Below are 54107 nucleotides of genomic sequence, written 5' to 3'. Positions count from 1 at the left end.
GCATCGGCCTCTTCTCCCGTGAATCACGCCGCTGACCTGCGACGATGTCGTGGGTGGCGGTTCTGAGTCGTGTGGAGGAAAAATTGTGGGCATGCAATCTGGCTTGAACCCCGTGTCGGCCTTGCGTCGGATCGCATTTCTGCTCGAACGGGCCCGCGAGGACACCTACAAGGTCAAGGCCTACCGCACCGCGGTGGCCGCGATCGAGGCGATGGAGCCCGGCGAGCTGGACCAGCGCATCGCCGCCGGCACCCTGCGCGAGGTCGCCGGGATCGGAGCCACGACCGCCGCGGTGATCACCCAGGCCGCCGCGGGAGAGGTCCCGGACCGCCTCGCCACCGCCGAGGCGGAGCACGGCGCCCCGCTCACCGCCGCCGGGATGACGGTCCGTGAGGCGCTCCGCGGGGACCTGCACAGCCACAGCGACTGGAGCGACGGCGGGTCGCCGATCGCCGAGATGGCTCGCACCGCCGCCGAGCTCGGGCACGAGTACCTGGTGCTGACCGACCACAGCCCCCGGCTGCGGGTCGCCAACGGGCTCTCGGCCAAGCGACTGACCGAGCAGCTGGCCGTGATCGACGAGATCAACCACCAGAACTCGCTACTCGACTCCTCAGAACCCGGGTTTCGGCTGCTGAAGGGGATCGAGGTGGACATCCTCGATACCGGTGGCCTGGACCAGAGCGAGGAGATGCTCGCCCAGCTCGACGTCCGGGTGGCGAGCGTGCACAGCAAGCTCGCGATGGACCCGGTCGCGATGACACGACGGATGATCACCGCGGTCGAGAACCCCTTCACCAACGTGCTGGGGCACTGCACCGGGAGGCTGATCGGAGGCAACCGGGGCAGGCGGGACCAGTCGCAGTTCGACGCCCGGGCGGTCTTCGAGGCCTGCGCGGCCCAGGGCGTCGCGGTCGAGATCAACGCTCGGCCCGAGCGCCGCGACCCGCCGACCGCGCTGCTGGAGCTCGCGATCGAGATGGGCTGCCTGTTCTCGATCGATTCCGACGCGCACGCGCCGGGACAGCTCGACCTGCAGATCCACGGCTGCGAGCGGGCCGAGCTGCTCGGCCTGGACCCCGAACGGATCGTCAACACCTGGCCGCGAGAGCGCCTGCTGGCCTGGGCCAACGGATAGGTTGGCGAACATGCCAGGTCAAGGGGCGGCGACGCCGACGGTGGAGGTGCGACGCAGCAAGCGTCGGCGCCGGACCGTCTCCGCCTACCGTGACGGCGACACGATCATCGTGCTGATCCCCGACCGGCTCACCAAGAAGGAAGAGGCCGACTGGGTCGAGCAGATGGTGGCGCGGCTGGCGAGGTCGGAGCGCAAGCGCAAGCCCACCGACGGGGAGCTGCTCAAGCGGGCGGTCGCGCTGAGCGACACCTACTTCGGCGGGATCGTCACCCCCGAGTCGGTCCGATGGGTGGAGAACCAGCAGACCCGGTGGGGCAGCTGCACGCCGGGGGACCGCTCGATCCGGCTCAGCGCCCGCCTGCAGCCGATGCCGTCGTGGGTGATCGACTACGTCCTGGTGCACGAGCTGGCCCACCTGATCGAGCCCAACCACAACGAACGCTTCTGGGGATGGGTGGACCGGTTCCCGCAGTCCGAACGGGCCAAGGGCTACTTGTCCGGCTGGTCGGCCGCCTCGAAGATCGACGCCCCTCCGGGCGCCGACCTCGACTGACGCCTCAGGCGAAGCGTTCGCGCGCGATCGCGATCAGGTCGAGCATCGACTGCTCGGTGGTCGGCACCTGGTCGACGTCGAACCAGCGGATGTCGATCGACTCGTCGCTGATCAGCGGTACGGCGCCCTCGGCCGCCCGCGCGACGAAGCGGACGTCGAGGTGGTTCACCTGGCCGTGCGGCTTGCAGAAGTCGACCGGGTGCACGTCGAGCTGGGCGATCACCGGGTCGATCTCCAGGTCGGCCAACGTCAGCCCGGACTCCTCGACGAGCTCCCGGGTGGCGGAGCCGACCAGGGAGCCGTCCTCGGGCTCGCAGTGCCCGCCGAAGGCGACCCAGATCCCCGCCTTGCCGTGCAGGTTCATCAGCACCCGCTCGGCGCGGTGGTCGACGACCAGGGCGCCGCAGGTGAGGTGGTCGGGAGCGCAGGTCCGCTCCGCCGCGTCCTCGCGGGCCGCGAGCAGCTCGAGGTAACGCAGGCGCAGGGCCTCCTGGGCGGGCGTGGGGGCCACCCAGGAGGAGAGCGTCTCCTGGGCCTCGTGGTGCAGCGTCATCGGGTCAGGCGTCGCCGTCGGGGCCGGCGTCCTGGTCGAGCAGCGCAGCCAGGCCGGCATCGAACTCGGCGTCGCTGAGCTCGAGCGACTCGGCGCCCTCGCGGAAGCCCAACGGGTCGTCGAGGTCGGACGACGTCGGCAGCAGTGCGGGGGACATCCAGACGCCGTCGCGCGCCTCGGCACCCTGGCGGGCACGCAGGGAGCCCCACAGCGCCGCCGCGTCACGGAGCCGCCGCGGACGCAGCTCCAGGCCGACCAGGGTGGCGAAGGTCTGCTCCGCCGGTCCGCCGACGGCACGACGGCGACGGAACGCCTCGGCCAACGGCAACGCGGCCGGCATCCGCTCCTTCGTCGCCTCGGTGACGATCTCGTCGACCCAGCCCTCGACCAGGGCGAGCACGATCTCGAGCCGCTCCTGGGCGTCCTTCTGGGCCGCCGAGGGCTCGATCGCGAACAGGCTGGGGTCACCCATCAGCTCCTGCAGGGAGGAGGGATCCATCGGGTTCATCCCCGAGAGCTTCTCCTCCACCTGGGACTGGATCGCGCCGAGGTTGACCTCGACGCCCTGGGCGTAGGCGGTGACCGCGGCGACCACGTGCTCGCGCAGCCACGGCACTCCGGCGAAGAGCCGCTGGTGGGCGGCCTCGCGCAGCGCGACGTAGAGCAGCACGTCGGCCTCGCTGGCGCCCTCGAGCCCGTCGGCGAACGTCTTCACGTTCTGGACGAGGATCCCGGCACGTCCGGGCTCGGAGATCGGGATCCCGATCTCCGAGCCGGCCAGCACCTCGCCGGCCAACGTGCCGAGGCCCTGCCCGGCCTGCTGGGCCAGCATCGCGCCGATCGCCTTGCCCAGGAAGCCGGCCATCGGGCCCGCCATCGCCTTGAGCTCCTCGGGCATCTGCTTGCCGACCGTGTCCACGCTGGAGGCGGCCACCGGGGTGATCATCGTGTGCCAGCCCTCGGAGGTGTTGACCAGCCACTCGGCCTTCGACCAGGCGGCGGTGGTGTGCACGCCCGACGGGAACGAGGTGGTTCCGTCGATCCACAGGTCGGCGAGCCGCAACGCGTCGGCCACGGCCGAGGTCTGACCGGCGCTCGGGGTGGGGTCCGGGGTCTGGGCTGCGACCTTGCGGGCCAGGTCGAGCGCGGCCGGCCAGTTGATCGGTCCCTCGTAGTTCTGCATCATCGACTGGACCTGCGCGAAGAGCGCGTTGAGGTCGAAGGGCAGGTCCCCGCCGAAGGGGTTCGGGTTCTCGGCCATGAGCGCAAGACTATTCTCTCGGTGGTGAACCCGCTCCGGCTCGTGGCGCTCTCCACCGACCCCCTCGACCCCGCAGTCGTCGAGGCCGCGTTGGAGGAGGCGACCTCCGGTGGCGTCACCCTCTTCATCGGGCGGGTGCGCAACCACGATCACGGGCGTGGCGTCACCGGGCTGCACTACGAGGCCCACCCGTCCGCCCTGGCCGAACTGCAGGCCGTGGCCGCCGAGGTGGCACGGGAGCACGAGGTGACGGCCGTGGCCGCCGTACACCGTCTCGGGGACCTGGAGATCGGGGACATCGCCGTCGTCGTCGGCACCGCCTCGGCGCACCGCGGCGACACGTTCGACGCGACCCGGGCGCTGATCGACACGCTCAAGGCGCGGGTCCCGATCTGGAAGCACCAGCGTTTCGTCGACGGCTCCGACGAGTGGGTCGGCCTACCGTAGAGGCGTGGAGATCCTGCTCTGGCTGTTGCCCGCCGTCCTCGTGACGACGGTGGTCGCGATCGTCGTGGGTCTGCGCCGCGAACCGCGGGAGCGTCCGGACGAGCAGTGGACCCGTGAGGAGGCGGCCCGCCAGATGGGGGAGGCGCTCACCCGCGGGGTTGAACGCTTCTGACAGTCTTGGGGCCATGTCGACCGGCCGCATGTCCCAGCGCACCCTGGCCGGGCTCATCGCGGCCGGCATCGCCGCGGTGCTGCTGGGGCTGTGCTTCCTGCTTCCGCTCCCGTACGTCGTCTACCGACCGGGTGTGACGGTCGACGTGCTCGGGGAGAGCGACGGCAAGGAGATCGTGCAGGTCGAGGGTGCGCCCAGCTACCCCGACGACGGCGAGATGCGGATGGTCACGGTCTCGGTCACCTCCCCGGAGACCAAGGTCCGGCTGCCCGGCCTGATGGCCGCCTGGCTCGACCGCAAGGACGCCGTCTACCCGTTCGACTCGATCTACTCCACCGACGAGACCAACGACGACTCCCGCGCCGAGGGTGCCGCCCAGATGGCCTCCTCGCAGGACGTCGCCACCGCGGTGGCACTGCGCGAGACCGGCGTGGACGTCCCGGAGGTGATGGTCATCTCCGACACCGTCGAGGGCCAGCCCGCCGACGGCGTTCTCGAGGCCGGCGACATCGTGGTCTCGATCGACGACACCGCGGTCACCTCGGCCGACCAAGGGGTGAAGATCATCAAGGCGACGCCGCCGGGGGAGAGCCTCACCTTCGTGGTCAAGCGCGACGGCAAGCAGGTCACCGAGAAGCTCACCCCGGTCGAGGTCGACGGCGTGCCGAAGATCGGCGCCTCGGTCTCGACCGGCTACGACCTGCCGATCGACGTCACGATCAACATCGACCCGGCGATCGGTGGCCCCAGCGCCGGCCTGATCTTCAGCCTGTCGATCTACGACACCCTCACCCCGGGCTCGCTCACCGACGGCCAGGCGATCGCCGGCACCGGCGAGATCCTCCCGGACGGCTCGGTCGGGGCGATCGGGGGCATCCAGCAGAAGATCGCCGGCGCCACCCGCGACGGCGCGAAGCTGTTCCTGGTGCCCTCCGACAACTGCGGTGAGGCCGTCGGTGCCATCGACGCGCGCCGCGGGAACATCCGGCTGGTCAAGGTCACGACCATGCACGAGGCCCGCGAATCCATCCAGACCTGGGTCAAGAACCACGACGCGACCCTCCCGACCTGCAAGGCTGCCTCCTGATGTTCGAGACCGATCCCGCCCTGGCCGCCGTCGTCCTGGAGCTGGAGGCCCACGCGGCCGACACCGGCTGGGACCAGCCCGCCACGCTCTACGCCCTGGTCGACACCGCCGCCTTCATCGCCAGCGAGCCCACCCTGGCCTCGCTGCTCGGCCTCGCCGGTGACGCCAGCGCGGACGGCACCCTGACGCCGATCGAGCAGGACCAGTTCTCCGCTCCGCTGGAGGAGGTCCTGCCCACGATCGGGTTCGGCGCCTCGGTCAGCGGGGTCGCCGTCGTCGTGGAGCGCCCCGAGGGCGAGAACGAGCAGGCCCGCGTCGTCGTCGGCGTCACCCGCAGCGGTGCGTCCTACTGCGCGATGCGCTCGCGCACCCACGACGCCCCCGAGGCGGTGGCCAGCAGCGAGGACCTGGTTCCGGAGCTGATCGACATGCTGCGCGCCGTCCTCGACGGTGACACGGAGGAGGACCAGTGAGCGAACTCTTCGAGGAGTCCGGCAACCCGCCCGGGGTCTCGCGTCGGGCCCGGATCGTGATCTGGGCGGTCGCCTCCGTCATCCTGCTCTTCTTCACCCTGACCACCTTCGCCGGCGTCTGGACCGACCACCTCTGGTTCGACTCGCTGGGCTACGGGAAGGTCTTCTCCACGATCTTCTGGGTCAAGATCGCGCTGTTCCTCGCCTTCGGCGGGTTCATGGCCGGCGCGCTCGCCCTGACCCTCTGGCTGGCCTACCGGTCCCGGCCGTTCCTGCACCCGGTCCAGATCGAGGCCGGTCTGGAGCGCTACCGCGACGCGGTCAACCCGATCCGCACCTGGCTCTGGATCGGCGTCTCGGCGCTGGCCGGCGTCTTCGCCGGTGTCTCGGCCGCCACCCGGTGGCGGACGGTGGAGATGTGGTGGCACGGCACCCCGTTCGGCACCAAGGACCCGTACTTCCACAAGGACGTCGGGTTCTACGTCTTCGACCTGCCCTGGCTGCACATGGTGGTCTCGTTCGTGATGGCCGTCTCGGTGGTCTGCCTGCTCGGCAGCGTCCTGACGCACTACCTGTACGGCGGCATCCGGCTGCAGTCGCCCGGGGACCGTCTCTCCAGCGCGGCGCAGGTGCAGTTCTCGGCGCTGCTGGCGATCTTCGTGCTGGCCAAGGGGGTCGACTACTGGCTCGACCGCTACGACCTGACGAACTCCCAGTCGCCGCTCTTCACCGGCATCGGCTACACCGACGACAACGCGGTGCTGCCGGCCAAGTCGGCTCTCGCCGGGATCGCGATCATCTGCGCGGTGCTGTTCCTGATCAACATCTGGCGCCGCACCTGGCTGCTGCCCGGGATGGGTGTGGCCCTGATGGCCGCATCGGCCATCCTGCTCGGCCTGATCTGGCCGGCGATCGTGCAGACCGTCACGGTCAACCCGTCGAAGGCCGACAAGGAGAACCCCTACCAGGCCACCAACATCGCCCAGACCAGAGCGGCGTACGCCATCGACGACGCGAACGTGAAGGTCGAGGACTATAACAAGCAGGCGACCGCCAAGGCCGCCGACGAGGAGGATCTCAACTCCGACGTCGGCTCCGCCCCGATCGTCGACCCGCTGCTGGCGCACGAGCTCTTCGAGTCGCAGCAGCAGTCCCGCTCCTACTACACGGTGCCGGAGGTGCTCGACGTCGACCGCTACGAGCTCGACGGCCAGGACCGGGCCCTCGTCCTCGGCGTGCGCGAGCTCTCCCCGGACACGGACGCCGCCGACGTCAACCAGAACTGGACCAACCTGCACACGGTCTACACCCACGGCTCCGGCGTGATCGCGGCCTACGCCAACCAGCGTTCGCTGAGCAACCTCGCCGAGTCCGAGCAGATCCAGTGGGCGCAGGGCAGCCAGGCGAGCCAGAACGACCTCGTCACCGCGGGGCCGGGCAAGTTCGAGCAGCGGGTCTACTTCGGGGAGCAGTCGACGGACTACTCGATCGTCGGGCGGCCCGAGGGCGCGGCGCCGGTCGAGCTCGACCTGACCACGGGCTCGAGCTCCGAGTCCAGCACGACCGAGGACACCACGACGACGTACGACGGCGTCGGAGGCGTCGCGATCGGCTCGACCTGGAAGCAGCTGCTCTACGCGATCAAGTTCAACTCCGCGAACTTCCTGCTCTCCGAACGCGTCAACGACAAGTCGAAGGTGCTCTACGACCGCACCCCCAAGCAGCGCGTGCAGAAGGTCGCCCCGTGGCTGACGCTCGATGACGACGCCTACCCGGTGGTCGCCAACGGGCGGATCACGTGGGTCCTCGACGGCTACACGACGACCGACCGGTACCCGGGTTCGCAGAGCGAGTCCTACCAGACGATGACCGACGACACCGTCGCGCAGCGGCAGACCCAGACCGGCGTGCGCACCGTCCCCACCGACGAGATCAACTACATGCGCAACGCGGTCAAGGCGACCGTCGACGCCTACGACGGCACCGTCACGCTCTACGCCTGGGACGAGTCCGACCCGATCCTCAAGACCTGGTCGAAGGTCTTCCCCGGCACGGTCCAGCCGAAGAGCACGATCCCGCCGTGGCTGCTGCCGCACCTGCGCTACCCCGAGGACCTGTTCAAGGTGCAGCGCTACCAGCTCGCCAAGTACCACGTCACCGACGCCGAGGTCTTCCTGCAGAAGTCCGACTGGTGGCAGGTGACGACCGACCCGAACCGCAACACCAGCACCACGCTGCAGGCGCCGTACCGGATGTTCATGGACTCGGCGGAGACCAAGACCAGCAAGCCCAACTCCGAGGTCTGGGCGTTGTCGGCGACCTTCGTGCCGAACGGTCGGGACACCCTGGCCGCGATCATGACGGTCAACTCCGACGCCGAGGACCCCGAGAACTACGGCCGGATCACGGTGCTCGAGCGACCCGGCGACCAGACCCAGGGTCCGGGGCAGGTCTCGGCGTCGATGCGGAACGACGCCGGGGTCGCGCAGGAGCTCCTGCCCTACAAGGACGCCAGCCTGGGCTACGGATCACTGCTCACGATCCCGACCAGTGAGAACGGGCTGCTCTACCTGATGCCCGTCTACGCCAAGCAGGCCGGCGCGTCCTACCCGCAGCTCGTCGAGGTGCTGGTCTCCTACAACGGCGTCGTGGGCTACGGCTCCACGCTGTCGGAGGCGCTGACCCTGGCCTTGTCGAAGACGCCGACCACGCCCGGGACGGGTGGCACGCCGACCAGTCCGCCGACGACGTCGCCGAGCTCGAGTCCGACGACGTCCCCGACGGCGAAACCCAGCTCCACGCCGGGCGTGACCTCGTCGGCGGAGAGCCTGCTGGCCGAGGCGCAGGACCTGTTCGTCCAGGCCGACCAGGCCGGCCGGGACGGGGACTACGCCGAGCGGGAGAACCTGCTCAAGCAGGCCGAGGCGAAGGTCAACGCGGCACTCGCCAAGCTCCAGTAGGGCCCTGCGGGGGCTCCGAACGTCGCGCAGACTTTCGGAGTTCTCTCAGGGAACCTGGCGGGATCTCCCCAGGAACGGGGCGCAGGATGACGGGTATGAACGACGACACCACCCCGATCCCCACGCCAGAACCCCCGGCGTGGACCCCTGCCCCGCAGGCGTACACCCCCGCGCCCGCCCCCCGCCGCAAGCCGGCCCGTGCTCGTCTCGCTGTCGTCGCCGTCACGGCCTTCCTGGTCGGTTGCGGGGTCGCCGGCGTCGGTGCCGCCGCGTTCGTCGCCGGTCAGAACTCGGTCGACTCGGCCTCCTCGGTCGCGCCGACCGGGGAGAGCTTCACCTTCCCCGACCAGTCCCAGGGCCAGTCGCCGGACCAGTCACAGGGTCAGTCGCAGGACCAGGGCGGCAGCCAGGACCCGTTCAGCGGACTCGAGGGCTTCGGCGGGTTCAACCCGTTCGGCCAGCTCGAGGGCGGCTCGGGCGTCGACGGCGCCACCCAGGACTCGACCAGCGACGCCACCTCGTCGCAGTCCGAGGGTCTGGTCGAGATCACCTCGACGCTGAGCAACGGCACCGCGGCCGGGACCGGGATGATCCTGACCTCGGGCGGCATCGTGGTCACCAACCACCACGTCGTCGCCGGCGCGACGGCGGTCAAGGTGACCGACGTCAGCACCGGCAAGAGCTACAAGGCGACGTACGTCGGCGGCGACTCCACCACCGACGTCGCGGTGCTGCGGCTGCAGAACGCCAGTGGGCTGAGCCCCGTGGACCTGTCCTCCGACGCCGCGAAGGTCGGCGACGAGATCACCTCCGTCGGCGACGCCGGTGGCGACGGAGGATCGCTCACCGCGGCCCCGGGCACCGTCTCGGCGCTCGACCAGTCCATCACGGTCTCCGACGAGAGCGGCGGGTCGAGCCGCCTCACGAACCTGATCGAGATGGCGGCCTACGTCGTTCCCGGTGACTCCGGCGGCGCCGTGCTCGACTCCGACGGCGACGTCGTCGGGATGAACGTCGCGGCCAGCAGCGGTGGCACCGCGGTGGTCGGCTACGCGATCCCGATCGACTCGGTCGAGTCGATCGCCAGCGACATCCTCAACGGGGTGCAGTCCAGCGACCTCAGCTACGGCTACTCCGGCTACCTCGGGGTCGGCCTGGACACCGCCGCGTCGGGCTCCGGCGCGCACGTCGGCGAGGTCGTCCAGGGCGAGGCGGCGGCCGAGGCCGGCATCGTCGCCGGGGACACGATCACCTCGGTCAACGGCACCGGCGTGAGCTCCGCGACCGAGCTGCGCAGCCTGATCGCCGACACCGCTCCCGGTGACAAGGCGGTCATCACCTGGACCACCGAGAGCGGCGCCACCAAGCGGGCCACGGTCACGCTGGGAACCGGTCCGATCGCCTGATCGGACACGCCCCACCACGCACGGGTTGGATCGTTCACGGGAACGATCCAACCCGTTTGTGATGGCGGTCACAGCGGTCGCTAGGCTGTCGTCATGACGAGCTTCCTGCCCGACGGTTCCAGCCTGTTCTTCGGTGCCGCGACGGCGTCGTACCAGATCGAGGGAGCGACCGACGTCGACGGTCGCGGGGTGTCGATCTGGGACACCTTCTCGGCCAAGCCCGGCGCCACCCGGGACGGCAAGGACGGCACCTACGCGCCGGACTCCTACTACCGCTACGGCGAGGACATCGCGCTCCTGCGCGAGCTCGGGGTGGGCTACTACCGGTTCTCGATCGCCTGGCCGCGGATCATCCCCGCCGGCGTCGGCGCGGTGGAGACCCGCGGGCTCGACTACTACGACAAGCTCGTCGACGACCTGATCGCGGCGGGCATCACCCCGACGGGGACCTTCTACCACTGGGATCTCCCGCAGGCCCTGGAGGACCGGGGCGGCTGGTTGAACCGCGACACCGCGGAGGCGTTCGCCGACTACGCGATGGTCGTGCACGACCGGCTCGGTGACCGGGTCAAGGTCTGGGCCACGCACAACGAGCCGTGGTGTGCGGCCTACCTCGGCTACGCCGCCGGCGTGCACGCGCCCGGGCTCAGGGCCGGGGGAGAGGCGCACCGCGCCGCCCACCACCTGATGCTCGGCCACGGCCTGGCCGCACAGCGCCTCCACGAGGCGGGCTGCACCGACGTCGGGATCGTGCTCAACCTGGCGCCGATCTGGCCCGAGAACGACACCCCGGAGCTGCTCGAGGCCGCCGACGGCATCGACGCGATCCGCAACCGGGTCTGGCTCGACCCGCTGGTCGACGGAGCCTACGACGAGGGCCTGCTCAAGGTCGCCCCTGAGCTCGCCGACCCCGAGCTGGTCCGTCCCGGCGACCTGGACCTGATCAAGGGCTCGGCGGACTGGATGGGGATCAACTACTACACCCCGGTCCGTCCCGGCCCGGTCGAGCCCACGCCCGACGGCGAGGAGCGCCACCCCGAGACCGACGCCTACCCGGGCGCGACCCCGGTGACCTTCGTGGTCCGGGACCCGCGCACCCACATCGGCTGGGAGGTGGAGCCGCTCGGTCTCGAGGAGCTGCTGGTGTCGACGTACGAGCGCACGGGTCTGCCCCTGGTGGTCACCGAGAACGGCGCCGCCTATGCCGACGAGAACGTCGTCGACGGGGTCGTGCAGGACGAGGACCGTCGCGCCTACCTCGAGGGCCACATCAACGCCACCGAGCGCGCCAAGGCCGCCGGTGCTGACATCCGCGGCTACATCGTGTGGACGCTGCTGGACAACTTCGAGTGGGCCGAGGGCTACACGAAGTACTTCGGCATCGTGCACATCGACCCCGAGACCAAGGACCGCACCCCCAAGGCGTCGTTCCGCTGGCTGCAGGAGAAGCTCAACGGCTGACCCCGGATGAACACTGCACCTGGCAGCCCGGCTTCATTCCGCTGGGGATCGGGATCCTGGGCCTCCTGATCATCGCCTTCTCGGTCGCGAAGCGCGCCTTCACGGGCTGGCTGCTGGTGGCGGTCGGCGCCGCCACCGCGCTGATGGCGCTGTTCCTGCTCTGGACGGACACGTGGGATCCGGTCACACCGGCCTACCCCGAACCGCCGGGCGCTCGGTACCTCCAGCTGGTGATCGGTGTCGTGGCGATACTCATCGGGGCCAGGCTCCTTCGCGAGGAGCGCCTCTCGCGCGCTGCCTCGTGACCGTTCCTGCGCCGATCCGGACCGACACGCCGACGTGATCCGCGTGTTGCGCCCAGCTGCTGCAGGAACGGTCAGGAACAGTACGGAAATACCAACGAGAGGGACCCCGCCGCGATCACACCGGGGGCCCTCTCGTTGTGCTTGAGGGGTGTCGCTCAGCCCTTCACGGAGCCGGCGAGCAGGCCGCGGACGAAGAACCGCTGCAGGCTCAGGAACACGATCAGCGGGATGACAAGCGACACGAACGCTCCCGAGGCCAGCAGCTGCCACTCGGAGCCGCGGGTGCCGGCCAGGGCGGCCAGCTGGGCGTTGACCGGGTAGATCTCGAAGCCACCGAAGACGAGGGCGACGAGCAGGTCGTTCCACACCCACAGGAACTGCAGGATGGCGAAGGCCGCGATCGCCGGCATCATCAGCGGCAGGATCAGCCGGAGGAAGATCTGCGGGTGGGTCGCCCCGTCGATCCGCGCGGACTCGATCAGCTCGCCCGGGATCTCGCGCATGAAGTTGTGCAGCAGGAAGATCGCCAGCGGCAGCGCGAACATGGTGTGCGAGAGCCACAGCGAGTAGAACCCGCCGGCCGGGGCGTCCTGGCCCTGCAGGCCGAGCTTGCCGTAGAGCGTCAGCAGCGGCACCAGCGTGACCTGGATCGGCACGATCTGGAGCGCGAAGATCGCGATGAAGAGGATGTTGCGGCCCTTGAAGTTCATCCAGGCGAACGCGTAGGCCGCCATCGTGGCCAGGAAGATCGGGATGACCACGGCGGGGATGGTGATCGCGATCGAGTTGATCACGAACGGGATCAGGCTCTGCTCGCCGCCGCCGCCGAGGACTTCCTTGTAGTTGTCCAGCGTCACCGTCGGGTTGGTGAAGAACGTCCACCACCCGGTGGTCTTCACCTCGTCCTCGGGGCGGAACGAGGAGATCAGCAGACCCGCGGTGGGGACGGTCCAGAGCACGCCGATCACGACGGCGGCCAGGGAGGCCCACGGACTCGTCAGCGCCTTCTTCGCGCTGGCCGCCGCGGTCGGGGCCGGCTTGGTCGGGTCGACCTCGGGGTCGGGGAGGTCCGGCAGCGGCGGGGGCAGGGTCGCGGTGCTCATCGGGTCTCCAACTGACGCATCTGACGGATGTTGTAGATCACGACCGGCAGCACCAGCATGAAGATCAGCACGGCGAGGGCCGAACCCAGGCCCCAGTTCGCCGACTGGAAGCTCTGCCGGTAGTACTCGTAGGAGAGCACGCTGGTCTTGTAGTTGCCGCCGGTGGTCTGGCGGACGATGTCGAACGCCTTGAGCGTCGTGATCGTGATGGTCGTCATCACCACGACCAGGGTGGGGCGGATGCTCGGCACGGTGATGAAGCGGAACATCTTCCAACCGCTGACGCCGTCGAGGCGGGCGGCCTCGACGATGTCGTCGGGGATCGCCTTGATCGAGGCTGCCAGCACCGTCATGGCGAAACCGCACTGGACCCAGATCAGGATGACGATCAGGAAGAACGTGTTCGACGGGTCGTTGATCAGCCAGTGGTGACGACCGAGGCCGAGCGCGTCGGTGGTGGCGTTCAGGATGCCGATCCGGTCGTCGTAGACGAACTTCCAGATCAGTGAGGCGCCGACGAGCGAGATCGCCATCGGCAGGAAGATCAGCGCCTTGGCCGTCTTCTCGAACTTCGCGCGGTCGACCAGCACGGCGTAGACCAGGCCGATCGCGGTGGCGACGATCGGGGTGACGATCACCCAGACCGCGGTGTTGGCCAGGACGCGGAGCAGCTCCTCGTCGGTGAAGATCGTCTTGTAGTTGTCGATCCCGACGAACTTGTTGCTGTACTTGTCCTTGAACGACAGGTAGATCGAGTTGATCGCCGGGTAGAGCAACCCGACGCCGATCAGGATGACCGCCGGCAGCACGAAGGCTGCCGACTGGACGATCTCTCCCGTGCGACTGCGAAGCCGGGAGGTCGCGGCCAGGATGAGGGCCATCACCGCAAAGAAGATGGCGATGACCAGCAGCATCTGAAAAAGCTTCTCACCCGTGGACATACGACCTCCCGGCGTTCACAGTTCTCTATTCCTTAGTGTGTCGGATCGTCAGGACGACGGCCAGGACGCTTCGATCTCGTCCAGGGTCTTCTTGGTGTCCTGACCCGTGATCCAGTTGACCATCTGCTTCCAGAAGGAACCAGAGCCCACCTCGGCCGGCATCAGGTCCGAAGCGTCGAACCGGAAGACCGCGTCGGGGTCGGAGAGGATCTGGTACGACAGCTTGTCGACCGGGCTGGTCAGGTTGTTGGGGTCGAGACCCTTGTTCGCGCTGACCCATCCACCGTTGGGGGTGGACTTGGCCTTCTCGTTGGCCCAGACGTCGCTCGAGAGGTAGGTCTGGAAGGCGACCGTGGCCGGGTCGTCGTTGAACGCGGCGACGAACTCGCCACCACCCTCGACCGGCTTGCCCTGGCTGGCGTCGACGGTCGGCTCGTAGAAGGCGAAGATGTCACCGTTCTCCGAGACGTCGGTGCCCTCCGGCCAGTTGGCCGCGTAGAAGGAGGCCTGGGCGTGCATGGCGCACTTGCCCTCCGTGATCGGGATGCCACCCTCCTGGAACGCGGTGGTGGCGATCGACTTCACGTCGCCGATACCGGCGTTGACGAACTTCTCGTTCTTGAGGATGTCACCGACCGCGTCGAGCGCCGTGGCGATCTTCGGGTCGTTGAACGGGATCTCGTGCTTGATCCACTGGTCGTAGGTGTCGGCGCCCGCGGTGCGGAGGACGAGCTCCTCGAGCCAGTCGGTCAGCGGCCAACCGGTCGCTTCACCGGACTCGGCACCGGCACACCACGGCTTGGTGCCCGAGGCTGCGATGGTGTCGGAGAGCTTCATCAGCTCGTCCCACGTGGTCGGGACCTTCCAGCCCTTGGCCGCGAACTCCTTGGGGGAGTACCAGACGAAGGACTTCACGTTGGCACCGAGCGGGGCGGCGTAGAACTTGCCGTCGACGGAGCCGTAGCTCTTCCAGTCCTCGCCCCACCACTTGTCGACGTTGTCGGACACGGACTTCGGGCCCTCGACGACGGCGCCGGTCTGGACCAGCGTGTTGAGCAGACCCGGCTGCGGGACGTAGGCGATGTCGGGGGCATTGCCACCGCGCGCGCGGACGACGATCTGTGCCTCGAAGTCCTTCGAGCCCTCGTAGTTCACCTTCGCGCCGGTGCACTCGGTGAAGAGCTTGTAGGAGTCCTTCTGGGCGGTGTCCTCAGGGGCGACGATGCCCGTGTAGACGTGAACGGTCTTGCCGGTGAGGTCGCCGTACTCGGTCAGCTGCTCGCAGCCGGCCTTGCCCTCGCCGGGGGACTTACCGCCGGCACTGCTGTCGTCGTCGCTGCCACAGGCAGCGAGGACGAGCGCAGAGCTCACGACGGCGGCACCGAGAGCAACGCCCCGGCGAATCCTGTATGAGTTGGTCATTTCTCTCTTGCTCCTCGTCGAAATGAAGGACTTTGTCGTTATTGTGTGAACACAAACGGTGACGGGCGTCACATTAGGCGGGTTTCAGGGGAGATGTCCATCGTTGGAGCCGAATGTTTCTCGGACCGTGATCTAGGGCACAATGTCTTGCGCTACACCAACATCTCTTCACTACGGATCGTCCGGCACGTACCTGCCGGTGAAGGAGCACACAGAGCATGGCCACCATCAGTTTCAACAACGTCGAGTGCTGGTACGCCGGCGCCGAGAAGCCCTCCGTCTCCGACCTCAACCTGGAGATCAAGGACGGGGAGTTCATGGTCCTCGTCGGCCCCTCGGGTTGCGGCAAGTCGACCACCCTGCGCATGCTCGCCGGCCTCGAAGAGGTCACCTCGGGCGAGATCCACATCGGGGACCGCAACGTCAGCCACGTCCCGCCCAAGGACCGCGACATCGCGATGGTCTTCCAGAACTACGCGCTGTACCCGCACATGAGCGTGGCCGAGAACATGGCCTTCGCGCTCAAGATGGCCAAGATGCCCAAGGCCGAGCAGGACAAGCGGGTCAAGGAGGCGGCCGAGATCCTCGGTCTCACCGAGTACCTGGATCGCAAGCCGAAGGCGCTCTCGGGCGGTCAGCGCCAGCGGGTCGCCATGGGTCGCGCCATCGTGCGTGCGCCGCAGGTCTTCCTGATGGACGAGCCGCTGTCGAACCTGGACGCCAAGATGCGTGTCCAGACCCGCACCGACATCGCGAAGCTGCAGCGCGACCTCGGCGTCACCACCGTCTACGTCACCCACGACCAGGTCGAGGCGATGACGATGGGTGACCGCGTCGCGGTGATGAACGCCGGCCAGCTCCAGCAGGTCGACACCCCGCTGAACCTGTACGACCGGCCGGCCAACGTCTTCGTCGCCGGCTTCATCGGGTCCCCGCAGATGAACCTGATCCCGGGCGGCACGGCGGCGGCCGGATTGGTCTCGATCGGCGCCTACACGCTGCCCGTGCCCGAGGGCATCGAGGGTGAGGTCACCGTCGGCATCCGTCCTGAGGCGCTCAAGGTCGTCCCCGAGGGCGAGGGCGGCCTGCAGGTCGACGTCGTCGTGGTCGAGGAGCTCGGCTCGGACGGCTTCGTCTACGGCACCGCGGTGGTCAACGGCGAGGAACGGAACATCGTCGTCCGCGTCGGTGCTCGCGACCGGATCCAGAAGGGCCAGACGCTCACCGTGGCCGTCGACCCGACCCACCTCCACCTGTTCGACGCCGCCACCGGTGATCGACTGAACTGAGGGTGATCCCGTGGGCGACTACACCCTGACCTTCGCAGGGGTAGCCACGGACCTGCTCAGCCTGCCCTTCGAGCAACCGCTCGAGGAGTGGGACGAGCAGCTGCTGGTCGACCTGCCGCGAGGAATCTCGCGGCACGTCGTCCGCTTCGTGCGCGGCAACGGCCAGACCTTCGCCATCAAGGAGGCGACGGACCGGTTCGTGCTCGGCGAGTTCGCGTTGCTCAAAGGACTGGAGAGTCGCGGCGTGCCGGCGGTGGAGGCCTTCGGCACCGTCACCGGCCGCTGCGACGCGGAGGGGCACCCGATGGGTGGGCTGCTGATCACTCGGCACCTCGCCTACTCGGTGCCCTTCCGCACCCTCTTCCTCGAACCTCGTGGGCTCCAGGTGCGGGACCGGCTGATCGATGCGCTGGCGGTGCTCTTCGTCCGGCTGCACCTGGCCGGCTTCTACTGGGGCGACTGCTCGCTGTCGAACACCCTGTTCCGCCGCGACGCCGGAGCGCTCTCGGCCTACCTGGTCGACGCCGAGACCGGGGAGATGCACGACCAGCTGACCGTCGGGCAACGCGAGTGGGACCTCGAGGTTGCCACCGTCAACATCCTCGGAGAGCTCTTCGACGTCCAGGCCAGCGGTGTCACCACCAGCGAGCTCGACCCGATCGCGATCGCGGAGCAGGTCAAGCCGACGTACGAGCGGCTGTGGTGGGAGATCACCAGCCCCGAGGTGATCGCCCGCGACGAGAGCTTCCGGATCGATCAGCGGGTGCGGAGGCTCAACCAGCTCGGCTTCGACGTCGAGCAGATGGCGATCACGCCGATCGAGGGCGGTGGCCAGCTGCGCTACCAGCCCCAGGTCTTCGAGCCCGGCCACCACGTCCGCCGGCTCTTCCAGCTCACCGGACTCGACGTCCAGGAGAACCAGGCGCGCACCCTCCTCGCCGAGCTGGCCCGCTTCCGGGCGCGGTGGGAGGCGGGGGTCGGTCACTCGATCCCCGAGGACCAGGCCGCACGGGAGTGGCTCGACGACAAGTACTACGGCACGCTCGCGCTGGTCCCCGACGACCTGCGCGGTCGGATGCCCGATGCCGAGCTCTTCTTCGAGATCAGCCAGCACCGGTGGTTCATGAGCGAGCTCCGCGGCGGCGACGTCGGTCGCGAGGAGGCCGTGGCGAACTACGTGAAGACGGTGCTCGACTTCCGGCCCTGAGCTCGGTCAGCGGCGTGGCCTCAGCCGCTCCACCCGGTGGCCCCACCAGCCGAGTCCACCGTCGAAGTCCTGCTCGGCCGTCGGCATCGGCGGGACGGCGTACGAGTGCAGGGGGATCGTCGGGTCGGCGGTCGTGTCGAGTCGGCTTCGATCGTGCTCGATCGAGTTGGCGCGCGTCGCGTCCATCAGCCACAGCGCCATGAAGACGACGGTGGTGAAGACGGCGAGGATCGCGCCGGTGACGTACATCGAGGTGTCGCCCATCGTGCTCATCTCCTTCAGGCACGGGCGTCGGAGTGGCGCTCACTCTCGACGGTACGCCGCAGATGCCCCCCGCGAAAGGCGCCGTCCCTCTAAGGTCGCCCCCATGAGCGCTCCCGTCCGGGTCCACGTCACCCACTCCTTCACCTCCTCCCCGCAAGAGGTCTTCGACGCCCTGTCCGAGCACGAGAACCTCGGGCCGATCTTCGGGGCCACGATCACGCGCCGCAGTGACGGTGAGACCTCGCGCAACGGGGTCGGCTCGTCACGGTTCCTCAAGATCGGGCCGGGCATGGCGCCGTTCGTGGAGACCACGACCGTCTCCGAGTCACCGACGCTGATCGAGTACCGGATCACCGAGGGGAAGGTGCCGATCAAGAACCACCACGGCGTGCAGCGCCTGACCGCACGCGCCGACGGCGGCACCGACCTGGACTACACGATCGCCTTCGACGGCGCCGTTCCCGGCCTGGCCCAGCTGATCGGCCTCGCGTTGACCCGGTCGATCACGAAGGGGATCGCGCGGCTGCTTCCCTGAGGTTCGGCGCCGGCCGACCGTCGGCGGAGTGAAGTCGGCGCGAACACTCGGCGTTGACGCCGGTCCACGGCGCCGCGCGGCGCCGGGGGTGACCCAGGCTGGGCGTGTGACCGGCTACGGAGCGACCGACCTCCCACTGGCGGTGGCTCACCGCGGTGGGGCCGCACTCGGCATCGAGAACACGATGGAGGCGCTCGCGCGCTCCTGGGCCCTGGGGATCGGCTACCTGGAGGTCGACGTCCGGCTCACCCGCGACGGGGTTCCGGTCCTCTTCCACGACGCGACCCTGAGCCGACTCACCGGTCGGGGCCACCGCGTCGGCGACCTGGCCCTGGCCGAGCTCGCCCGGATCCCGCTGCCGCACGGCCAGTGGGTGCCGACCCTCGCCGACGTGCTGCACGCCTACCCGAGCGCACGGTTCATGGTCGACATCAAGGATCGGGCGGCCCTGGAGCCGAGCCTGCGCATCCTCTCCTCGTACGACGCCCTCGACCGTGCCTGCCTGACCGGCTGCTGGGACGGGATGGTCAAGACGGTCTCGGCACGGCACCCGGAGATCGCCACGGCGCTCGGCTGGCGCGCGTGGTCGGCGCTGCTGCTGAGCGCTCACGCGGGGGTGCGAGCCCGGTGCCGGACCGGTGGCCAGTTCGTGCACGTACCGGCGGCGTGGGGGCCGATGCGGACCTGCGTCCCACGCGTGTTCGAGCGCGCCCACGACCTCGGTCTCCGGGTGGTGGTGTGGGGTGTCGAGGACGCGCCGACGATGCACCGGCTCCTCGACGAGGGCGCCGACGGGATCATCACCGATCGACCCGACCTGCTGCGGGAGGTGCTCGTGGCCCGCGGTCAGTGGGAGAGCCCTACTCCTCGCGACGCAGCTGCTTGGGCAACTTCTTGACCCGCGGCCGACGCTTCGGTCGCTCCGGGATCATCGAGCGCATCTCCTCGAGCTTGCCCCAGCACAGCAGCCGGTCCTCGGCAGCGAGGACGTGCCGGGCGTTCGGGTTCGGGATGACCAGCGAGCCGCGGTGCAGGGTCAGCACGGTGATGTCGCGGTCGCGCAGCCCCGACTCACCCAACGACTGACCCACGATGTCGGCGTCGCCGTGCACGACCAGCTCGGCGACGCCGTACCCGGTCGAGACGGCGAGCCGCTCACGCACGTCGATCTGGGGGAACGCCACCTGGTTGGCGATGTAGTCGATGATCGCGCCGGCCACGTCGAGGTCGGTCGCCTTCTCGATGCCCTCGAGGCCGGGGGAGGAGTTGACCTCCATCACCAGCGGGCCGGTCTCGCTCTCCAGCATGTCGACGCCGGCCACCTTGAGGCCCATGATCTGGGCCGCCCGGACGGCTGCCTGCTCGTACTCCGGCGAGATGTCGACCTTGTCGACGGTGCCGCCCCGGTGCACGTTGGAGCGGAACTCGTCGCCCTTGGCGGTGCGCCGCATCGCGGCCACGACGCGGTCACCCACGACGAGGGCTCGGATGTCGCGTCCCCGTGACTCGGCGATGAACTTCTGGATCAGCACGTTCTGCCGGGTCGACTGCAGGGTCTCGATGATCGCCTCGGCGAGCTTGGCGCCCGGGGCGAGGATCACGCCGATGCCCTGGGTGCCCTCCAACAGCTTCAGCACGACCGGGGCGCCGCCGACGCGTTCGATCGCCGGGATCACGTCGGCCCGGTTGCGCACGAAGGCGGTCGGGGGCATCGCGATCCCGTGCCGGGACAGGATCTGGTTGGCCCGCAGTTTGTCCCGGCTGTTGGCGATCCCGGCCGCGGTGTTGGGCGTGTAGACGTCCATCTGCTCGAACTGCCGGACCACGGCGGTGCCGTAGTAGGTGATCGAGTTGCCGATCCGGGGCAGGACCGCGTCGTAGTCGGAGATCGGGCGACCGCGGAAGAGCAGGTCGGGGGACTCGCTGGCGAGGTCGATACCGAAGCGCAGGGTGTTGAGCACCTTGACCCGGTGGCCCCGATCGAGGGCTGCGGCGCGCAACCGCTGGGTGCTGTAGGCGCGGGGTGCTCGCGACAGAATGGCAATTTTCACGACGTCGTCCTGCAGGGCTAGGCGTGGGTGAGGCGGACTTCGTCCTCATTCAACCAGGCTCTACGCAGGAGCCAACCGCGCCCTCAGGCCGGCCTCGGCCCCCTCCATCATCCGGCGGTGGTTCCAGGTCAGCGCCGGACGGGCGACGGACGAGACCACGGCCAGCGCCCCGGTGGCGACCACCTCCTGGAGCACGTCGATCCGCGTTCCTGCCGGGGTCTCGCTCAGCGTCCAGCGGACCCAGCCGTCGAGGTCACCGGCGATCGCGACCTCGAGCGAGGGCGCCTCGCGAGAGACCGCCGTCAGCACCAGGTCGAGGGTGTACGGCAACGAGGAACGACACAGCACCCGGGCCGTGTCCGGGCCGAGCTTGACCACGGCACGCACCTGCGGCCACCAGTCCGGGTAGTGCTCGAGGTCGACGACGGTCGCCGCGACCTCCTCCAGCGGTGCCGGGGTCACCCACGAGGAGGAGAAGGAGTAGGCGCATCGCACCCGTCCATCATCGTGGGTCCTGGCCCTCGAGGGGCGCTCGTGCTGCTTGGATAGGAACGTGGTGAACGGGAATCCTGACGAGCGCGCGCCCCGCCTGGTCGGGTGGCGCGAGTGGGTCGGGCTGCCTGGCGTCGGAGTCGAGTGGCTCAAGGCCAAGATCGACACCGGTGCCCAGACGTCGTCGCTGCACGCCTTCGGGGTCGAGGAGTTCGAACGTGACGGTGCACCCTGGGTGCGGTTCGAGATCCACCCGCTGCAGCGCAGCGTCCGAGACACCGTCGAGGTCGAGCTGCCGGTCCAGGACCGGCGCACCGTGCGCTCCTCCACCGGGCACGTCCAGGTGCGGTACGTCGTCCTGCTCGAGCTCCGCCTGCTCGACCAGGTCGTCCCCGCCGAGGTGACGCTCACCCGCCGCGACTCGATGGGCTACCGGATGCTGGTCGGCCGCGAGGTGCTGGAGAAGGGTTTCCTGGTCGACTCCGGGGCGTCGTACCTCGGCGGGAAGCCGAAGCGGCGGATCCGCGACCAGCACAAGCAGACCGACGACTGACGCTGCTCCGTTCACTCAGACTGCGTGGGCCCTCCGGGTGACCGTGATCCGCGGCGGCACCGCGAGGCTCTGCCCGACCACGCAGTAGCGCTCGGTGGCGGTCGCCAGCCGGGCGAGGGTCGCATCGTCGGCTTCGGTGTCCAGCGTGATGGTGACGACGATGTCGGTGACGCCGATCGGGGCGGTGCGGTCGACCCCGAGCGTGCCGCGGGCATCCCACCAGCCCGCGGCCCGCAGGTCGGCGCCACGGATCTCGACGTCCATCGCGGTCGCGACCGCCCGCAACGTCACCCCGGCGCAGGCGAGCACGGCCTGGAGCAGGAGGTCGGCCGAGCAGGCGTCGGCGCCACCACCGCCGGCTGCGGCGTGCAGGCCGGCCCGGACCGGACCGGCGAACCCGTCGATCGTCGCCGTGACGGGGCGTTCGCGGTAGTCGCCGCTGGCCTCGGTCGGGATCCGGGCGCTGGCCGGATCGTCGCGGTAGCGCGCCTTGAGCGGAGCCTGCGCGGCGCGGAGGGAAGCACTGTCCATCCGCTCATGATGCGCCCGATCACTCCCGGTGGAGCAGCCTCGCCAGGTCGTGTCCCAGCTGCTCGGTGCTCAACGGCGCCGGCCACGCGGTGAACGTGACGTCGTGCAGCACCCCGGTCCAGGGGTACGGCGGCGCGTAGTCGTCGGCCACCGGGAAGCCGGCGTCGTGCCCGAGTCGCAGACCGCCACCGCCGATCTGGATCCCGCTGGCCCCCATCCCCGTCGGGAGGGGTGCGCTGCCGACCACGGTGTCGTCGACGAGGAGGACGCCGACCTTGTCGGCGTGCAGCAGCCGGAAGCCGACCCGGTGACGGCCCGGAGACAGGGGCGTCGTCGCCGTCACGCGGTACGGGGTGCTGGTGGTGTTGAGCAGCAGCGTCGGGACCCCGGCGAGGACGACCAGGGCCCAGCCGTTGCTCCAGTCGCCGATCGCCGCCAGGACGCCCTCGCCCCCGCCCTCGGGGACCTCGATGTCGGCCTCGACCAGGGCGCCGAGGGCGAGCGAGGGGACGACCTCGTCGGCGATCGGGTTCCCGCCCGGGCGGAACGTGACCACGCTCGGGGTGGGCCACAGCGGCGGCACCATCGCCCCGATCCGTCCCTGCAGGGAGTCCTGGATCGGGAGGACCTGGTTGGCCTCGGCCTCGGCCCACCAGCGCTTCTCCAGCGCGGCGACGACGTCCGGGTGCTCGGCGGCCAGGTCGCGCGCCTCGGCGAAGTCGTCGGCCAGCCGGAACAGGCTCCACCGGTCCTGCTCGAGGTCGCGGCTGCCCGGCAGGGCCTCCTCGGCCAGCACCCCGTCGGCGATGTGGTCGGTGGTCGCCTTCCAGCCGTCGTGGATGATCGCGCGGGAGCCGAGCATCTCGAAGTACTGCGTGCTGCGGACGTCGGGGGAGGCCGGGTTGGTGATCGCTGCCGTCATCGAGCGTCCGTCGATCCGCTGCTGCTCGACCCCGTCCACGGCCGTCGGAGCGGTGACGCCGCAGGCCTCGAGGATCGTCGGGAACAGGTCGGTGACGTGGCACAGCTGGGGCCGGACCGCGCCCGGGTCGGTGAGGGGGTCGGTGGGGGTGGCGGCGGGCTTGATGATCAGCGGCGTGCGGGTGCCGCCCAGCCAGGTGTAGCGCTTCCACAGCCGGAACGGGGTGTTGCCCGCCCACGCCCAGCCCCACGGGTAGTGGTTGTAGGAGCGGAACCCGCCGATGTCGTCGAGCCCGGCGAGGTTGTCGGCCAGGTCCTCGGGGACCCCGAAGCCGAAGCGGTGCTCGTTGATCGAGCCCGTCGGTCCGCCCTCGGCGCTGGCGCCGTTGTCGGAGGTCAGCACGATCATCGTGTTCTCGAGCTCACCGATCGCCTCGAGCTCGTCGACCAACCGACCGAGGTGGTGGTCGAAGTGGGTGAGGAAGCCCGCGAAGACCTCCTGGAACCGGGCGAAGAGCCTCCGTTCCTCCGCCGACAGCGTGGCCCAGTCCGGGATCCAGTCCGGCCGCGGACCGGGGTCGGTGCCCGCCGGGACGATCCCGGCCGCGACCTGGCGCTCGAAGATCTCGGCCCGCCACGCCTCCCAGCCGTGGTCGAACCGGCCCGCGTACGCCTCCGACCACTCCGGCGGGACCTGATGCGGCGCGTGGCCGACCCCGGGGGCGACGTACAGGAAGAAGGGCTTCTCGGGGGCGGCGTGGTGCTGGTCGCGGACCATCGTGATGGCCTGGTCGATCAGGTCCTCGGTGAGGTGGTAGCCCTCCTCGGGGGTGGCCGGCGGCTCGACCGGCGAGTTGTCCCGCACCAGCGTGGGCGTCCACTGGTTCGCGTCGCCGTGCAGGAAGCCGTAGTAGCGCTCGAAGCCCTGGCCCAGCGGCCAGGTGTCGAACGGGCCGGCCGCCGAGCGGTCGTCGCGCGGGGTGAGGTGCCACTTGCCGACGGCCATCGTCGACCAGCCCTCGTCGCGCAGGATCCGCGCCACCGTGGCCGCCGAGCGGGGCAGGCGGGTGGTGTAGCCGGGATAGCTGGTCGGCAGGTCGCAGAGCATCCCCATCCCGACGGCGTGGTGGTTGCGGCCGGTCAGCAGCGAGGCGCGGCTGGGGGAGCACAGCGCGGTGACGTGGAACCGGTTGAACCGCACGCCGCCGTCGGCCAGGCGGTCGATCGTCGGGGTGGCGATGTCCGAGCCGAAGCAGCCGAGCTGTGCGAACCCGATGTCGTCGAGGAGCACCACGACGACGTTGGGACGCCCTGCGGGACGCGGTCGATCGGTCATCGGTGTTCTCCTTCGGAGCGGCGTCGGCTCACTACGCTGGCGCCATGACGGGTGCGGGTGAGGGGCAGGAGCCTCAGGACTTCGGGGTGCTGCTCTCCTTGGCGCAGGCGACCTTCGCCACCGAGCTCGTCGCGTCGCTGCAGGCCGAGGGGTACGACGGCTTCTCGACCCGGACCGGCTTCGTGCTGCGGCTGCTCGTCGAGGAGCCGCTGGGGCTGCGCCGACTGGCCGAGCGGTTGCGGATGACGCCGCAGGCGACGCTCAAGCTGGTCGACACCATGGCCGACCAGGGCTACGTCGATCGCACCCCGAGTGCCGAGGACGGCCGAGTGCGGCTGATCAGCGTGAGCGGCCACGGGCGGGCGGCGCTCGCGGCGGCGAGTGCGTTCCACGACCGGTTCGAGGCCGAGCTGGCGTCGGTGGCCGGTGCGGATGCCGTCGCGGCCACCCGCGCCGCCCTGGCGCTGCTGGCCGAGCGCGGTCCGGTCGTGGTGCCGACCGCTCATGTCGGACTCCGCCGCGACTGACCCTCAGGCTGGGTCACCGGCAGGGGTTGCCGCCGCCAGACGGCGGCCAGGCCCAGGCCGACGACCACGTCCCAGACCGCCCACGCGGCCACCAGCAGGATGGTGCCGCCGAAGTCGTTGAAGTAGGCGAGCACCAGGACCAGCGCCAGCCCGGTGTTGCGCATCCCGAGCTCGATGGTCATCGTCCTGACCCCGGCTGGGGGCAGGCGGGAGGCACGGCCGGCGCCGTACCCGACCAGGAACGAGAGCGCGTTCTGCACGACGACCGCCACGACCACCGCGTCCAGGTGCCGGGCCAGCTGCGGTGCGCGGCCGGCGAGTCCGCCGAGGATCACCGCCAGCAGCAGGACGAGCGTGCCGATCTCGAAGGGCCGACGCATCCGGGCCGCGGCGTCCGGCCAGCGCAGCGCGACACCGACACCGAGGGCGAACGGCAACCCGATCAGCAGCGCCATCTCGATCGCCAGGTCGGCGGCGTCGAGGTGGACCGACGTGAGCAGCGCGTCGGTCGTGGCCAGCCGCGAGCCCCAGAACGCGAACGCCAGCGGGGTCGCCACCAGCGCGACGGCGTTGGAGGCGAGGGTGAGGGAGACCGACAGGGCGACGTCGCCGCCCGCGCGGTGGGTGATCAGGTTCGACAGGCTCCCCGACGGGCAGCAGATCACGAAGACCATCCCGAGGGCGACCGTCGGCGCGGGATCGAGCGCGACGATCAGGCCCAGCGTGAGCGCCGGCAGGACGACGTACTGGGTGAGGAGGAGGACCGCGAAGACGCTCGGGCGGCGCAGCACCTCACGGAAGTCGCGGGGGCGGGTGTCGAGGGCGACCCCGAAGAGGAAGACGGCGATCAGCACCTTGATCGCCCACTGCAGCCCGGTGCCGAGGTCGGTCGGGACGTCGTCGAACCCGTCGATCATCCTCGCCCCTCCCACGGTCTGGATGGCGGCAAACGTAAACCGTGGTTGACGAAATGTCGAGGGGGTCGCGTGCTGGGCGACTCAGCTGCGCATAGCCTCCGCGATCGGCGTGGTCCCCTGCCGGAACGAGATCGTGCGGTGGATCGTCGCGTCGTCGTCCAGCGTGGCGGCGATGGCCAGGGCGACGTCGGCGCGGCTGACGTCGTCGTCGCCGTCGTGGCGCGGCGGCAGGATCTCGATCAGGCCGGTCGGCTCGTCGAGGGTGAGGCGACCGGGGCAGAGGATCGTGTAGTCCAGCCCGGTCGAGCGCAGGTGCTCATCGGCGGCCGCCTTGGCCTCGGCGTAGGCGAAGAAGAAGTGGTCGGGTGCGACGCCGTGGTCGATCCGCGCTCCGTTGTAGGAGACCATCACGTAGCGCTGGACGCCGGCCGCCGCGGCCGCGTCCATGCTGCGGATGGCCGCATCGCGGTCCACGGCGTAGGTGCGCGGGGGATTGCCGCCACCCGCCCCGGCCGACCAGATCACCACGTCGTAGCCACGAACGAGCTCGGTCAGCGCCTCGGTGTCCATCGACTCGACGTCGGCGACCAGGGGCTGCGCGCCGGTGGCTGCCACCTCGGCCTCGTGCTCGGGATTGCGGATCACGCCCGTGACGACATCACCGCCCGTGACCAGCAGCGGCGCCGTGTGCAGCGCGACCTTGCCGTGCCCTCCGATGATCAGGATCCTCGCCATCGTTTCCTCCTCTGTACGTCGGCATCGTCAGTCTGGCAGCCCGGTGATGACCGGGGATTGCGGGGGATGGGTGCCCCGATTTGGGTGTCCGGGTGGGGGCGTGTAGGTTTCTTCTTACCGACGCGGGGTGGAGCAGCTCGGTAGCTCGCTGGGCTCATAACCCAGAGGTCACAGGTTCAAATCCTGTCCCCGCTACAAAGTGTCAGGCCCGGTTCCCTCAGGGGACCGGGCCTGATGCATTTCCCGGGCGAGCATTCTAGGAGTTCCTCCGCTTCAGCCTGACGACCGTGACGATCGCGGCGACCGCTGCGCAGGCACCGATGAAGGCTGCGATCGCGGTGCCGACGCCTTCGAGCGGTCTCGTGCCGCTGGAGACTTCCTCCACGTAGACACCCGGCTTCTTCTTGCTCACGTTCCCCCCTGGTGCTGTCGTCCCGGACTTCAGTCTCCGCCTGCAGGGTCACCGCGACCAGGGTGGCGGGGGGATTGACCGCCGCCCACCGCGACAGTTCGCGCTCGCGACTTAGACTCGAGCGGTCGGAGGGAACGGCTGTGGAGGATCGTCGACCGGGTTGGATGCACCGGCTGCTCACCAACGTCTATGCGATCGCTGCCCTGGCGGTGATCGGGGGCATGCTCGGCGGCGCGCTGGTCGCCGTTGCTTGGCGCCTCATCGACTCGCCCGATCCAGGCACCTGTGACGTCCAGCGGGTCGCCCGCGACGTCCTGCCCTCGGTCGTCACCGTCTCGGTCACCCACGGTTCAGGCAGCGGGACCGGTTCCGGCGTGGTCGTGGAGACGCCGATCCCCGGTGCGAGCGAGAGCGAGTCCGACGGCGAGACCTACATCGTCACGAACGACCACGTGACCGCGCTCGGTCGGCAGGGCGCGACGATCGAGGTCACGTTCGCGGACGGGCACATCGCCCCGGCCACGCTGGTGGGCGGCGATGCGCTGACCGACCTCGCGGTGCTGAGCGTTGACGACCTCGCGGAGCACGCCGGTCCGGTGGCGGTGGGGGACTCGGGGGACCTGCGGGTCGGTCAGCCGGTGGTCGCCCTCGGTGCGCCGCTGGGCCTCAGCTCGACGGTGACGGCCGGGATCGTCAGCGCCACCGGCCGCTTCGTCACCGTGCCTGCAGTGGAGGGCGGCAGCGCCTACCTCTTCGGATCCATCCAGACCGACGCCTCGATCAACCCGGGCAACAGCGGCGGGGCCCTGGTCGACTGCCGCGGACGACTGGTCGGGATCAACACCGCCGGTGCCTCCCCCGAGGGCGACACGGGCAGCGTCGGACTCAACTTCGCCATTCCGACCTCGGTGATGGCCCCGCTGGCCACCGAGCTCATCGACCACGGACAGGTCGCCCACCCGACCCTCGGGCTCCAGGTGCAGGGCATCTCGGACGAGGTGGCCGAGCAGCACGGTGTGACGCCCGGAGCCTTCGTCCAGGCGGTCGCACCCGGCGGTCCGGCCGCGGCCGCCGGCATCCAGGTCGGCGACATCATCACCAGCATCGACGAGCAGGACGTCCGCACCGCCGACGACCTGACGGGCGTCGAGGTGCGCCTGGAGGAGGGCCAGCAGGTCGAGGTGACCTACGAGCGCGCCGGGAAGACCGGCACTGCGACGGTGACGACCGGGACGACGGGGACGACCGGTCCCTGACCACCGGCCCCGGCCTCCCCGCGTGGCAGGCTGCCGGTGTGAGGTTCCTCGATGCACGCGACGTCTTCGCCCTCGGTCCTGCCGGGGCGGTGCAGGCACTCGCCGACGCACTCCGTGGCGGCCTGGACCCGGCGGTGGGTCCGCCCCGGACGGGGGCGGACCTGAGCCACGGACAGCTCCTGCTGATGCCGGCGGAGACCCCGACCGCCGTCGGGGTGAAGGTCATCACCGTGGCGCCCGACAACCCGACCCACGGGCTGCCGCGCATCCATGGCACCTACCTGCTGTACGACCGGGAGACCCTCGTCCTGGAGGCGGCGCTGGACGGCACGGCGTTGACCACGCTCCGGACCCCGGCCGTCTCGGTGGCCGCGGTGCTTCCGCATCTGCCGGAGCGTGCTCTGCGCGTGGCGGTGATCGGCGCCGGACCGCAGGCGACGGGACACCTGGAGACGCTGGCAGCGGTGCGGCCGATCGAGCGAGCAGCCTACCTCGTCCGGGACCCGTCCCGGACCCCGCTCGAGGCGATCACCCTCGGATCCGCCGAGGGCGACGACGCCCTGCGCGAGGCCGACGTCGTGGTCTGCGCGACCTCGGCGCAGACACCCGTCCTCGACTCAGCCCTGCTCCGCAACGACGTCGTCGTGATCGCGGTCGGCTCCCACGAGCCGGAGGCGCGCGAGCTCGATGCGGCCCTGATGGCGCGCGCCACCGTGGTCGTCGAGGACGTCGACACCGCGCTGCGCGAGGCCGGCGACGTCGTCCTCGCGATCTCCGAGGGCGCGATCAGGTCGACGGATCTCGCCACGATGAGTGACGTCGTGAACGGCCGCGTGCCGGTGCCGACCGACCGGCCGCTGGTCTTCAAGAGCGTCGGGATGGCGTGGCAGGACCTGGTCGTCGCCGAGGCCGTCGTACGCCTCAGCTCAGGAGCTCGTCCTTGACCTTCGTCGCCTCGGCGGTGAGCTCGGCGGCGACCTCGGTCGCCACGTCGGTCGCCTTCGTGGCGGCCGCCTCGGCAGCTGCCGCGGCCTGACGAGCCGCCTCGGTGGCGGTCTCCTTCGCCTGGGCCAGGATCTGGTCGCTGTCCTCGCGACGGAGGAAGGCCCAGATCAGCACCCCGATCGCGGCGACGGCCAGGACTCCGGCGATGAGGCGCGGTCGCATCGAGCGAGTGTTGGACTGGTCGACTGAGCGTGACGTGGACATGGCGGACCTCCTGGTGATGACTGCGGACGAGGGACAGGTACCCGCTCGTGGCACTTCTGACACCTCGTAGGGTGGTGGGTCGTGGCGGATCCGAAGCAGCACCCTCAGGACTCCCGGTCCGCCCAGGTCCTGGTCGTCGTCGGCATCGTGGTGCTGGCGTTCAACCTGCGCCCCGCCGCGGTCAGCGTCGGCGTGGTCCTCGACGAGGTCACGGCCGAGCTCGGGATGAGCGCCACCGCGACCGGGCTGCTGACCTCCCTTCCGGTCCTCAGCTTCGCCCTCATGGGTGCGCTGGCACCCCGGATCGCTCGGATGGTCGGGTTGCACCGCAGCACCTTGATCGCACTCGTGGCGATGGTGGTCGGGCTGTGGCTGCGGGCCCATGCCGGGGGCTCGGTGGCGTTCCTGGTCCTCTCCTTCCTGTCCCTGGCTGGAGCCGCGGTCGCGAACGTCCTGCTGCCCTCCCTGGTCAAGCTGCACTTCCCGCACCGGATCGGCCTGATGACGTCGCTGTACTCGACGGCGTTGGCGTTGGGCCTGACGGCGGCGTCGGTGCTGACCGTCCCGATCGCCGAGGCCGGGGGATCGCTCGACTGGCGTCGGGGCCTGGCGGTGTGGGCGCTGACGGCTGCGATCGCCGTCGTCCCGTGGATCGGTTTGGTCCGGCGCGACGCCCGGATGGAGCCGCCGACCCAGGTGATCGGGACCGGTGACGTCGCACGCACGCGCGTCGGTTGGGTGATGGCGATCTTCTTCGGGTTGCAGTCGCTGCAGGCCTACGCCGTCTTCGGCTGGATGGCGAAGGTCTATCGCGACGCCGGCTTCAGCGCGTCCGACGCCGGCCTGCTGCTGGGCGTGGTCACGGGCGTCAGCATCCCGCTCTCGTTCGTGATCCCGTCCCTCACGGCCCGGGTCGCCGACCAGCGGATCCTGCTCACGGTGATCATGGCCTTCTACCCGATCGGGTACGTCGGCCTCCTGATCGCGCCGCACGCGGGAGCCCTGGTCTGGGCGGTGGCGATCGGGATCGGGCTGTGCACCTTCCCGTTCGTGCTCACCCTGATCGGGCTGCGGGCACGCACCCCTGCTGGCACGGCTGCGCTGTCGGGCTTCACTCAGTCGACGGGCTACCTGATCGCCTTCGTCGGACCCTTCGGTGTCGGCGCCCTGCATGCCGCGACCGACGGCTGGACCGTGCCGATCCTGGCGCTGCTGCTGCTCTGCATCCCGCAGTACGTCGTCGGGCTGATCGCCTCCCGCCCGACGTACCTCGAGGACCAGCTGACCGTCGGGTGACGGCCAACCGGTCCTCGACCGTGGTGGGACGCGCAGGTCAGTGGACGACGTCCGACATCGCTTCGACCGCGTCCTCCTCCGTCCGGCGGATGATGCCGACGACGACGCCGAGGACAAGTCCGATCACCGGGAGCAGGACCAGGAACCAGCCCAGGGCCGAGAGCCCGAAGGTCTGCGCGGTCGGGTCGACGCCGTCGGCCACGGTTCCGGCCAGGAGGCCGAAGCGGGACATGACGAGGTAGTAGGCGAGCACGAGCCCGGCGATCGCCAGCGCCGGAGCCGTGATGGTCCGCCACCAGTGCGGCTCCTTGCGGAAGTAGACGATGACGGCGAGGGAGACCAGGGCCTCCACCAGCAGGATCGCCAGCACCGCCAGGGCGCTGAACCAGGCGAACATCGTGGTCACCGGGTCCTTGTCGGCGACGGCGAAGATGATGATCACCGCGGCCGCGATGACCGAGGTCACCAGGGCACCCACGATCGGCGCACCGTGCTTGTTCACCCGGTCGAGTGCGCGGGGGAGGACCCGGGCCCGGCCGAGGGAGTAGAAGTAGCGCGCGGCGCTGTTCTGGAAGGCCAGCAGACCGGCGAAGAGCGAGGTCAGCACCAGCCAGCTCATCAGGGTCGCCATCCAGGAGCCGACGAACTCGGTCGCCACGGAGTAGACGACCTGCTCAGGTGCGGTCAGGTCGGAGGAGAGCTTCATGACGTTCTCGACGGCGTTGTCGCTACCGATGCCGCTGACGATCGCCCACGAGGTGACGGCGAAGAGGGCCGCGATCAGGATGACGGCGGTGTAGGTCGCGATCGGGACGGCGCGCTTGGGGTCCTTGGTCTCCTCGGCGTAGATCGCCGTCGCCTCGAAGCCGATGTAGGAGGCGAAGGCGAACGCCAGGGCGATCCCCGCGCCGCCGTTGAGGCCGCCGGCGAAGATGTTCGACGGGGCGAAGGACGCGGCGAAGTCGAGGCCGTCGGGGCCACCGCCCTGGATGATCACCGCGGCGGCGGTGATGACGAGGGTCAGGATCTCGACGCCCATCAGGACGCCGAGGACCTTGGCGCCGATGTCGACCTGCAGGATGGAGAGGGCCGTGACGATCGCCCAGGCGATCAGGCACCACACCCACCAGGAGAAGTCGGTCCCGAGCTTGTCGTTGAGCTGGCCGGCAGCCACGGCACCGAAGAAGCCGTAGATCGCCAGCTGGATCGCGAGGTAGGCCAGCAGGGAGACGAAGGCCGACGCGACGCCGGCGACGCTGCCGAGACCGCGTCCGACGAAGGCGAAGAACGCGCCAGCGTTGGTGACGTGGGCACTCATCGTGGCGTAGCCGACGCTGAAGAGCAGCAGCACGATCCCGGCGACGAGGTAGGCACCGGGCGTGCCGGCGCCGTTGCCCAGGCCGATCGCGATCGGCACGGCTCCGGTCATGCCGACCAGCGGGGCTGCGGCGGCGACGACGAAGAAGACGACCCCGGCGATGCCGAGCCGGTTGGCTGCCAGCTTCTCGTCGGGGGGAAGGCTGTGCGCCGGAGCGGGCGCCCCCTGGTCTGCAGTCATGGTGTCCCTCGATTCGGTATGACGTCGTGTGACGTGGATTACAGAAACATATTCGGACCCAAACGAGTTGTCGAGACCTTCTGGGGTAAAACGTTTGTTTCCAAACGGAGCAGATTCGACGAGCGCTCCAGGGGCGCATGGGCCCTTGACGGGGCCTGCTCCTCGAATTACGTTTGGGACCAAACGATCTCTGAGGAGCAGCATGAGCACGCACATCGCCACCGTCGAAGGTGTGGCTGTCGACACTCGTCACTGGATCGGTGGGCAGCGCGTCGCCTCGGCGTCGACGTTCGCCGACATCTCGCCGATCGACGAGACCGAGATCGCTCAGGTCAGCGCCGGTGGCGCCGCCGAGGTCGACGCCGCCGTGGCCGCCGCCCGCGCCGCCTTCCCCGCCTGGGCCGGGCTGCCGGTCGCGGAGCGTTCCGCGATCCTGCGCCGCGTCGCCGAGGGGATCGAGGCCCGGATCGAGGACCTCTCCCTGGTCGAGACCCGGGACAACGGCTCCCTGATCCGCAGCCACCGTCGCGGCGTGATGCCGCGCGTCGCGATGAACTTCCGCGCGTTCGCCGACTTCGCCGAGACCCAGCTCGGTCACCCCGACATGGAGGTGCCCGGACGCGGCCACCGTGAGCGGATCAGCTACGACCCCGCCGGGGTGGTCGCGATCATCACGCCGTGGAACGCGCCGTTGATGCTCGCCACCTGGCGGATCGGCCCCGCGCTCGCCGCGGGCAACACCGTCGTGGTCAAGCCGCCGGAGTGGGCGCCGCTCACCGCGAGCCTGCTGGCCGACATCATGGCCGAGGCCGGCGTCCCGGCCGGGGTCTTCAACGTCGTCCAGGGCACGGGGGCCGAGGCCGGCGCCCCGCTGACCGCCCACCCGGGGATCAACCGGCTCGCCTTCACCGGCTCGGTGCCGACCGCGGGCGTCATCTCCAAGGCCGCGGCCGAGAACATCGTCCCGCTCTCCTACGAGCTCGGCGGCAAGTCGCCGCTGGTCGTGCTCGAGGACGCCGACCTCGACCTCGCCGTCGAGATCGCGGTCGAGCAGTTCGACAACGCCGGCCAGGTCTGCCTCAAGGCGGCCCGGATGCTGGTGCACTCCTCGCTGGTCGAGGAGTTCACCGAGCGGGTCGTCGCCGGGGCCGCTCAGCTGCAGCAGGGCGACCCCCGCGAGGAGGGCACCGACGTGTCGGCGCTCATCTCGCGGCGCCACTTCGACCAGATCAGCGGCTTCGTCGAGCGCGCTGTCGCCGACGGTGCGCGTCCGCTGCTCGGCGGTGGCCCCAACCGTGAGCTCGGCGGCCTCTACTTCCGTCCGACGATCCTGGTCGACGCCCAGCCCGACGCCGAGATCATGACCGAGGAGGTCTTCGGTCCGGTCGTCACGATCGAGTCCTTCGACACCGACGACGAGGCCGTCCGTCGGGCCAACGACACCCGGTTCGGTCTCGCGGCCACCCTGGTCACCGGCAGCAAGGAGCGCGCCGAGAGCGTCTCGGCCCAGCTCGACGCCGGCACCGTGTGGGTGAACTGCTTCTTCGTCCGCGACCTCCAGGCCCCGTTCGGCGGCAACGGCCGCTCCGGGATCGGCCGCGAGGGCGGGATCTGGTCCTTCGACTTCTACACCGACATCAAGAACAGCGTCTTCAGCCCTCAGGGCTGGACCACCGGCGAGGAGGCCTGACATGGGCGAGGTGGTGGGCGCCGGACTGCTGGCGCACGTGCCGACGATCATGCTGTCCGAGGAGATCCGCCGCGAGCTCAACAACGGCGAGGACAGCACGCTGGTCTCGGGCCTGCACGAGCTCCGGGCCGAGGTCTTCGACACCCTCGACTACGACACCGTCGTCGTGCTCGACTCGCACTGGGCCACCACCGTCGAGTACGTCGTCACGGCGCAGGACCGACGCAGCGGACTGTTCACCTCCGAGGAGCTGCCGCGCGGCATGGAGCGGCGTCCGTACGACTTCCTGGGCGACCCCGAGCTCGCGCACGCGATCGCGGGCAAGGCGGCCGAGAACTCCACCTGGATCACCGCGATCGACGACCACCAGCTGCCGATCTTCTACGCCACCACGAACATGTGGGAGTACCTCGGCCAAGGTCTGCCCGACAAGCGGTGGATCTCCATCGGGGTCTGCCAGACCGCCGACGCCGAGGACTGCTTCCGGCTCGGCCGGGCTCTGGGACAGGCGATCGCCGAGTCCGACCGCAAGGTCCTGCTGATCGCCTCGGGCGCGCTCTCGCACACCTTCTGGCCGCTGCGGAAGCTGCGCGACCACGAGGCCGCGGGGCACGAGCACATCTTCACGCCGGAAGCCCTCGCCGCCGACCTCGAGCGGATCGAGTGGTTCAAGGCCGGCGACCACCGCCGGGTGCTCGACACCATGCCGGAGTTCTACCGGCACAAGCCCGAGGCCAAGTTCATGCACTACCTGATGATGATCGGCGCCCTCGGCGAGGAGCAGTGCACCGCCACCGGTCGCCAGTTCGGGGAGTACGAGAACTCCGTCGGCACCGGCCAGGTGCACCTCTGGTTCGACCGCCCCGACGGCGGCTTCCCTGCCCCCAAGACCACTCCGATCGACCCTGAATTCGTCCGCCAGTCCGGCGGACCCGACGTGCCGGCCGCCGGCTGAAGGACCCTGACATGACTCTGCGTGAGACCCGCCGCATCCTCCTGGACGGCAACGCCGTCGACGTCGTCCGCGACGGCGACAACCTCGTCGCCGGAGACGGCCGTGTCGTCGCCATCGCCGACGCGACCCACCTGCCGCCGGTGGAGCCGCAGAAGATCATCTGCGTCCACCTCAACTACTCCAGCCGCGTGCAGGAGTTCGGGACGTCGCTGCCGCCCGCGCCGACGTACTTCCACAAGCCGGTCACGGCGCTCAACAGCCACGACGCCGCGGTGGTCCGTCCCGAGGGCTGCCACTGGCTCAACTACGAGGGCGAGATCGCCATCGTGATCGGCAAGACCGCGCGGAACATCTCGCCGGCCGAGGCGGGGGAGTACATCCGCGGCTACACGGTGGCCAACGACTACGGCCTGCACGACTTCCGCGACACCGACTCCGGCTCGATGCTGCGGGTCAAGGGCGCCGACACGCTCTGCCCGGTCGGCCCCGGTGTGATCGAGGGCTGGGACTTCCGCGGCAAGCGGATCCGCACCCTGGTCAACGGGGAGGTGAAGCAGGACGGCACCACCGACGAGATGGAGTGGGACATGCACTACCTCGTCGCCGACATCGCTCGCACCATCACGCTGCACCCCGGCGACCTGCTGCTGTCCGGCACGCCCGCGATCTCGCGCACCGTCTACCCCGGCGACGTCGTCGAGGTCGAGGTCGAGGGACTCGGCACGCTGCGCAACCACATCGTCACCGGCCCCACCCCGATCCGCACCGACGTCGGCGCCCAGCCGACCGAGTCCGAGGAGGTCCTCTCCACGGCCAAGGGTGGCGACTGGGAGCTGCGCGGCATCCGCAAGCCGCAGCCGCCGACGCACTGACGCCGATCACCATGGCTGAGCGCCCCCGCATCCTCATCCCCGCCCGGTTCTCCGCCAGCGCCTCGGCGCTGCGGTACGGCGCCGAGGTGACGTCCCGCAACCTGATCGCCGCGGTCTTCGCCGCCGGCGGCGAACCCCTGGTCGTGCACCCGCACGCGCCCGACGGACAGGTCTCCGACGACGAGGTCGCCGCGCGACTGCAGGTCGCCGACGGCGTACTCCTGCCGGGCGGTGGGGATCTGGGGGCGCACTGGTCGGGTCAGGAACCGCACCCGACGCTCTACGACGTCGACGACGAGCAGGACGCCTTCGACCTCGCGGTGGCCCGCGTCAGTCTCGAGGCGGGTCTGCCGCTGCTGGCCGTGTGCCGCGGGCTCCAGGTGGTCAACGCGGCGCGCGGCGGGACCGTGGTGCAGGACATGGACGAGACCTTCGGCGAGATGCGCCACCACCGGCACCACCTGCACACGCTCCCCATCCCGAATGGCTCACGGCTCGGGGCGATCGTGGGGGAGCGGGTCGAGGCCTCGTGCTACCACCACCAGTGCCTCGACCGGTTGGGTGAGGGCATGGAGGTCGTCGCGCGCTCCGACGACGGCGTCGTCGAGGCGGTCGAGATCCCCTCCGCGCCGGGGTGGTTCCTCGGGGTGCAGTGGCACCCGGAGGACACCTGGGCGACCGATCCTCAGCAGCTGGCGATCTTCACCGCGCTGGTCGACAGCGCGCGCCGCTGACCCTCGCCGTCTCCGGCGTTCAGAGCTGCTCGGAGGTCTCCACGAGCGCGCGCAGGGCCTCAGTCATCACGACCAGGTGGTCCGCGTCGACGCCGCCGACGACGGCCGACTCGGTCTTGTTGAACTCCGGGTAGACCTCGTCCATCAGGGCGAGGCCCGCCGGGGTCAGCTCGAGGTTGACCAGGCGCCGGTCGACGGTGCTCGGGATCCGCTCGATCAGGCCGCGCGAGGCCAGCGTCTTGGCGACGCCGGTCAGCGTGCCCTTGCTGATCCCGACCGACTCGGCCACGTCTCGGGTCTCCATCGAGTCCCAGATCCACAGCGTCCACAGCACCAGGAAGCCGGTCCAGGTCAGGTCGTGCGGACGCAGCACCGAGTTGGTCAGGTGTCCCCGCACGGCGTTCGCGGCCCGGTAGAGGCTCAGCAGTGCGTGCGAGGCGGCGAAGTCCAGCGGCAGGTGCTGGACCCGCTCGCGGGTGGCCCGCTCGGCTTCGGCGAGAGTGTGGCGGTCGGGCATGACCGAAACCTTAGGGCCTTCGCCGGCCGACTACTCGGCGACCCGCGTGGAGAGGTGGGCCAGCGTGCTGCCGCCGTTCCACTCGACACCGACCTGGCGGTAGTAGCCGCCGATGACCTCGTCGACCGTGAGGTTGGCGAGCTCCTCGGTGGGGGCTTCGTAGAGCTTCAGCTCCGCGTCGCCCTTCCAGGCCTGGCCGCCGGAGAACGACTTGGCGCCCGACGAGATCAGCTCGGCGTAGGCGTCACCGTTGCCGGCGATGTCGGGGAAGACGCGGTGGTGCGCCATCGGGTGACCGTTGACGAAGCCGTTGGTCTCCGACTCCTCGCGCAAGGTGACGACGGCGTCGGCCAGCCGCCGGTCGCCGGCGGCGAGGGTCGCCCCGAAGATGCCGCCGGGGGCGATCTGGGGCGCCGCCTGGGCGAACGGGTGGGGGCGGGTCTGCCACATCGAGCCGAGCTTCTTGGGGTAGCCCTGGTGCAGGCCGCGACCGATCGCGAAGTCCTTGTCGACCCAGATGAAGACGCAGCGCGAGTAGGTCACGCCCTCGAACGCGCAGCGCACGACGACGAACGCCTCCTTGTACTGCGAGAGCACCGGATCGATGAGTTCGTGACGGTCGGAGGAGCACGACTGCCAGTCGGCCCAGATCAGCGCGACGGCGCCCGGGTCCTCGGGGGCGAGGTCCAGCGGGGCAGGCAGCAGGGCTTCGACGTTCGCAGGATCCGTGCGGTACTCCACCGTGAGCAGGTCGCCGGAGTAGAACCACGGCGGGTTGGGGATCAGCGACGAAGCGCCGCTCTGCGTCCGCGGGTAGAGGAAGCCGTTCATCTGCGTCATTCGAAACTCCTGAATCTCGTTTGGGTCCGTACGATACGCGTAATCCAGGTCACATGAAAGTCTTGTTTTCCCCTCGGACCGGGATTACTGTTCGGATCCAAACGATTCGGAAAGGCTTCACCCGTGGCTCACTTCGACACCTCCGGCCTCGAGCCGGCACAGCAGCAGCTCCAGGCCGACAACATCGACGTCGTCCGGCTGGGATACGCGGACCTGATCGGCGTCGACCGTGGACGCGACGTCCTCGTCGATCACCTCGCCCGGACGACCGGCAGCGGCGTCGCCTTCTGCCGCTCCGTCTTCGGTACGACGCCGCGCGGTGGCGTGGTCGACTTCGAGGGCGGCCTCTCCGCGGGCCTGCCCGACGTGCTCGCCTTCCCGGACGTGAGCACCCTGAAGCCGGTCCCGTGGGAGCCGGGCATCGCGCACTGCATCGCCGACGTCTTCAACCCCGACGGCACGCCGGCGCAGGAGAGCCCGCGCTACGTGCTGCGCCAGCTCTGCGAGCAGTTCGCCGAGCTCGGGCTTACCCCGATCGTCGGGCCGGAGCTGGAGTTCTACGTCCTCGAGGAGTCGAAGAAGTCGGCCTCGGGCTGGCAGCGCTACGGCGAGGGCACGGGCAACGTCTACACCTCGGGCCGCAAGGGCGACCCGGAGAACGTGCTGCTGGAGTCCCTGCGCCTGCTCGGTGACTACGACATCGACGTGATCGCGGCCAACCACGAGTTCTCCTCGGGCCAGTTCGAGATCAACCTGTGGCACAGCCACGCCCTCGACGCCGCCGACCGTGCGCACCGGTTCAAGGACGCCATCAAGGAGCTCGCCCGCCGTCGCGGCCACCTGGCCACCTTCATGCCGAAGCCGTTCAACGACGAGGGCGGATCGGGCTACCACCTGCACTTCTCGCTCGTGGACGCGGAGGGTCGTAACGTCTTCGACGATCCGACGGCCGAGCACGGCCTGTCGAAGATCGCCCTGCACGCCATCGGCGGCATCCTGGCGCACGCCCCGGCGATCGCGTCGGTCAACAACCCCACGGTCAACTCCTACAAGCGCTTCGGTCCCGACACCCTCGCGCCGTGGCTGATCGACTGGGGTCTGGACAACCGCAGCGCGATGGTCCGCATCCCCCCGGAGCGCGGTGCCGCGAGCCGGCTCGAGCTGCGGCTGGGCGACGCGAGCGCCAACTCCTACCTCGCCATCGCGGGCATGTTGGCCGGTGCGCTGCTCGGCATCCGCAACCAGATCGAGGCGCCGGCACCGCTCGAGGGCTACGGCTACGACGAGACCAAGGCCGACAAGCTCCCCACCGAGCTCACCCAGGCCCTCGACGCGCTCGAGACCGACAAGGAGATCGCCGACCTGATGGGCGAGCCCTTCGTCAACGCCTTCCTCGCGTACAAGCGTGACGAGGTCGAACGCTTCCGGTCGTGGATCACCGACTGGGAGTTCCACGAGTACACGTACCACATCTGATCGCCCGCTTGATTGTTTGAAGGAGTCACCCATGCCGCGTCATGCACCCGTTCCCCTCGCTGAGGTCGACCTGTCGGACATCGACGGCTTCAACGACGGGCGTGGCTACGCCCAGCTCGACACCCTCCGCGCCGAGGACCCCGTCCACTGGACCGAGGAGAAGGACGGCACCGGCTTCTGGGCGGTCACCCGGTACGAGGACATCTGGGCCGTCGACCGCGACTCGGACGCGTTCACGTCCGAGAAGTTCGTCAACCTCGAGGACATCGACGACGACCTGGCCGACTTCCGTCGCTCGTTGCTGGAGACCGACGGCGAGCGGCACCAGGCGCTGCGCCGGCTGATCCACCGCGAGTTCACCCCGCGCAACCTGATGAAGAACTACGAGTCGTTCCTGCGTCAGCTGACCAAGGACACCGTCGACCGGGCGCTGGCTGTCGCGGCGGAGAACGACGGTGAGATCGACTTCGTCAAGCTGATCAGCGCCGACTTCCCGATCCAGGTGCTGGCCCGCCTCCTCGACGTCCCGTCGGAGCACACCGGGCAGCTGATCGCCTGGGGCAACGAGATGGTCGCGAACACCGACCCCGACTACGCGAAGGTCCAGCTGGACTCGGAGGAGTCGGAGAAGTACCGGCACCTGCCGTTCCGCTCGCCCACCGTGCAGGAGGTCTGGGACTACGGCAACGAGCTCAAGGAGAAGCGGATCGGCGGTGACGGCACCGACCTGGTCTCGATCCTGGCCAACCGGATGCCTGAGGACCAGATCCCGCTCAGCCCGCAGGACTTCAACAACTACTTCTCGCTGCTGGTCATCGCCGGCAACGAGACCACCCGGCACGCGATCAGCCACTCGATGCTCGGTCTGATCGAGCAGCCCGAGCAGATGACGCTGCTCAAGGAGCAGCCCGAGCTGATCCCCGAGGCCGTCGAGGAGCTGCTGCGGTGGGCCACCCCGGTCTACCACTTCCGCCGGACCGCGACGCGTGACCTCGAGCTCGGTGGCAAGCAGATCAAGGCCGGCGACAAGGTCGTGATGTGGTTCGCCTCGGGCAACCGGGACGAGACGGTCTTCGAGAACCCCTACTCGATCGACGTCACCCGCACGAACATCGATCACATGACGTTCGGCAAGGGCAGCCCGCACCTGTGCCTGGGCAACGCCCTGGCCCGCCTGGAGATCCGGCTGATGTTCCAGGAGCTGCTGCCCCGGATCGAGAAGATCGAGCTCGCCGGGGACGTCACCCGGATCCGGAGCAACTTCGTGAACGGGATCAAGAAATTCCCGGTCAAGATCACCCCGGCCGTCTGACGAGCCGACCACTGAGGCTCGGCCTCGCAGCAAACGGTCACGGTGACACTTCCGAAGTGTCACCGTGACCGTTTCCGTCTGGCGTGACACTTTCGGAATGTCACTTGGAGCGCAAAGCATCACCGTGACAGTTCGGAACTGTCACGGTGACATGGTGCGCAACGCTGCGCTCAGGCGGTACCGGTCTCCTCGGCGACCATCCGGGCGATGATCCGGCGGACGTGGCTGACGGCGGCATCGGCGGCGACGTTGACCTCGGGGCGCGGCCCCTCCTCGTCGAGGATCTGCTGCATCTGCTCCAGGACGGCGCCGACCCGGCCGTAGTACGCCTCGAAGAGCGGGCGCAGCGTGCCGTCGGCGGCGGCGCCGGGAGCGAAGTTCCGGCTGACCCGCCACAGGTGGCGGGTGCGGGACTCCGAGACCGGAGCGAGTGCGTGGCTGAAGACGAACGTGGGGTTGCTCGGTGCCTGGGCGTCGAGGGTCACGGTCCAGCGGTCGACCCACCAGCCGGGGCTGGTGAATTCGCCGGTCTCGACCTGCTCGAACGACGCGCTCTCGGGCAGCTGCAGCACCTGGGAGTGGTACGGCGCCAGGGGAGAGGTCGGGAAGTGGCGGACGAACCGCACGCTGGTCTCGGTGACCTCCACGTCCATCGGTGGTGTCGGCCCCGCACTCAGGACCGGCGGGGCGATCTCGGAGTCGATGTGGGTGACGTGGGTGATGTCGCAGAAGTTGTCGAGCAGCAGGCCGATGCCGGCCGCGGTCTCGAGGGTCCCGCCGAAGGTGGTCCACCCGGCGTCGCGCAGGACGCCGGTGTCGGGCGGGGTGCGCAGGGCCGCGAGGCCGGGCTCGCCGGCCCAGACCCACACCAGGCTGCCGTCGTCGTGCACCGGGAAGGCTCGGACCGCGGCGCCGTACGGCACCTGGCTCTGGCTCGGCACGTCGACGCACCTGCCCGTGGGGTCGTAGGCGAACCCGGTGTAGGTGGAGCGGAGCAGGTCGCCGTCGAGGCGGCCGTCGCTGAGTCGGACGGGGCGGTGCACGCACCGGTCCTCGAGGGCGACCGCCTGGCCGTCGGTGGTGCGGTAGAGCACCACCGGGACGTCGAGGAGTCGGCGCGCGAGTGGCGTCCTGCCGACGTCCTCGGAGGCCGCGACGGCGTACCAGGTGTGGTGCGGCAGAGCTGCACGGCGGCTGATGACCATGGTGACCTCCTGGGTCAGGCGTCCAGCACGAGCCGCGAGCTGCGGGCCCGGGAGACACAGACCATCATGCACTCGTTCGACTCTCGCTCGTCGTCGTCGAGCACGGAGTCGCGGTGGTCGACCTCGCCCTCGAGCACGCTGAGCTCGCAGGTGCCGCAGACTCCTTCGAGGCAGGAGCCGAGCACGCTGGCGCCGGCGGCCCGCATGGTGTCGAAGACGCTCACGCCGGGCTCGACGGTGAGCGTGAGGCCGGAGCGCTGGAGGACCACCTCGAAGGCGGTGTCGTCGCCGTCGTCGACTCGCTCCTTGGCGGCGAAACGCTCGATGTGCAGGCTGTTGGAGGGCCACGGGGAGCAGCCCGACTCGACGGCGGCGAGCAGCGGCTCCGGGCCGCAGCAGTAGACCAGCGTGCCCGGGGCCGGGGTGCCGAGGAGCGTGGGCAGGTCGATCAGGCCGTGGGTGTCCTGGGGGACGAGCCGCACCCGGTCGCCGTACTTGGCGAGCAGGTCCTGGAAGGCCATCGAGTCGGTCGACCGGCCGCCGTAGTGGAGCTCCCACTCGGCGCCCGCGGCGTCGGCCTCCTCGATCATCGGCAGCATCGGGGTGATCCCGATCCCGCCGGCGATGAAGACGTAGCGACGGCTCGCGATCAGCGGGAAGTGGTTGCGCGGTCCGCGGATCCGCAGCCGGTCGCCGGCGCCCAGGGCGTGCACGGCGACGGAGCCGCCGCGGCTGTCCGGGGTCTTCAGCACGGCGACCTGGTAGCTGTCGCGGTCGGCCGGGGTGCCGCACAGCGAGTACTGCCGGACCAGGTCGTCACCGAGGATCAGGTCGATGTGCGCACCCGGCGTCCAGGACGGCAACGGGCTGCCGTCGGCGGCCGTCAGGGTCAGCAGCACGACGTCGTCGGCCACGCTCTCGGCGTGGGCCACCGAGACCTCGGCCTCGAACTCGGTCATCTGCGGCGGGGTCGGTTGCGTCATCGTCGTACCACTCATTCGGATCACATTCGGACTGTCGTTTGTATCCAAACGATAACCCGTGTCGTGGATCACGTCCACCGTCTGGCGGGGCCGAGTTTCAGGCGTTCACCCGGGCGACGTGGGTCAGGAAGCCGTCGACCAGGGCGTGCGCGCGGGCCCGGCTGCGCTCGTCGGCGGCGCGGGTCGTGGTGACGAGCTCGTCCAGGTCGTGGCCGAAGTCGACGGCGGCCGAGGCGCCGCCGAGGGTCAGCCAGCCCTCGAGCATCGTGCTGGTCAGCTCGGGGTGGAACTGCACGGCGAGGTTGCGACGCAGCACGAACGACTGGGAGGCGGCGTCGTTGCGGGCGATCTCGGTGGCCTCGGCGGGGAGGGCCCAGCGGTCGAAGTGCCACTGGAACCACGGCCCGGCCGGGACGAGCTCCTCGGCGTCGCTCTCGACGCTCGACCAGCCGATCTCGGGGTGCGGGGAGCGGGCGACCGAGCCGCCGTGCGCCGTCGCCAGCATCTGGCCGCCGAAGCAGATGCCGAGCACCGGGACGCCGGCCTCGTCCGCTGCGCGCAGCTCGGCGATCTCGGCCGGCACCCAGCTGCCGATCGTGGTCTCGTCGTAGGTCGACCACGGCGCTCCCATCGAGACCACCAGGTCGTAGTCGGTGAACCGCGGGAACTCGGCCGCCACCCACGGGCTGTGGTGGTTCGCCTCCGAGACGACGTCGTGCACCACGAGCTCGTAGCCGTGCTGCTCGAGGCGCTCTCCGATCGGACCGATGGGGGAGACGTGATCGTGGGCGATGACCAGGGCCTTCATGCCTGGAACCCTACAAAATTGTTTGGCCCCAAACAATCGCCGAGATGGACGGGTTGGAGGTGGAGCGGCCGCGGATCCCGTACGTTCGCGGGGTGAGCGAATCCAGCAACCCCGTGACGCCGTCCTTCGACCTCGGCCCGGACCACATCGAGCTGCGGAACTGGGTGCACGGCTTCGCCGCCGACGTGGTGCGCCCGGCCGCGCACGAGTGGGACGAGCGGGAGGAGTTCCCGTGGGAGGTCGTCGAGGAGGCGGCCAAGGCGGGGCTCTACTCCGTCGACTTCGTCGCCGCGCAGGCCTTCGACGAGACAGGCCTCGGATTCCCGGTGGCGATGGAGGAGCTGTTCTGGGGTGACGCCGGGATCGGGCTCTCCATCGTCGGGACGGCCCTCGCCGCCGCCGGTGTCAGCGCCAACGGAACACCGGAGCAGGTCGCCGAGTGGGTGCCGGCGATGTACGGCTCCCCGGGCGACCTCAAGCTCGGCGCGTTCTGCTCCTCCGAGCCCGACGCCGGTTCCGACGTCGGCTCGATGCGGACCCGGGCGATCTACGACGAAGCCACCGACGAGTGGGTGATCAACGGCACCAAGACCTGGGCGACCAACGGCGGCATCGCCGACGTCCACGTCGTCACCGCGGTCGTCGACCCCGAGCTGCGCACCCGGGGCCAGGCCTCCTTCGTCATCCCGCCCGGCACCAAGGGCCTGAGCCAGGGCCAGAAGTTCCACAAGCACGGCATCCGCGCCTCCCACACCGCCGAGGTCGTGCTCGACCAGGTCCGCATCCCCGGAAGCTGCCTGCTCGGCGGCAAGGAGAAGCTCGACCAGCGACTCGCTCGAGCGCGCGAGGGCACGGGCGCCCGGGGCAACGCCAGCATGGCGACCTTCGAGCGCACCCGTCCCGCCGTCGGTGCCCAGGCGATCGGGATCGCGCGGGCTGCGTACGAGGTGGCCTTGGACTACGCCAAGACCCGCGAGCAGTTCGGCAAGCCGATCATCGAGAACCAGGCGATCGCCTTCGCCCTGGCTGACATGGCCACGTCGATCGAGGCGTCGCGGCTGCTGGTCTGGCGCGCGGCGTGGATGGCCAAGCAGGGCAAGAAGTTCGAGAACGCCGAGGGCTCGATGTCGAAGCTGTTCGCGGGCGAGACCGCGATCAAGGTGACCGGTCAGGCGATGCAGATCCTTGGTGGCAACGGCTTCACCCGTGACTACCCGGTCGAGCGCTGGGCGCGCGACGCCAAGATCTACACGATCTTCGAGGGCACGTCCGAGATCCAGCGGTTGGTGATCGCGCGCTCGATCTCGGGTGCGCCGATCCGATGACGCACCCGTCGGGGCTGTTGCCACGCCTGATCGGGAGCAGGCTGTACTCGGTCGAGTTCGGTGCCGAGCACGTGCAGCTCCGCTTCGAGAACGACGACAGCTTCCACATGCCCTTCCTCAGCATGGACAGCCTGCCGGTCGTCGGCCAGGGCGGGCGCATCCTGCGAACCCTCGATGCCGGGTACGCCGACACGATCCGGGCCCTGGTCGGCCAGGAGGTCACCGCCGTGGTGGAGGACGTCGGGCACGGGATCCGGGTGGAGTTCGCTGGGACGTGGGTCGGTCTGGAGCCGGGCGCGGATGACCTGGTGGCGGACGAGGTCGCCACCCTGGCCGGCTTCACCGACGGATCGACGCAGATCTGGCGGCCGGGAGAAGGCATCTTCGCCGGCCTGGGCAGGCCGGACTAGCGGTTCTACTCGGCCTGGAGCTGGGTGACCCGGCCGTCCTCGACGTGCCAGCGCTCATCCAGCCGGACGGTGTCGAGCATCCGCCGGTCGTGCGAGACCAGCAGCAGTGCGCCGTCGTACGTCTCGAGCGCCTCCTCGAGCTGCTCGATCGCGGGCAGGTCGAGATGGTTCGTGGGCTCGTCGAGCACGAGCAGGTTGACCCCACGGGCCTGCAGCAGCGCCATCGCCGCGCGCGTCCGCTCGCCCGGCGACAACCGACCGACCGTGCTGGTCACCTGGTCGGCCTTGAGCCCGAACTTCGCCAGCAGCGTGCGTACGTCGGCGGGCGTCATGTCGGGCATCGCCGCCTCGAACGCGTCCCCGAGCGGAAGCTCCTCGGCCAGCCCCGTCCGGGCCTGGTCGATCTCGCCGACCGCGACCGAGGCACCGAGGCTGGCGCGCCCGGTGGTGGGGGCGAGGCGTCCGAGGAGGAGCCGCAGGAGCGTCGACTTCCCGGCGCCGTTGGGCCCGGTGACACCGATCCGGTCGCCGGCGTTGAGCTGGAGCGAGACCGGGCCGAGGGTGAAGTCGCCGAGCACCGCCGAGACGTCGTCGAGGGTGGCGACCACGGAGCTCGAGCGCGGTGCGCTGGCGATCGAGAACTGGAGCACCCACTCCTTGCGGGGCTCCTCGACCTCGTCGAGCCGCGCGATCCGCGACTCCATCTGGCGCACCTTCTGCGCCTGCTTCTCCGAGGACTCGCTCTGCGCCCTGCGCCGGACCTTGTCGTTGTCCGGCGACTTCCGCATCGCGTTGCGCACGCCCTGCGAGCTCCACTCCCGCTGGGTGCGTGCCCGCGCGACGAGGTCAGCCTTCTTGTCGGCGAACTCCTCGTAGGCCTCGCGTGCGTGCCGGCGGGCGATCGCACGCTCCTCGAGGAACGAGTCGTAGCCACCGTCGTAGACCGCCACCTGGTGCTGCGCCAGGTCGAGCTCGACGACCCGCGTCACCACCCGGGACAGGAACTCGCGGTCGTGCGAGACCAGGACGACGCCCGCCCGAAGGCCACGGACGAACTCCTCGAGGCGTTCCAGGCCGGCGAGGTCGAGGTCGTTGGTCGGCTCGTCGAGCAGCACCAGGTCGAACCGGCTGAGCAGCAGCGCCGCCAGCGCGGCGCGGGCCGTCTGCCCGCCGGACAGTCCGGTCATCAGGGCGTCAGCGCCGACGTCGAGACCGAGGTCGGCGAGCATCGGCGGCAGCCGGTCCTCGAGGTCGGGAGCGCCGGTCGCCAGCCAGTGGTTGAGGCTGTCGGCATAGGCGTCGTCGGCCCCTGGCGCGTCCGTGCCGAGGGCGGCGGCCGCCTCCTCCATCGCGGTCGTCGCTGCCGCGGCTCCGGTCCGGCGGGCGACGTACTGCCCGACGGTCTCGCCGACGATCCGCTCGTGCTCCTGGGGGAGCCAGCCGACGAACGCGTCACTGGGTGCGGTCGAGACCTGGCCGTCGAGCGGGTCGAGATCGCCGGCGAGGATGCGCAGCAGCGTGGACTTGCCGGCACCGTTGGCGCCGACGATCCCGACGACGTCGCCCGGAGCGACCGTGAGGTCGAGCGACTCGAAGAGCGTCCGGTGAGCGTGCCCGCCCGCGAGATTCTTGCTGACGAGGGTGGCGCTCACCGGACGATCGTAGTGGCGTCAGGCCGCGGCAGCCTTGACCGCGTCGGCCAGCGGCGTCGACGGCCGGCCGATCAGGGTCTCGAGGTCGGTGGTCGGCACCTCGAGCGCTCCGCGGGCGATCCCGGCGTCGGAGTCGGCGAGGATCGCGGCGAACGGAGCGGGCACGCCGGCCTCGGTCAGCGCCGCCTCGTAGGCCTCGACCGGGAGGTCGGTGTAGCTGAGGGGCGTCCCGGTCGCCTCGGTGACCGCAGCCGCCAGCTCGTCAAGGGTGAAGCCCGTCCCGCCCAGCTCGTACGTCGCCTCCGGAGCGTCCAGCAGCAGGGCTGCGGCAGCGGCGTCGGCGAAGTCGGCCCGCGTCGCCGCGCTGACGACGCCCTTCCCGGCGGAACCGAGCACGGTGCCGTGCTGCAGGTAGGTCGCGAGCTGGTCGGTGTAGTTCTCGATGTACCAACCGTTGCGCAGGATCGTGGCGTTCAGGCCGGAGGCAGCGATCGCCTCCTCGGTCGCGATGTGCTCGGCCGCCAGTGCCAGGTCGCCTTCGGTGGCGTTGGCGATGCTGGTGTAGGCCAGCAGGTCGACGCCCGCGGCGACGGCGGCGTCGATCACGTTCTGGTGCTGGGTCGCGCGCTGGCCGACCGCGTTGCTGGAGATCAGCAGGACCCGGTCCGCTCCGGCGAAGGCGGCGTCGAGGGAGGCGCGGTCGGTGTAGTCGGCGGCCACGGTGCGCACGCCGCGCGCGGCCAGGTCGGCGATCGCCGCGGTGTCGCGGGCCGTGGCGACGACGGTCGCGGGCGCCGTACCGCGGGCGAGGAGGGCTTCGACGGTGAGGCGGCCGAGGTGGCCGGAGGCACCGGTGACGACGATGGTGGCGGGGGAGGACGTGCTGCGGGTCATGGGAATGCCTTTCGGGAGGGGTGAGGTCTCACCGGTCTCCAACGACGCCGTCGCCGCCATACTTCCCATTGGTTAGTACGCACTTTGAAGTAAGGTACTGACATGGTGGTGAGTATCGAAGAGACGTTCCCAGGCGGGATCTTCCCGGCCGCCTGCCCGAGCCGCACGCTGCTCGACCACGTGACGAGCAAGTGGGGCGTGCTGGTGCTGGTCTCGCTCGCCGACGGCACGCACCGGTGGAGCGAGCTCCGTCGGCGGGCCCAGGGTGTCAGCGAGAAGATGCTGGCCCAGACGCTCAAGACGTTGGAGGCCGACGGTCTGGTCCGGCGGGAGCAGCAGCCGGTGATGCCGCCGCACGTCGACTACAGCCTGACGCCGCTCGGCGAGGACCTGGCCGAGGTGCTGGTGCCCTTGCTGACCTGGGTCGGACGCAATGCCGACGCCGTCGTCGGAGACGCCGAGCCGGCGACGAGCTAGAGCAGCCCCAGGGCCTGGGCGTGGTGGCGGAGCGTGTCGCTGTCGCCGACCAGGTGGAAGGGGACCGCGTCGGGCCAGGTCGCGGTGACGGCCTCGACCCGACCGTCGGTGGGATCGACCCGGACCTCGCGGATGAAGACGGCCAGGATCCGGTCGGGGTTGGCCGCGACGATGTCGGCGTAGATCTGCGGATCCTTCTCGCCGGAGTCGCCGATCAGCACGAACGGCAGACCCGGGTGCAGGTCGAGCACCTCCTGGATCCGGCCGTGCTTGGGCTCACGTCCGGACCCGTCGCCGAGCAGGTCGCGCAGCAGCAAGGGTCCGATCGGGAAGTCCTGGTGGGTGAGGAAGTCGAGCAGGAACCCGTGCAGGTTCCAGGGGCTCGAGGAGACGTAGAAGACCGGGTTCAGCCCGGCCGCGAGATCGCGGTAGAGCGCGGGCGTCCCGGCGAACGAGGTCCGGGTCAGCGCCGAGCCGAAGAAGGTGCGCCGCACCATCAGGCGTCGGTGCTGCACCCCGGTCTCGAGGATGGTGTCGTCGATGTCGGAGATGACCCCGAACCGCGCATCAGCGCCGGGCACCAGCACCTCGGCCGCGGTCGCATACGGCTCAGCGAGGCCTCGATAGGCCTCGGAGCGCTCGACCGTCCCGGCCGTCGAGGGGGAGAGGAGGTCACCTTCGGACGGGATCACGGTGACCCGGAAGTAGCCGTCCTCGTCCGAGATGGTGCTGAGCTCCGCGCCGGCGATCCGGACCTGGATCGGCACGCCGGCGAGCTCGGTGGTGGTGAAGCGTCGCAGGGTCCGGCGCAAGGCGACCCGGCGACGCTCCCCGTCGACGGGGTCCGTCGGCAGCGGTGCGTCCAGGACCCGCCCGCGGATCACGATCCCGGCGGGACCGCCGTGTCCGCCGTACGACTCGATCCGGAAATGCGTCGGGGTTCGTCCGGCCGAGCGCCGGCTCCGCCGCGAGTCCCAGCTGCGCTCGAGGCCGGCCAGCCGGTCGCCCCAGCCGCTCACGCGTCCCAACCCAGGGGGCGGAACTTCTTCGGCAGCCCGGCGACCACGAGCCGGTAGGACTCATCGACGGCGTCGAGCAGCTCGTCGTCGTCGATCACGCCGTTGTAGGCCAGGTCGTTCCAGCCCGAGCGGCCGATGTAGGCCATCACCGAGGCGTCCTCGGGCGCGCGGGAGAGCCAGGTGTCGGCCTCCTCGCGGCTGCGGCCGCACTTGACCCCGACCTTGTCGGCGCTGACGAAGGCGAAGATCTTGCCGCGCTCGTCCGGCCCGACCTTGACCACCGGGAACTCGTGGTCCCACGGGTTGTCGGCCCACGTTCCAGGAAGTGCGAGGCAGTGGGCGACCATCGTGGCTGCGTCCATGCAGCAGACTCTAGGCCGCGTCGCCGGGTGGAACAGGGAAGCCGAGGGCGACCCGGACGACCGGTTCGAAGGCACCGGCGATCGCGGCGTAGCCGGCGTCGTTGGGATGGAACCGGTCCGCAGCGAGCTTGCCGCGCCACGAGGACGGTCCGCTGGTGCGCAGGTCCACGACCCGCACCGCGCCGCGGGCCCGTGCGAGTTCGACCCGTTGGTTGGCGGCCCGGGCGGCGGCTCGCGGCTGCGGCAGCGTCGCCACGACCGTTCCCGTCGGCACGAGGTCGAGCACGGCGGCGAACGACTCGGGCAGCCGACGACGGTGGCGCCTGGCTCCGAAGAGGTCGTTGGAGCCGACGAGGAGGGTCACGAGGTCGGGGGTCCCGCTGTGGGCCGGCAGCGCTCGGTACGCCGGGAGCTGTTGCTCGAGGACATCGCCGACCCGAGCGCCCGTGGCTGAGAGGTTGATGATGCGGGGCCGCTGGTCCGGCGGGAGTCGGTGCAGGAGCTGATCGACCCACCCGGAGTCGTAGCTGCTCGCACCGAGGCCCTGGGACAGCGAGTCGCCCAGAACGATCCAGCGTTGTCCGGGCAGGGCGAGCTCCTGGAGGTTCCGCCGGTGCCACGCGGCCGCGTACGGATCGGCCTGGCGTTGGACGCGGCCGACCCCGGGCAGGCCTCGCGCCAGACCACGGAGCAGGAGACCCGGCCTCCGGCCGGTGCGGTTGTCGTAGCCCAGAACGGCCCCATCCGTCATGGGGTCAGCCTAGGCAGCACGTGTCAGACGTTGCGCCGGTACTGCCCGCCGACCTCGAAGAACGCGTCGGTGATCTGACCGAGGGTGCACACCCGGGCAGCGTCCATCAGCACCGCGAACACGTTCTGGTCGGTGGTCGCCGCCTCCTTGAGCCGGGCCAGCGCTGCGGTCGCCTCGTCGGCGTGGGCGGTCTGGAAGGCGCGGAGTCGGGTGAGCTGCGAGCGCTTCTCGTCCTCGGTCGCCCGGGCCAGCTCCACCGTCCCCTCCACCTCGGACTCGGGCGCGGGCCGCCGGAACGTGTTGACCCCGATGATCGGCAACGAGCCGTCGTGCTTGCGGTGCTCGTACGTCATCGACTCGTCCTGGATCCGGCCGCGCTGGTAGCCGGTCTCCATCGCGCCGAGCACCCCGCCGCGCTCGGAGATCCGCTCGAACTCCGCCAGCACCGCGGCCTCGACCAGGTCGGTGAGCTCGTCGATCACGAACGAGCCCTGGAGCGGGTTCTCGTTCATCGCCAGGCCCCACTCCCGGTTGATGATCAGCTGGATCGCCAGCGCGCGCCGCACCGACTCAGGGCTCGGCGTGGTGACCGCCTCGTCGTAGGCGTTGGTGTGCAACGAGTTGGCGTTGTCGTAGATCGCGATCAGTGCCTGCAGCGTGGTGCGGATGTCGTTGAAGTCCATCTCCTGCGCGTGCAGCGAACGCCCGGACGTCTGGACGTGGTACTTCAGCTTCTGGGAGCGCTCACTCGCGCCGTACTTCTCCTTCATCGCGATCGCCCAGATCCGGCGCGCGACCCGGCCGATGACGGAGTACTCGGGGTCCATCCCGTTGGAGAAGAAGAACGACAGGTTGGGCGCGAAGTCGTCGATCGCCATGCCGCGGGCGAGGTAGGACTCGACGTAGGTGAACCCGTTGGCGAGGGTGAAGGCGAGCTGGCTGATCGGGTTCGCCCCGGCCTCGGCGATGTGATAGCCCGAGATCGACACGGAGTAGAAGTTGCGCACCTCCTGGTCGATGAACCACTGCTGGATGTCGGCCATGCAGCGCAGCGAGAACTCGGTCGAGAACAGGCAGGTGTTCTGGCCCTGGTCCTCCTTGAGGATGTCGGCCTGCACCGTCCCGCGCACGGTGCGCAGGGCCTCGGCAGGATCCACCCCCTGCTCCCGGGCCTGGTCGATCACCGTGTTGAGGAAGAACGCCAGCACCGTCGGGGCCGGCCCGTTGATCGTCATGCTCACCGAGGTGGTCGGTGAGAGCAGGTCGAAGCCGGCGTAGAGCTGCTTCATGTCGTCCAGCGTCGCCACCGAGACGCCCGACGTGCCGACCTTGCCGTAGATGTCGGGCCGTTCGTCCGGGTCGTGGCCGTAGAGCGTCACCGAGTCGAACGCGGTCGAGAGCCGGGTGGCGGGCTGACCCTCGGAGAGCAGGTGGAAGCGCCGGTTGGTGCGCGCCGGATCGCCCTCACCGGCGAACATCCGCGCCGGGTCCTCGTTCTCGCGTTTGAACGGGAACACCCCGGCGGTGAAGGGGAACCGGCCCGGCAGGTTCTCCCGCCGCCAGAACCGGACGAGGTCACCGTGGTCGCTGAACCGGGGGACGGCGACGCGGGGCACGCGGGTGCCCGACAGCGAGATCCGACCGGCGTCCTCCGCATGCTCGGCGACGATCGCCGGCCACGCGTCGAGGTCGCTGCGCACCTCCTCCGGCACGTCGTACGACGCCTGCGCCGCTGCGGCAGCGACCTCGTCGGATCCGGTCAGCTCGGCAGCGACGGTGCTGAACGCCTGCGCCCGGCTCGCCAACCTGGCCAGCTCCTCGGTGCGGGCGTGGAAGGCGCGCACGCCCTCGCTGATCTCGGCCAGGTAGCGGATCCGCTGGGGCGGCACGATCGGGTGGATCGAGCTGGAGTGCCGCACGTCGACCGGGGCCAGCGCGCCGTCCTCGAACCGCACGCCGGCGGGCCCGAGCAGGCGGACGAGCTCCTGGTAGAGCGCGGTGGTGCCGTCGTCGTTGAACGTCGCGGCCGACGTGCCGAAGACCGGCATCTCCTCCGGACCCTTCCCGAAGGCCTCCCGGTTGCGGACCAGTTGGCGACCCACGTCACGCAACGCGTCGAGCGCCCCACGGCGCTCGAACTTGTTGATCGCCACCACGTCGGCGAAGTCGAGCATGTCGATCTTCTCCAGCTGGGAGGCCGCGCCGAACTCCGGCGTCATCACGTACAGCGAGCGGTCGACGAAGCCGATGATGCCGGCGTCGCCCTGCCCGATCCCGGGCGTCTCGACGATCACCAGGTCGAAGCCGCCGGCCTTGACCACGGTCAGCACGTCGGCGAGGTGCTCGGGCACCTCGTGGGCGCCGCGGGTGGCCAGGCTGCGGAAGAAGGTCTGGTCCGACAGGGCGTTCATCCGGATCCGGTCGCCGAGCAGGGCGCCACCACCGTGGCGCCTGGTCGGGTCGATCGCCAGCACGGCGACCCGGAGCTTGTCCTGCTGGTCGACCCGCAGCCGTCGGACCAGCTCGTCGGTGAGGGAGGACTTGCCCGAGCCGCCGGTGCCGGTGATGCCCAGGACCGGGACGTCGCCGGCGGCCGCACGCAGCCGCGCCAGCACGTCCTCGGGCAATCGACCCTGCTCGGCGCCGGTGATCGACCGGGCGATCGCCCCGCGGTCCCCGGCCAGGACGCCCTCGACGTCGGCGCCGCGCGCGGCCCAGAGGTCGACGTCGATCTCGGCCACGACGGAGCTGATCATCCCGGCCAGCCCCATCCGCTGGCCGTCCTCGGGGGAGAAGATCGTCACGCCGGAGGAGCGGAGCCGGGCGATCTCGGCGGGGATGATCACGCCGCCACCACCGCCAACGACCTTGATCTGGTCGGCACCACGTTCGCGCAGGCAGGCGACCAGGTACTCGAAGTACTCGACGTGCCCGCCCTGGTACGACGACACCGCGATGCCCTGGGCGTCCTCCTCGATCGCGGCGTCGACCACCTCGCGCACCGAGCGGTTGTGGCCGAGGTGGATCACCTCGCACCCCTGGGACTGGAAGATCCGCCGCATGATGTTGATCGCGGCGTCGTGCCCGTCGAACAGGCTGCTCGCGGTCACCAGTCGCGGGTGGTGGGTCGGCACGTGGAGCTGCCCCGTGGTCGAGCCCGTGGTCGAGCCTCTGGTCGAGTCCGTCATCGATCCTCCCGAATGATCTGAAATCAGATTATCGGACGTCCTACTAAATCGGAACCGATTAGGGTCGTGCCATGTCTGAGACCCGGTTGCCGTTCGACCCGATCGAGCGCGCCGGCGATCTGTGGGAGGACCGCTTCGGTCCGGCCGACCGGATGCGAGTGGTCACCTCGGTGATGCGGGCCCAGCAGCTGATGCTCTCCGCCCTCGACGCCGCACTGAAGCCGCACGGGCTCACCTTCGCGCGCTACGAGGTGCTGGTCCTGCTG

Annotated in this window: 55 protein-coding genes and 1 tRNA gene (1 of these 56 running past the window's edge); 30 read left to right on the top strand and 26 right to left on the bottom strand. The window is 70.0% G+C overall.

From position 1 onward, the window contains the following. The first annotated feature begins 91 nt into the window (after window positions 1-91). Both ACZ5J1_RS11565 and ACZ5J1_RS11560 read left to right on the top strand, forming a co-directional pair. Window positions 92-1138, top strand: a complete 1047-nt coding sequence (locus tag ACZ5J1_RS11565) for a PHP domain-containing protein (RefSeq protein ID WP_464558889.1) — start codon at window positions 92-94, stop codon at window positions 1136-1138. A gap of 10 nt (window positions 1139-1148) precedes the next feature. Further along, complete coding sequence (locus ACZ5J1_RS11560) at window positions 1149-1691, top strand: M48 metallopeptidase family protein (protein WP_464558887.1); 543 nt, start codon at window positions 1149-1151, stop codon at window positions 1689-1691. A 4-nt stretch (window positions 1692-1695) separates the two neighbouring features. Here the strand turns inward: ACZ5J1_RS11560 and ACZ5J1_RS11555 are convergent, their stop codons facing one another. Further along, window positions 1696-2244: an NUDIX hydrolase gene (locus tag ACZ5J1_RS11555; RefSeq protein ID WP_464558885.1), complete on the bottom strand. Its 549-nt coding sequence runs from the start codon at window positions 2242-2244 to the stop codon at window positions 1696-1698. Window positions 2245-2248: 4 nt separating this feature from the next. Continuing rightward, the gene (locus ACZ5J1_RS11550) at window positions 2249-3505 is read right to left on the bottom strand and encodes a zinc-dependent metalloprotease (RefSeq protein WP_464558884.1); all 1257 of its coding nucleotides are present in this window, start codon (window positions 3503-3505) and stop codon (window positions 2249-2251) included. A gap of 24 nt (window positions 3506-3529) precedes the next feature. Between ACZ5J1_RS11550 and ACZ5J1_RS11545 the strand changes: the two genes are divergently transcribed. From ACZ5J1_RS11545 to ACZ5J1_RS11510, 8 genes are all read left to right on the top strand, one after another. Continuing rightward, window positions 3530-3952, top strand: a complete 423-nt coding sequence (locus ACZ5J1_RS11545; RefSeq protein ID WP_464558882.1) for a molybdenum cofactor biosynthesis protein MoaE — start codon at window positions 3530-3532, stop codon at window positions 3950-3952. A 4-nt stretch (window positions 3953-3956) separates the two neighbouring features. Then, window positions 3957-4124, top strand: coding sequence for a hypothetical protein (locus ACZ5J1_RS11540; protein WP_464558880.1), 168 nt, complete (start codon window positions 3957-3959; stop codon window positions 4122-4124). Window positions 4125-4137: 13 nt separating this feature from the next. Further along, window positions 4138-5211, top strand: coding sequence for a YlbL family protein (locus ACZ5J1_RS11535; RefSeq protein ID WP_464558878.1), 1074 nt, complete (start codon window positions 4138-4140; stop codon window positions 5209-5211). Continuing rightward, window positions 5211-5684: a PPA1309 family protein gene (locus ACZ5J1_RS11530; RefSeq protein ID WP_464558876.1), complete on the top strand. Its 474-nt coding sequence runs from the start codon at window positions 5211-5213 to the stop codon at window positions 5682-5684. Before ACZ5J1_RS11535 ends, ACZ5J1_RS11530 begins: the two co-directional genes overlap by 1 nt. After that, window positions 5681-8644 carry a UPF0182 family membrane protein gene (locus tag ACZ5J1_RS11525; RefSeq protein ID WP_464558874.1) on the top strand — a complete coding sequence of 988 codons (2964 nt, stop codon included), beginning with the start codon at window positions 5681-5683 and terminating at the stop codon, window positions 8642-8644. The genes ACZ5J1_RS11530 and ACZ5J1_RS11525 overlap by 4 nt, the downstream gene beginning before the upstream one ends. Before the next feature lie 95 nt (window positions 8645-8739). Then, window positions 8740-10050 carry a S1C family serine protease gene (locus ACZ5J1_RS11520; protein ID WP_464558872.1) on the top strand — a complete coding sequence of 437 codons (1311 nt, stop codon included), beginning with the start codon at window positions 8740-8742 and terminating at the stop codon, window positions 10048-10050. Between the two features lie 93 nt (window positions 10051-10143). Continuing rightward, entirely contained in the window at window positions 10144-11511 is a 1368-nt protein-coding gene (locus ACZ5J1_RS11515; protein ID WP_464558870.1) for a GH1 family beta-glucosidase, read from the top strand. A gap of 116 nt (window positions 11512-11627) precedes the next feature. Next, on the top strand, window positions 11628-11816 hold the full coding sequence (locus ACZ5J1_RS11510; protein WP_464558868.1) for a hypothetical protein: 189 nt from the start codon (window positions 11628-11630) through the stop codon (window positions 11814-11816). Window positions 11817-11971: 155 nt separating this feature from the next. Here ACZ5J1_RS11510 and ACZ5J1_RS11505 read toward each other — a convergent pair whose 3' ends face one another. The 3 genes from ACZ5J1_RS11505 to ACZ5J1_RS11495 all read right to left on the bottom strand — a co-directional run bounded on the left by ACZ5J1_RS11505 (window position 11972) and on the right by ACZ5J1_RS11495 (window position 15231). After that, a complete protein-coding gene (locus tag ACZ5J1_RS11505; RefSeq protein ID WP_464558866.1) occupies window positions 11972-12919 on the bottom strand; it encodes a carbohydrate ABC transporter permease in 948 nt (315 codons plus the stop codon). Next, window positions 12916-13833, bottom strand: coding sequence for a carbohydrate ABC transporter permease (locus ACZ5J1_RS11500; protein WP_464558864.1), 918 nt, complete (start codon window positions 13831-13833; stop codon window positions 12916-12918). Before ACZ5J1_RS11500 ends, ACZ5J1_RS11505 begins: the two co-directional genes overlap by 4 nt. A gap of 75 nt (window positions 13834-13908) precedes the next feature. Beyond that, complete coding sequence (locus ACZ5J1_RS11495) at window positions 13909-15231, bottom strand: ABC transporter substrate-binding protein (protein WP_464558862.1); 1323 nt, start codon at window positions 15229-15231, stop codon at window positions 13909-13911. Window positions 15232-15500: 269 nt separating this feature from the next. Between ACZ5J1_RS11495 and ACZ5J1_RS11490 the strand changes: the two genes are divergently transcribed. Continuing rightward, window positions 15501-16571 carry an ABC transporter ATP-binding protein gene (locus ACZ5J1_RS11490; RefSeq protein WP_464558860.1) on the top strand — a complete coding sequence of 357 codons (1071 nt, stop codon included), beginning with the start codon at window positions 15501-15503 and terminating at the stop codon, window positions 16569-16571. 10 nt (window positions 16572-16581) lie between these two features. Further along, on the top strand, window positions 16582-17778 hold the full coding sequence (locus tag ACZ5J1_RS11485; protein WP_464558858.1) for a DUF4032 domain-containing protein: 1197 nt from the start codon (window positions 16582-16584) through the stop codon (window positions 17776-17778). A gap of 6 nt (window positions 17779-17784) precedes the next feature. Here ACZ5J1_RS11485 and ACZ5J1_RS11480 read toward each other — a convergent pair whose 3' ends face one another. Further along, window positions 17785-18051: a hypothetical protein gene (locus tag ACZ5J1_RS11480; protein WP_464558856.1), complete on the bottom strand. Its 267-nt coding sequence runs from the start codon at window positions 18049-18051 to the stop codon at window positions 17785-17787. Window positions 18052-18145: 94 nt separating this feature from the next. Between ACZ5J1_RS11480 and ACZ5J1_RS11475 the strand changes: the two genes are divergently transcribed. Both ACZ5J1_RS11475 and ACZ5J1_RS11470 read left to right on the top strand, forming a co-directional pair. Next, complete coding sequence (locus ACZ5J1_RS11475; protein ID WP_464558854.1) at window positions 18146-18577, top strand: SRPBCC family protein; 432 nt, start codon at window positions 18146-18148, stop codon at window positions 18575-18577. A 106-nt stretch (window positions 18578-18683) separates the two neighbouring features. Continuing rightward, window positions 18684-19475 (top strand): glycerophosphodiester phosphodiesterase family protein, encoded by a 792-nt coding sequence (locus tag ACZ5J1_RS11470; RefSeq protein ID WP_464558852.1) that lies wholly within the window; start codon window positions 18684-18686, stop codon window positions 19473-19475. Here ACZ5J1_RS11470 and rimK read toward each other — a convergent pair. Both rimK and ACZ5J1_RS11460 read right to left on the bottom strand, forming a co-directional pair. Continuing rightward, window positions 19438-20628: a 30S ribosomal protein S6--L-glutamate ligase gene (gene rimK, locus ACZ5J1_RS11465; RefSeq protein ID WP_464558850.1), complete on the bottom strand. Its 1191-nt coding sequence runs from the start codon at window positions 20626-20628 to the stop codon at window positions 19438-19440. The genes ACZ5J1_RS11470 and rimK overlap by 38 nt on opposite strands. Before the next feature lie 60 nt (window positions 20629-20688). Then, window positions 20689-21123: an SRPBCC family protein gene (locus ACZ5J1_RS11460; RefSeq protein ID WP_464558848.1), complete on the bottom strand. Its 435-nt coding sequence runs from the start codon at window positions 21121-21123 to the stop codon at window positions 20689-20691. 58 nt (window positions 21124-21181) lie between these two features. On the opposite strand from ACZ5J1_RS11460, the gene ACZ5J1_RS11455 reads away from it, so the two are divergent. Continuing rightward, the gene (locus ACZ5J1_RS11455; RefSeq protein WP_464558846.1) at window positions 21182-21673 is read left to right on the top strand and encodes an ATP-dependent zinc protease family protein; all 492 of its coding nucleotides are present in this window, start codon (window positions 21182-21184) and stop codon (window positions 21671-21673) included. Window positions 21674-21688: 15 nt separating this feature from the next. Here ACZ5J1_RS11455 and ACZ5J1_RS11450 read toward each other — a convergent pair whose 3' ends face one another. Next, a complete protein-coding gene (locus ACZ5J1_RS11450) occupies window positions 21689-22204 on the bottom strand; it encodes an OsmC family protein (RefSeq protein WP_464558844.1) in 516 nt (171 codons plus the stop codon). A gap of 19 nt (window positions 22205-22223) precedes the next feature. After that, entirely contained in the window at window positions 22224-24461 is a 2238-nt protein-coding gene (locus ACZ5J1_RS11445; RefSeq protein WP_464558842.1) for an arylsulfatase, read from the bottom strand. A gap of 44 nt (window positions 24462-24505) precedes the next feature. Here ACZ5J1_RS11445 and ACZ5J1_RS11440 point away from each other — a divergent pair, with 44 nt between their 5' ends. After that, on the top strand, window positions 24506-24988 hold the full coding sequence (locus ACZ5J1_RS11440; protein WP_464558840.1) for a MarR family winged helix-turn-helix transcriptional regulator: 483 nt from the start codon (window positions 24506-24508) through the stop codon (window positions 24986-24988). On the opposite strand, the gene ACZ5J1_RS11435 is transcribed toward ACZ5J1_RS11440, so the two are convergent. Together ACZ5J1_RS11435 and ACZ5J1_RS11430 are read right to left on the bottom strand one after the other, a co-directional pair. After that, on the bottom strand, window positions 24964-25905 hold the full coding sequence (locus ACZ5J1_RS11435) for a bile acid:sodium symporter family protein (RefSeq protein ID WP_464558838.1): 942 nt from the start codon (window positions 25903-25905) through the stop codon (window positions 24964-24966). The genes ACZ5J1_RS11440 and ACZ5J1_RS11435 overlap by 25 nt on opposite strands. Before the next feature lie 81 nt (window positions 25906-25986). Next, window positions 25987-26640, bottom strand: coding sequence for an SDR family oxidoreductase (locus tag ACZ5J1_RS11430; protein ID WP_464558836.1), 654 nt, complete (start codon window positions 26638-26640; stop codon window positions 25987-25989). Window positions 26641-26761: 121 nt separating this feature from the next. Here ACZ5J1_RS11430 and ACZ5J1_RS11425 point away from each other — a divergent pair. Then, window positions 26762-26835 (top strand) — tRNA-Met (locus ACZ5J1_RS11425). 61 nt (window positions 26836-26896) lie between these two features. Here ACZ5J1_RS11425 and ACZ5J1_RS11420 read toward each other — a convergent pair. Next, the gene (locus ACZ5J1_RS11420; RefSeq protein ID WP_464558834.1) at window positions 26897-27052 is read right to left on the bottom strand and encodes a hypothetical protein; all 156 of its coding nucleotides are present in this window, start codon (window positions 27050-27052) and stop codon (window positions 26897-26899) included. Window positions 27053-27192: 140 nt separating this feature from the next. Between ACZ5J1_RS11420 and ACZ5J1_RS11415 the strand changes: the two genes are divergently transcribed. Both ACZ5J1_RS11415 and ACZ5J1_RS11410 read left to right on the top strand, forming a co-directional pair. Next, window positions 27193-28308 carry a S1C family serine protease gene (locus tag ACZ5J1_RS11415; protein ID WP_464558832.1) on the top strand — a complete coding sequence of 372 codons (1116 nt, stop codon included), beginning with the start codon at window positions 27193-27195 and terminating at the stop codon, window positions 28306-28308. A gap of 38 nt (window positions 28309-28346) precedes the next feature. Then, a complete protein-coding gene (locus ACZ5J1_RS11410) occupies window positions 28347-29252 on the top strand; it encodes an ornithine cyclodeaminase family protein (protein WP_464558830.1) in 906 nt (301 codons plus the stop codon). On the opposite strand, the gene ACZ5J1_RS11405 is transcribed toward ACZ5J1_RS11410, so the two are convergent. After that, window positions 29230-29475, bottom strand: a complete 246-nt coding sequence (locus ACZ5J1_RS11405) for a hypothetical protein (RefSeq protein WP_464558828.1) — start codon at window positions 29473-29475, stop codon at window positions 29230-29232. The genes ACZ5J1_RS11410 and ACZ5J1_RS11405 overlap by 23 nt on opposite strands. 123 nt (window positions 29476-29598) lie before the next feature. Between ACZ5J1_RS11405 and ACZ5J1_RS11400 the strand changes: the two genes are divergently transcribed. Beyond that, complete coding sequence (locus ACZ5J1_RS11400) at window positions 29599-30813, top strand: CynX/NimT family MFS transporter (RefSeq protein ID WP_464558826.1); 1215 nt, start codon at window positions 29599-29601, stop codon at window positions 30811-30813. Between the two features lie 37 nt (window positions 30814-30850). Here ACZ5J1_RS11400 and ACZ5J1_RS11395 read toward each other — a convergent pair whose 3' ends face one another. Beyond that, complete coding sequence (locus ACZ5J1_RS11395; RefSeq protein WP_464558824.1) at window positions 30851-32371, bottom strand: APC family permease; 1521 nt, start codon at window positions 32369-32371, stop codon at window positions 30851-30853. A 202-nt stretch (window positions 32372-32573) separates the two neighbouring features. Between ACZ5J1_RS11395 and ACZ5J1_RS11390 the strand changes: the two genes are divergently transcribed. Genes ACZ5J1_RS11390 through ACZ5J1_RS11375 form a run of 4 tightly spaced genes read left to right on the top strand, consistent with a single transcriptional unit; the run spans window position 32574 to window position 36622 of the window. Next, on the top strand, window positions 32574-34061 hold the full coding sequence (locus ACZ5J1_RS11390) for an aldehyde dehydrogenase family protein (RefSeq protein ID WP_464558822.1): 1488 nt from the start codon (window positions 32574-32576) through the stop codon (window positions 34059-34061). 1 nt (window position 34062) lies between these two features. Then, window positions 34063-35016, top strand: a complete 954-nt coding sequence (locus ACZ5J1_RS11385; protein WP_464558820.1) for a DODA-type extradiol aromatic ring-opening family dioxygenase — start codon at window positions 34063-34065, stop codon at window positions 35014-35016. Between the two features lie 11 nt (window positions 35017-35027). Beyond that, window positions 35028-35888, top strand: a complete 861-nt coding sequence (locus tag ACZ5J1_RS11380) for a fumarylacetoacetate hydrolase family protein (protein ID WP_464558818.1) — start codon at window positions 35028-35030, stop codon at window positions 35886-35888. 11 nt (window positions 35889-35899) lie between these two features. Next, window positions 35900-36622: a gamma-glutamyl-gamma-aminobutyrate hydrolase family protein gene (locus tag ACZ5J1_RS11375; protein WP_464558816.1), complete on the top strand. Its 723-nt coding sequence runs from the start codon at window positions 35900-35902 to the stop codon at window positions 36620-36622. A gap of 19 nt (window positions 36623-36641) precedes the next feature. Here ACZ5J1_RS11375 and ACZ5J1_RS11370 read toward each other — a convergent pair whose 3' ends face one another. Further along, the gene (locus ACZ5J1_RS11370) at window positions 36642-37139 is read right to left on the bottom strand and encodes a MarR family winged helix-turn-helix transcriptional regulator (protein ID WP_464558814.1); all 498 of its coding nucleotides are present in this window, start codon (window positions 37137-37139) and stop codon (window positions 36642-36644) included. Window positions 37140-37169: 30 nt separating this feature from the next. Continuing rightward, window positions 37170-37979 (bottom strand): acetoacetate decarboxylase family protein, encoded by an 810-nt coding sequence (locus tag ACZ5J1_RS11365; protein ID WP_464558812.1) that lies wholly within the window; start codon window positions 37977-37979, stop codon window positions 37170-37172. A 123-nt stretch (window positions 37980-38102) separates the two neighbouring features. On the opposite strand from ACZ5J1_RS11365, the gene ACZ5J1_RS11360 reads away from it, so the two are divergent. Both ACZ5J1_RS11360 and ACZ5J1_RS11355 read left to right on the top strand, forming a co-directional pair. Next, entirely contained in the window at window positions 38103-39455 is a 1353-nt protein-coding gene (locus ACZ5J1_RS11360; protein ID WP_464558810.1) for a glutamine synthetase family protein, read from the top strand. Between the two features lie 31 nt (window positions 39456-39486). Then, window positions 39487-40767, top strand: coding sequence for a cytochrome P450 (locus ACZ5J1_RS11355; protein WP_464558808.1), 1281 nt, complete (start codon window positions 39487-39489; stop codon window positions 40765-40767). Window positions 40768-40937: 170 nt separating this feature from the next. Here the strand turns inward: ACZ5J1_RS11355 and ACZ5J1_RS11350 are convergent, their stop codons facing one another. The 3 genes from ACZ5J1_RS11350 to ACZ5J1_RS11340 form a co-directional block, all read right to left on the bottom strand. Beyond that, complete coding sequence (locus ACZ5J1_RS11350; protein WP_464558806.1) at window positions 40938-41972, bottom strand: aromatic ring-hydroxylating dioxygenase subunit alpha; 1035 nt, start codon at window positions 41970-41972, stop codon at window positions 40938-40940. Between the two features lie 14 nt (window positions 41973-41986). After that, window positions 41987-42955 carry a PDR/VanB family oxidoreductase gene (locus tag ACZ5J1_RS11345; protein WP_464558804.1) on the bottom strand — a complete coding sequence of 323 codons (969 nt, stop codon included), beginning with the start codon at window positions 42953-42955 and terminating at the stop codon, window positions 41987-41989. A 97-nt stretch (window positions 42956-43052) separates the two neighbouring features. Beyond that, the gene (locus tag ACZ5J1_RS11340) at window positions 43053-43763 is read right to left on the bottom strand and encodes a type 1 glutamine amidotransferase (protein ID WP_464558802.1); all 711 of its coding nucleotides are present in this window, start codon (window positions 43761-43763) and stop codon (window positions 43053-43055) included. A gap of 92 nt (window positions 43764-43855) precedes the next feature. On the opposite strand from ACZ5J1_RS11340, the gene ACZ5J1_RS11335 reads away from it, so the two are divergent. Both ACZ5J1_RS11335 and ACZ5J1_RS11330 read left to right on the top strand, forming a co-directional pair. Continuing rightward, window positions 43856-45088: an acyl-CoA dehydrogenase family protein gene (locus tag ACZ5J1_RS11335; RefSeq protein ID WP_464558800.1), complete on the top strand. Its 1233-nt coding sequence runs from the start codon at window positions 43856-43858 to the stop codon at window positions 45086-45088. After that, on the top strand, window positions 45085-45498 hold the full coding sequence (locus ACZ5J1_RS11330; protein WP_464558798.1) for a hypothetical protein: 414 nt from the start codon (window positions 45085-45087) through the stop codon (window positions 45496-45498). The genes ACZ5J1_RS11335 and ACZ5J1_RS11330 overlap by 4 nt, the downstream gene beginning before the upstream one ends. 5 nt (window positions 45499-45503) lie before the next feature. Here the strand turns inward: ACZ5J1_RS11330 and ACZ5J1_RS11325 are convergent, their stop codons facing one another. Next, window positions 45504-47150, bottom strand: a complete 1647-nt coding sequence (locus tag ACZ5J1_RS11325) for an ABC-F family ATP-binding cassette domain-containing protein (RefSeq protein ID WP_464558796.1) — start codon at window positions 47148-47150, stop codon at window positions 45504-45506. Window positions 47151-47168: 18 nt separating this feature from the next. Next, window positions 47169-48044, bottom strand: a complete 876-nt coding sequence (locus tag ACZ5J1_RS11320) for an NmrA family NAD(P)-binding protein (protein WP_464558794.1) — start codon at window positions 48042-48044, stop codon at window positions 47169-47171. A 108-nt stretch (window positions 48045-48152) separates the two neighbouring features. Here ACZ5J1_RS11320 and ACZ5J1_RS11315 point away from each other — a divergent pair, with 108 nt between their 5' ends. Then, window positions 48153-48521: a winged helix-turn-helix transcriptional regulator gene (locus ACZ5J1_RS11315; protein WP_464558792.1), complete on the top strand. Its 369-nt coding sequence runs from the start codon at window positions 48153-48155 to the stop codon at window positions 48519-48521. Here ACZ5J1_RS11315 and ACZ5J1_RS11310 read toward each other — a convergent pair. From ACZ5J1_RS11310 to icmF, 4 genes are read right to left on the bottom strand one after another with little or no spacing between them, the layout of a single operon-like run. Then, window positions 48518-49540 (bottom strand): phosphatase domain-containing protein, encoded by a 1023-nt coding sequence (locus ACZ5J1_RS11310; protein ID WP_464558790.1) that lies wholly within the window; start codon window positions 49538-49540, stop codon window positions 48518-48520. The two genes, ACZ5J1_RS11315 and ACZ5J1_RS11310, sit on opposite strands and share 4 nt — an antisense overlap. Beyond that, window positions 49537-49902, bottom strand: a complete 366-nt coding sequence (locus tag ACZ5J1_RS11305) for an MmcQ/YjbR family DNA-binding protein (RefSeq protein WP_464558788.1) — start codon at window positions 49900-49902, stop codon at window positions 49537-49539. The genes ACZ5J1_RS11310 and ACZ5J1_RS11305 overlap by 4 nt, the downstream gene beginning before the upstream one ends. 10 nt (window positions 49903-49912) lie before the next feature. Continuing rightward, complete coding sequence (locus tag ACZ5J1_RS11300; protein ID WP_464558786.1) at window positions 49913-50653, bottom strand: SGNH/GDSL hydrolase family protein; 741 nt, start codon at window positions 50651-50653, stop codon at window positions 49913-49915. A gap of 23 nt (window positions 50654-50676) precedes the next feature. Further along, a complete protein-coding gene (icmF, locus tag ACZ5J1_RS11295; RefSeq protein ID WP_464558784.1) occupies window positions 50677-53841 on the bottom strand; it encodes a fused isobutyryl-CoA mutase/GTPase IcmF in 3165 nt (1054 codons plus the stop codon). Window positions 53842-53912: 71 nt separating this feature from the next. Between icmF and ACZ5J1_RS11290 the strand changes: the two genes are divergently transcribed. After that, window positions 53913-54107, top strand: partial view of a MarR family winged helix-turn-helix transcriptional regulator gene (locus ACZ5J1_RS11290; protein WP_464558782.1) — the 5' end (the start) only. Its footprint extends 315 nt past the window's final position; the window shows 195 of its 510 coding nt (coding positions 1-195); the start codon lies at window positions 53913-53915; its stop codon lies off the right edge, out of view.

This window comes from Nocardioides sp. JCM 18999 (assembly GCF_055391175.1).
The sequence above is the reverse complement of the archived record's forward strand: the minus strand, read 5'-3'. Positions and strand labels throughout refer to the sequence as shown.

Excerpts from the sequence above, each read along its gene's own strand:
- ACZ5J1_RS11505 (WP_464558866.1), bottom strand. The coding sequence starts at position 12,919 with ATGAGCACCGCGACCCTGCCCCCGCCGCTGCCGGACCTCCCCGACCCC.
- icmF (WP_464558784.1), bottom strand. The coding sequence starts at position 53,841 with ATGACGGACTCGACCAGAGGCTCGACCACGGGCTCGACCACGGGGCAG.
- ACZ5J1_RS11480 (WP_464558856.1), bottom strand. The coding sequence starts at position 18,051 with ATGAGCACGATGGGCGACACCTCGATGTACGTCACCGGCGCGATCCTC.
- ACZ5J1_RS11520 (WP_464558872.1), top strand. The coding sequence starts at position 8,740 with ATGAACGACGACACCACCCCGATCCCCACGCCAGAACCCCCGGCGTGG.
- ACZ5J1_RS11320 (WP_464558794.1), bottom strand. The coding sequence starts at position 48,044 with ATGACCCGCAGCACGTCCTCCCCCGCCACCATCGTCGTCACCGGTGCC.
- ACZ5J1_RS11475 (WP_464558854.1), top strand. The coding sequence starts at position 18,146 with ATGAGCGCTCCCGTCCGGGTCCACGTCACCCACTCCTTCACCTCCTCC.
- ACZ5J1_RS11340 (WP_464558802.1), bottom strand. The coding sequence starts at position 43,763 with ATGAAGGCCCTGGTCATCGCCCACGATCACGTCTCCCCCATCGGTCCG.
- ACZ5J1_RS11440 (WP_464558840.1), top strand. The coding sequence starts at position 24,506 with ATGACGGGTGCGGGTGAGGGGCAGGAGCCTCAGGACTTCGGGGTGCTG.
- ACZ5J1_RS11365 (WP_464558812.1), bottom strand. The coding sequence starts at position 37,979 with ATGACGCAGATGAACGGCTTCCTCTACCCGCGGACGCAGAGCGGCGCT.
- ACZ5J1_RS11405 (WP_464558828.1), bottom strand. The coding sequence starts at position 29,475 with ATGCGACCGCGCCTCATCGCCGGAGTCCTGGCCGTCGCCGCGATCGGG.
- ACZ5J1_RS11490 (WP_464558860.1), top strand. The coding sequence starts at position 15,501 with ATGGCCACCATCAGTTTCAACAACGTCGAGTGCTGGTACGCCGGCGCC.
- ACZ5J1_RS11385 (WP_464558820.1), top strand. The coding sequence starts at position 34,063 with ATGGGCGAGGTGGTGGGCGCCGGACTGCTGGCGCACGTGCCGACGATC.
- ACZ5J1_RS11380 (WP_464558818.1), top strand. The coding sequence starts at position 35,028 with ATGACTCTGCGTGAGACCCGCCGCATCCTCCTGGACGGCAACGCCGTC.
- ACZ5J1_RS11550 (WP_464558884.1), bottom strand. The coding sequence starts at position 3,505 with ATGGCCGAGAACCCGAACCCCTTCGGCGGGGACCTGCCCTTCGACCTC.
- ACZ5J1_RS11305 (WP_464558788.1), bottom strand. The coding sequence starts at position 49,902 with ATGGACGCAGCCACGATGGTCGCCCACTGCCTCGCACTTCCTGGAACG.
- ACZ5J1_RS11330 (WP_464558798.1), top strand. The coding sequence starts at position 45,085 with ATGACGCACCCGTCGGGGCTGTTGCCACGCCTGATCGGGAGCAGGCTG.
- ACZ5J1_RS11435 (WP_464558838.1), bottom strand. The coding sequence starts at position 25,905 with ATGATCGACGGGTTCGACGACGTCCCGACCGACCTCGGCACCGGGCTG.
- ACZ5J1_RS11395 (WP_464558824.1), bottom strand. The coding sequence starts at position 32,371 with ATGACTGCAGACCAGGGGGCGCCCGCTCCGGCGCACAGCCTTCCCCCC.
- ACZ5J1_RS11445 (WP_464558842.1), bottom strand. The coding sequence starts at position 24,461 with ATGACCGATCGACCGCGTCCCGCAGGGCGTCCCAACGTCGTCGTGGTG.
- ACZ5J1_RS11345 (WP_464558804.1), bottom strand. The coding sequence starts at position 42,955 with ATGACGCAACCGACCCCGCCGCAGATGACCGAGTTCGAGGCCGAGGTC.
- ACZ5J1_RS11300 (WP_464558786.1), bottom strand. The coding sequence starts at position 50,653 with ATGACGGATGGGGCCGTTCTGGGCTACGACAACCGCACCGGCCGGAGG.
- ACZ5J1_RS11560 (WP_464558887.1), top strand. The coding sequence starts at position 1,149 with ATGCCAGGTCAAGGGGCGGCGACGCCGACGGTGGAGGTGCGACGCAGC.
- ACZ5J1_RS11390 (WP_464558822.1), top strand. The coding sequence starts at position 32,574 with ATGAGCACGCACATCGCCACCGTCGAAGGTGTGGCTGTCGACACTCGT.
- ACZ5J1_RS11355 (WP_464558808.1), top strand. The coding sequence starts at position 39,487 with ATGCCGCGTCATGCACCCGTTCCCCTCGCTGAGGTCGACCTGTCGGAC.
- ACZ5J1_RS11515 (WP_464558870.1), top strand. The coding sequence starts at position 10,144 with ATGACGAGCTTCCTGCCCGACGGTTCCAGCCTGTTCTTCGGTGCCGCG.
- ACZ5J1_RS11555 (WP_464558885.1), bottom strand. The coding sequence starts at position 2,244 with ATGACGCTGCACCACGAGGCCCAGGAGACGCTCTCCTCCTGGGTGGCC.
- ACZ5J1_RS11350 (WP_464558806.1), bottom strand. The coding sequence starts at position 41,972 with ATGGTCATCAGCCGCCGTGCAGCTCTGCCGCACCACACCTGGTACGCC.
- ACZ5J1_RS11500 (WP_464558864.1), bottom strand. The coding sequence starts at position 13,833 with ATGCTGCTGGTCATCGCCATCTTCTTTGCGGTGATGGCCCTCATCCTG.
- ACZ5J1_RS11450 (WP_464558844.1), bottom strand. The coding sequence starts at position 22,204 with ATGGACAGTGCTTCCCTCCGCGCCGCGCAGGCTCCGCTCAAGGCGCGC.
- ACZ5J1_RS11370 (WP_464558814.1), bottom strand. The coding sequence starts at position 37,139 with ATGCCCGACCGCCACACTCTCGCCGAAGCCGAGCGGGCCACCCGCGAG.
- ACZ5J1_RS11535 (WP_464558878.1), top strand. The coding sequence starts at position 4,138 with ATGTCGACCGGCCGCATGTCCCAGCGCACCCTGGCCGGGCTCATCGCG.
- ACZ5J1_RS11375 (WP_464558816.1), top strand. The coding sequence starts at position 35,900 with ATGGCTGAGCGCCCCCGCATCCTCATCCCCGCCCGGTTCTCCGCCAGC.
- ACZ5J1_RS11565 (WP_464558889.1), top strand. The coding sequence starts at position 92 with ATGCAATCTGGCTTGAACCCCGTGTCGGCCTTGCGTCGGATCGCATTT.
- ACZ5J1_RS11430 (WP_464558836.1), bottom strand. The coding sequence starts at position 26,640 with ATGGCGAGGATCCTGATCATCGGAGGGCACGGCAAGGTCGCGCTGCAC.
- ACZ5J1_RS11530 (WP_464558876.1), top strand. The coding sequence starts at position 5,211 with ATGTTCGAGACCGATCCCGCCCTGGCCGCCGTCGTCCTGGAGCTGGAG.